The following is a 57671-nucleotide window of genomic DNA, read 5'->3' as shown; positions in this document are numbered from 1 at the left end:
CGTACGAAAGCGTCGCTCTCGCGCAGTTCCACGGCCGTCTCCGAGCCGTCGTCGTGCAGCAGACACAGCTCTACTCGGTCCGCGGCCTCCGTGAAGACCGCGAAGTTGGTTCCGGCGCCGTCGTAGGTGGCGCCGAGCGGATACGCCTGTCCAGGCCAGACCTGCATGGATATGACTCTCCCAGGTGTGCCGCCGCCCCGGGGCCGCGTTGGCCCCCGAGTCTGCACGAAAGTGACGGAACCTCCCGTGACTTACGTCCCTCTTACCCACCGACCAGTGCATCCGGCGACTGCCGTACCCGCCGGGTGCCGGATCTGTGGGGCAACGCGTACTCCCCGAGCACCACGGGGTACGGCGACGTGACCGGCGAGGACTTCGCCCAGTCGCTGATGAATCTGTCGACCGCCGAAGGCCCCGGCGGCACCATCAAGACCGTCAAGGTCCCCGACGCCGTGGACCCGGCACACCCGAACGGCAACGGGCTGTGTACGACCCGCCGTTCACGCGGCCACGCCTACCGCATGCACGACGCCGGCACCGGCAGGGTCTACCAGGCCGAGGGCAAGGACTTCCTCGTCTACACCGTCAACCAGGTCGGATGGTACGAGTACATCACCGAGTGGCGCTTCCGGCACGACGGCACCATCGCCATGAACGTCGGCGCGACCGGCCGTCCCCGGACCCACCACCACGTACCTCGGCGTACCTCGGCCGCGCATTCACCCGGCACGACCTCTGCGTCACCGAGTACAACCCGTGCGAACTGTTCGCCGGCGACAACCCCGAGTGCGGTCGCGGGCACCCGGCATCCGTCGACAAGTGGGTCGGCGGACAGACCCTGACCCACCCGGTGAGCTGGCTGAACGTCGGCTTCCACCACATCACGCGGGACGAGGGCCGGCAGCCCATGCCGGTGCACTGGCAGGGCTTCGCCATCGCACCGCGGGACGTCACCGCTATGAATCCGCTCACTCCGCGTGACCTGACGTGGCAGAACGGCCATGGGGAATGGCGGAGTTGACCAAAACAGTTGAGAAACCGACCTGTCCATCCGGCTGCACCGCCGACCCCTCGCGGAGTACCCTTCCTTGATCGTTGAGACGGGAAAGGCCCGGGGATCGGAAGTCGGAAGGCGGTGCACGGGTGGGCTCGGGAGGGCTGGAGCTGCCCCCTGGTGACGAGGGTCACGAGGGGAACTCCGCAGACGTCCCGCCCGGCGCGGTGTCCCTGGCCAGGCCGATGGACGCGGGATCCATCGGGCCGGAGCTGGACTGGGACGCCGACGCCTGGCGCGAGGTGCGCACCCGTGCCCAGCGGGCCGGCCGGGCCTACATCTGGCTGAACCTCGTCGAACAGCGGCTGCGCGCGGTCGTGGCCGCCGTACTGCGCCCCATCTACGAACCCGTGCACGGCGACGACTGGGTGGTCGCCGCGGCCGGCCCGGCCGGTCAGGAATGGGTGCAGCGCGCGGTCGCGGTACGCGAGGTCAGCCGCCGCAAGGGCTATCTGCTCGACCCGGCCGACGACAACGTGCTCAGCTTCCTCACCCTGCCCCAGCTGCGCGAGCTGATGGTGCAGCACTGGCCGTGCTTCGAACCGTACTTCGACGAGCGCCGCGACCTGGAACTCGCCCTGGACGAGCTGGAGGTGACCCGTAACGTCGTCTCCCGCAACCGGGCGCTGTCCGAGGCCGTCCTGAGCCAGGCCGAGCGCGCCTCGGCCCGGCTGCTGGAGATGCTCGGCACCGCCGGTGACGTGCCCTCCGCGCGCCGGCTGCCCGTGGACGCGGTCGAGGACCTGGTCGGCGACCGGTACGCCGACGTCGTCGCCGTCCACCCGGACCGGGTACGGCTGATGCGCCAGTTCCCGGCCGAGGACATCTTCGGCTCCGCCCGCCGCCTCGACGCCATCGGCATCGGCCTCAACCTGCTGGTGCAGAACTTCTCCGGCCGCCGCCTGGTCCGGCTCGCCGAGTCCGGCTGCCGGGTACGGCTGCTCTTCCTCAACCCGGCCTCCAGCTCGGTCAAGCGCCGCGAGCGCGAACTCGGGATGAAACGGGGCGAACTGAGTCGATCCGTCGAGATGAACATCCTGCACATGCGCCGGGTCCGCTCCCGGCTGCGCGATCCGGGCGCCTTCGAGATCCAGGTCTACGACGAGACACCGCGCTTCACCGCCTACCTGGTGGACGGCGACGGCGCCGACGGCATCGCCGTGGTGCAGTCCTATCTGCGCGGGGCGCGCGGGATGGAGTCGCCGGTGCTGGTGCTGCGCAACGGCAGCAAGCTGGTCAAGTCGAATGACGTGGTCGAAGCCGGTCTTTTTCCGATATATCGTGAGGAATTCGAGCTGGCATGGGCGGATTCGCGCCCGGTGTCCTGAACTGTCCGTTGTGTCAAGCGGAATGCGATCCTCGGATTGTCAGTGCCGCGTGCGAAGGTGGAAGCCACTGGGGGAAAGCACCACCGAGAAGGGGGGCCGCTATGGGCTGGCACCAGGAACTGCTGATCGGCTTCGACCTGGAGACGACCGGGACCGATCCGCTTGAGGCGCGCATCGTCACCAGCGCGGTGACCGAGGTCAGGGCCGGTGAACCCATGGGCCGCAGGGAATGGCTGGCCGATCCGGGCGTGGAGATCCCGGCCGACGCGGTGGCGGTGCACGGCATCAGCAACGAGCGGGCGGCCGCCGAGGGCCACCCCGCCGACCGCGTGGCCGACGCCATCGCCGACGTCCTGGTGGGGTACTGGAAGGCGGGCGTCCCGGTCGTCGCCTACAACGCCGCCTTCGACCTCACCCTGCTCTCCGCCGAACTGCGCCGGCACGCCCTGCCGTCCCTCTCCGACCGCCTCGGCGGCGCCCCGCCCGCCCCGGTCATCGACCCGTACACCATCGACCGCTGGGTCGACCGCTACCGCCGCGGCAAAAGGAACCTGGAAGCGGTCTGCGCCGAGTACGGCATAGCCCTCGACGAGGCCCACACCGCCCCGGCCGACGCCCTCGCCGCGGCGTGCCTCGCGGCGGCGATAGCCGACCGCCACCCGAAGATCGCGTCCCTGAGTCCGGTCGAACTCCACCAGCGGCAGATCGAGTGGTACGCGGAGTGGGCGGCGGACTTCCAGGCGTTCCTGCGCCGCAAGGGGGATGAGGGAGCGGTGGTGGACGGGGCATGGCCCCTACGGGAGTTGACCGAGAACGAGAGCCAGCCTGCCTAGCCGTTTCGTCCGCGGCTGAGTGGTGGGCTGATCGCGCAGTTCCCCGCGCCCCTGGGGAGCCGCAGTCGCCGCACGCCTGAAAGCCCGGGGCAGGACAGCATCCTCAGAACGGATACCACCGCACCGTCTCGTCCCCGTCCCGCAGTGACGCCACCCGGCGCCGGAATTCCGCCCGCGCCTTCGGATTGCTCGGCGCATGCTGGGCCACCCAGGCGCAGCTGGCCGTCTCCCGGGCCCCGCGCAGCACGCTGCACCCCTCCCACTCCCGCACATCCCACCCGTACGCCTCGGTGAAGGAGCCGTACGCCTCGGCGGACAGCCCGTACCGGTCCCGGGACAGAGCCATGACCACCAGGTCGTGCTCGCGCAGGTCGGCGGAGAAGGTCTCCAGGTCGACCAGGACCGGCCCGTCCGGCCCGATGTGCACGTTGCGGGGCAGTGCGTCGCCATGGATCGGGCCCGGCGACAGATGCGGCGTCAGCGCGCCCGCGGCCGCCGCGAAACCGTCCCGGCGCGCGCGGAGGTACGCCGCGTCCTCGGGGTCGATCGCATCACCCGCCAGCCGCAGCCAGCGCTCCACGCCGCCCAGCAACTCGCGGGGCGGCAAAGCGAAAGGAGGAGAGGGGAGTGCGTGCACCATGCGCAGCAGCTCCGCCAGGTCCCGCGGTCCGGCGGGGCGTATGGGCTCCGACAACCGGTGCCACACCGTCACCGGGTGCCCGTGCACAAGCCGCGGCTTCGGCTCGGCCGCCCGTACCGCCGGCACGCCCGCCTCGGCCAGCCACCCGGCGATGTCCAGCTCGCGCCCGGCTCGCGGCAGCAGCTCGGCGTCCCGGCCCACCTTCACCACCAGATCACCGGCGGCGAACACCGCGTTCTCGCCGAGGGCGAGGAGAGCCGCGTCTTGGGCCGGGCCCGGCAGCACACCCGCCGCGGCCAGTACGTCCCGTGCCCGTGCCTCGTCCATCGTGCCGCCTCCGTGCCGTCCCGGTGTGGTGCGTGTGCCGTACCCGGCCAGTCTCGCATTCGTCCAGGTCGGGCGGTGTGGGCGGTTCCTTGACGAGGCATCGGCGGCCGTCAGGTCATGAGCATGCCAACAGGAGCAGGCGTGCCGCCCGCTGGGCCCGCCTGCCGCAGACCGCGGTCGCCCTGCTCGCCGGACTGCAGAACGTCCCGCGTGAACTCCACGAGGCCGCCGGGGCTCAGTCCAGCCCCGGATGCGGAGCCTCCAGCACGCTCGGCCGGCCCACGAAGTCCCGCTCCGGTGCGAACCGCTCCTCCAGGGCGTCGGCGAGGTCGTTCATCGCGGCCGCGCAGTCACCGTCGTACGACGAGCCGTGCATCACCGCGAGGCGGGCGGGGCGCACCTCGGCCAGGGCACGCAGCGTGGTCGTCAGCGCGGTGAGGCAGGAGGTCTGGCGGAACAACTCCTCTGCCCGCAGAGCGGGTTCGACCAGGTCGTCACCGGTGATCGCGGGACCGTTGCCCAGATGAGTGAAGAGGTCGCCGCAGAACAGGGTGCGGGTGGTCTCCTCGTAGAGCAGCCGGGCCTCCCAGTTGTGCGGTACATGCGGGGTGTTGATGTTGCGCACGACCCGGCGCACCAGGCTGCCGCCGAGGTCCAGCGTCTCGCCGTCGTCCATCGGCCGGGGCGGCCGGATCAGCTGGTCGTTGAGGGACACCAGACAGCCGAGCGTGTTGTGGGCGACCTCGGCGTGCGGGGCGGCGGTGAGGAACTCGTTCACCGCGCCGCACTCGTCGGCCTCGACATGCCCGAAGGTGATCCAGCGCAGTCGTTCCACCGGCACGACCCGGGCGATCGCCTCGGTCACCGCCGGGAACAGCGCCTTCATCCCGGTGTGGAAGAGCAGCGGCTCCTCGGCCGCGACGAGGAACTGGTTGAACGTGAACCCCGCGGGCGGGGCGATGTCCGGTACGTGGGTCGAGATGCGGTGGATGCCCTCCGCGATCTCGTCGATACGTGTCTCCACGGCGAAACATCCCTTTCTGCCGGGCGGCCTCCGCTCTGCCGGGCGGACTCCGTCTTCCGTGGTACTGGGCCCGCCCCCGTCCCGCCACCGGACGGGGGAAAACACTTTGAACGAGACGTCTCGTCTCGCCTAGAGTTTCAGTCATGACCGCTCCCGCCCATATCGCCATGTTCTCCATCGCCGCGCACGGCCATGTGAACCCCAGCCTGGAGGTGATCCGTGAACTCGTCGCCCGGGGGCACCGGGTCACGTACGCCATCCCGCCGACGTTCGCCGAGAAGGTGGCCGCCACCGGGGTCCAGCCCGTGCCGTACACCTCCACACTGCCCGGACCCGACGCCGACCCGGAGGCCTGGGGGACCACCTTGCTCGACAATGTGGAGCCGTTCCTGGCCGACGCGATCCAGGCGCTCCCGCAGCTCATCGAGGCCTACGCGGGCGACGAGCCCGACCTCGTGCTGCACGACATCGCCTCCTATCCGGCCCGCGTCCTCGCCCACCGCTGGGGCGTCCCGGCGGTCTCCCTCTCGCCGAACCTCGTCGCCTGGGAGGGATACGAGGAGGAGGTGGCCGAGCCGATGTGGTCGGAGCCGAGGAAGACCGCGCGTGGACAGGCGTACTACGCCCGGTTCGAGGCGTGGCTGGCGGAGAACGGGATCACTCAGCACCCCGACCGGTTCGCCGGCCGCCCGGCCCGCTCCATCGTGCTCATCCCGAAGGCCCTGCAGCCGCACGCCGACCGGGTCGACGAGCGTGTCCACACCTTCGTCGGCGCCTGCCAGGGCGACCGCGCCGACCAGGGCGACTGGCAGCGGCCCGCCGGCGCCGAGAAGGTCGCGCTGGTGTCCCTGGGCTCGGCGTTCACCAAGCAGCCGGCGTTCTACCGCGAGTGCGTCCGAGCCTTCGCCGACCTGCCGGGCTGGCACCTGGTCCTCCAGGCCGGCCGGCATGTCGACCCGGCCGAGCTGGGCGACGTACCCGGCAACGTCGAAGTGCACAGCTGGGTACCGCAGTTGGCGATCCTCCGGCAGGCCGACCTGTTCGTCACCCACGCGGGTGCCGGTGGCAGCCAGGAGGGTCTGGCCACCGCCACCCCGATGATCGCCGTACCGCAGGCCGCCGACCAGTTCGGCAACGCCGACGTGCTCCAGTCCCTCGGCGTCGCCCGCCGGCTGGACACCGAGGAGGCCACCGCCGACCGCCTCCGCGAGGCCGCGCTCGCCCTGGTGGACGACCCGGAGGTGGCCCGCCGTCTGAAGGAGGTTCAGGCGCAGATGGCCCAGGAAGGAGGCACCAGCCGAGCCGCCGACCTCATCGAGGCCGAACTGCCGGGAGGCGTAAGGAAATAGAGGAAATTTAGCAAACAGAGGAATGCGTGAGGGCCCGTCGACATCCACGTGGCGACGGGCCCCGGTTGGCGTGCCGTGCGGGATCAGACGGGCAGCCGCTCACCCTCCTCGTGCGCGGGCTGCGCGGCGGCAGCCGGTTCCGGCGACTCGTCGTGGGTGAGGTCGGGGAGGCGGTGCAGCCACTTCGGCAGGTACCAGTTGCGCTCGCCGAGCAGCGCCATCACGGCCGGCAGCAGTACCCCGCGGATGACCGTCGCGTCGATGAGGACCGCCGCGGCCAGGCCCACGCCCATCTGCTTCATGGACTGCATCGACAGCGTGCCGAAGATCGCGAACACGGCGACCATGATGACCGCGGCGCTGGTGACGACGCCGGCCGTGGTGACAACGCCGTGCCGGATCGCTTCCGTGGTGGTGCGGCCGCGCATCCGGGCCTCGCGGATCCGGGAGACGACGAACACGTGGTAGTCCATCGACAGCCCGAACAGGATCACGAAGAGGAACAGCGGCAGCCAGGTCACGATCGCGCCGACGCCCGCCGCGCCCACCAGCGAGGCACCCCAGCCGTGCTGGAAGACGGCGACGAGGATTCCGTACGCGGCGCCCACCGACAGCAGGTTGAGCACGATCGACGTGACCGCGACGGTCAGCGAGCGGAACGACAGCAGCATCAGCAGGAAGGCGAAGACGACCACGAACGCGAAGACCGGGACGACGGAGCCGAGCAGCTGGTCGTTGAAGTCGTGGTTGCCGGCCACCTGTCCGGTGATCGGCGCTTGCAGGCCGTCGACCTTGCCGAGCGTGGCGGGCCGGACCTCGTCACGCAGCTTGTCCAGGCTCTTGACCGCCCGGTCCATGTCGGAGCCGCCGACCAGCGGCACGGAGACCAGCGCGACGTTCTGCCCTGCGTGCAGCCGGATGTCGACCGGGCCGCGTGAGGCACCCGACGCGATCGCCTGTCGCTTGAAGTCGGCCAGCGCCTGCCGCACTTGGGGGGCGTTGATGTCCTTGGCCTTGACGACGACCTGGGCCGGCTCGCTGCCGCCCGGGAAGGCCTCGTTGACCCGGTCGTAGGTCTGCACGATCGGCAGCGACTTCCCGAACTCCTGGTCCAGGGTGAGCTGCTGGGTCTTCATGCCGAGCGCGGGCGCCGCGATCGCCAGCAGTACACCGGCCGCGACGGCGACGGAGACCAGCGGCCGCGCCAGCACCACCCGCAGCACAGCCGTCCAGAACCGGCTGCCCTCGTCCGCGGCCCGCTTCCCGCGCCTGCGGCTCAGGAACGGGATCCGCCCCTTCTCGACGCGCTCGCCGAGCAGCGAGAGCAATGCGGGCAGGACCGTGACCGACCCGACCATGGCGACCGCGACCACCATCAGCGAGGCCAGGCCCATCGCCTCGAACTCGGCGAGCCCGGTGAAGAGCATGCCCGCCATCGCCACGCACACCGTGACACCGGAGACGATGATCGCCCGGCCGCTGGTGGCGGCGGCGATCCGCAGCGCGGTGCCCGCGTCCCGCCCGGCCAGCCGCTCCTCGCGCTCGCGGCGCAGATAGAACAGGCAGTAGTCGACGCCGACGGCCATACCGACCAGCAGCATCACGGAGTTGGCGGTGTCGCTCATCGGCTGCAGATGGCTGACGAGGCCCATCAGGCCCATCGTCGCCATGATCGCGGTGATCGCGAGGGCCACCGGCAGCAGCGCCGCCACCAGCGCCCCGAAGGCGATCAGCAGGATGCCGAGCGCCACCGGCACCGCCGAGTACTCGGCCTGCTGGAAGTCGTCCCCGAAGGCGTCCTTGTACTGCTTCTGCATGCTGGCGCCGCCGATCTCCTCGATCCGCAGCGAGCCGTGCGCCTTCTGCACCCCGGCGACGGCGTTCAGCACCGGCTCGACCCGGTCGACGGCCGTCTTCGCGTCACCGCGCATGTCGAACTGCACCAGCGCGCTGCGGCCGTCCCGGGAGATCGTGTGCGTGTCGTACGGCGAGGTCACGGCCGTGACCTTCCCGGTGCCCTCGACGGCCTTCACCACGTCGGCGACGGCGGCCCGGAACTCGGACCCGGTCGCCGTCACGGTGGTGTCCTCGGACTGGATCAGGACAGTCTCGCCGGCCGGCTGCTTGATCCCCGCGTCGTCGATGATCTGGGCGGCGGTGTGCGTCTCGCCCTTGAGCTGGTTGCCCTCGTCCACATCGACCCGGCCCGCCGCCGACCCGAGTCCCATCGCCAGCACGACGAACAGCACCCATATGCCGACGGCCGCCCAGCGGTGCCGGGCGCTCCAGCCGCCGGCGCGGGCCGCCAGCCCCCGCACCCGCACGTCCCTGTTTCCCATCGCGGATCTTCCCCCTGTGTGCGGTGGCGGCCCCCTGCCGCCACGTCTGCGCCTGCTCCGGTACGACCGTATGAGCCGGATAAACGCGTCTCGTCGTGCTGCCCGGTGAACTCACCTGCTCGCCGGTCACCACTGGGGAGGACGACGGCCCCTTACACCTATCCGCACTTCTCGGGGACACGTCTCGGGGTTCGCGCACCCGGCGTCGCGACGTGAGGACATGGGTTGTCCGTTCTGCCGCCGGCGCGGCGGTTTGTGATTACGAAGACTTGTTGAACAAGTCACAGGTGCGTGAAGAGGTTGATCCGGTGCCCGCCCATCGGCGAGAGTTTCGCGCAGTCCCGTCTACGCGGGCCAGGCCGTCGTGCCCGCCCCCACGGGGCACGACGGCCGTTCTAGGGTGGCTCGATGACGACCTACGCGGCGCTGTTGCGCGGGATCAACGTCGGCGGCAGCAAGAAGCTGCCCATGGCCGACCTCCGTGCCCTGCTCACCGGCCTCGGCCATACCGGCGTACGGACCTATCTGCAGAGCGGGCAGGCCGTCTTCACCGCCGGGCACGGCGACGAGGAGTCGCTGGCGGCGGAGCTGACCCGGGCGATCGAGGAGCGCTTCGGCTTCCGTGTCGACGTGCTTGTGCGCGACCACGCCTACATGAAGGCGGTTGCCGGGGCCTGCCCGTTCCCGGCCGCCGACCTGGAGCCCAAGCAGCTGCACGTCACGTACTTCTCCGCACCCGTCACCCCGGACCGCTACGCGGACATCGACCAAGCCGCCCATCTCCCCGAGGAGTTCCGGCTCGGCGACCGCTGTCTCTACCTCTACGCCCCGGACGGCCTGGGCCGCTCCAAGCTCGCCGAGGCGCTGTCCCGTCCACGCCTGACCAAGGGCCTGATCGCCACGAGCCGTAACTGGAACACCGTGGTCAAGCTGGTCGAGCTGACGGCTCCGGGAGCGTGACCGACCGCGGCCCGAGGAAGGCCGGGCGCACGAGGATCTCGCGAGGCACCGCCTGCCGCGGTCCGGCGCGCAGACGGTGCGGTTCCCCATAGCGGTTCCGCATAGTGGATATTGGTGAGCAGGGGCGCGTACGCGTGTGCGAGGCTCTGGTCCATGCGCTACATCATCATCGGGGCCGGAGCGGTCGGCGGGACCGTCGGCGGGCGGCTGGCCCAGGCCGGGCGCGAGGTCGTCCTCGTGGCACGCGGCCGGCATCTGGCGGCACTGGGGGAGCACGGGCTGCGACTGCGGGTGCCGGAAGGGGAGTTGACGTACCGGCTGCCCGCCGTCGACGGGCCCGGCCCGCTCGGCGAACTGCGCGCCGACGACGTCCTCGTCCTCGCCGTGAAGACGCAGGACACCGTGGCCGCCCTGGAGACCTGGGCCGAGGTGCCCGTCGCGGGCGGCGGCACGGCCGCCGAGCGGCTGCCGCTCGTGTGCCTGCAGAACGGTGTGGAGAGCGGCCGGCTGGCGCTGCGCCGCTTCCGGCAGGTGTACGGCGTCTGTGTCTGGCTGCCCTCGACCTTCGTGGAGCCCGGCGTCGTCTCCGCCGCCGGCACCCCGCTCACCGGCATCCTGCACCTCGGCCGCATGCCGCACGGCACCGGCGACACCGCCCGCCGGATCGCCGCCGACCTGGAGGCCGCCCACTTCGAGGCGCCGGTCGTGCCGGACATCGACCGCTGGCAGTACGCCAAGCTGCTCTGGAACCTCGGCGCCGCCTTCGAAGCGGTGTGCGGGCCCGCCGCCGACGAGGCGGCGCACGCCCTGCTCGCGCGCGTGCGGGCCGAAGGAGAGGCGGTGCTCGACGCGGCCGGTATCGCCCACGCGAGCGCCGAGGAACAGCGCGCGGCCCGTGGCGACAAGGTCACCCTGGTGCCGCTGGACGGGGCCCCGGGCGGCGGTGGTTCCTCCTGGCAGTCGCTCGCCCGGGGCACCGGCACCATCGAGGCCGACTACCTCAACGGGGAGATCGTCCTCCTCGGCCGGCTGCACGGCGTACCGACCCCGCTGAACGAACTGCTCCAGCGGCTCGCCAACCGGTTCGCACGAGAGCGCCGGGCCGCCGGGTCGCTGCCGGTCGCGGAACTGGAACGCCTGGCGAAAGAGGCGGTGGCAGCCGCTCATTGACGAACGGGCCCTCGCCTCCGCCGATCGAGCGCCGCTCGACGTCGGCCGACGGCGAGTGACGGCGAATGCCGGTTGATCTTCCGGCCGGTTCGGCGTTTCGTGGGCCCCGGTACATGCGCGAGCCGCTCGTGCCGGGGCGCGCGGTGCGTGCGGGTACTGCGGCGAGAGGACGGGGAACGGTGGACGACTTCACGGAGGACGCCGGGCGGCGGCTCGCGGCGCGGTTCGAGGCGGACCGGTCGCATCTGACCGCCGTGGCCCACCGGTTGCTCGGCTCGGCCACGGAAGCCGACGACGCTCTCCAGGAGGCCTGGCTGCGGGCCCGGGAGGCCGACCTCGACGAGGTACGGAACCTCACCGGCTGGCTGACCACAGTGGTGACCCGGGTCTGCCTCAACCTGCTGCGGGCCCGCCGCAACCGGCGCGAGGAATTCCTCGACGCCCAGGACGCCCGGAACGCCCGGGACGACCGGGACGCCCGGGACACAGTCCATGACACACCGGCGTTCTCCGCCGAGGCAGGCGACCCCGCCCGGGAGGCGCTGCTGGCCGACGAGGTCGGGGTCGCGCTGCTGGTCGTCCTCGACACCCTGAGCCCGGCCGAGCGGGTCGCGTTCGTGCTGCACGACATGTTCGCCGTGCCGTTCGAGGAGATCGCCCCGCTGGTCGAGCGGACCCCGGCCGCCACCCGGCAGCTGGCCAGCCGGGCCCGCCGCCGCGTCCAGGGCCGGACGCCCGCGCCCGCCGCCGACGCCGTACGCAGGCGCCGGGCCGTCGAGGCGTTCCTGGCCGCCACCCGTGGCGGCGACTTCACGGCCCTGGTCGCCCTGCTCGACCCGGACGTGGTGCTGCACGCCGACGCACTGGTCGTGCCCACGCCCGCACCGATCACCGTACGGGGCGCCGAGCCCGTCGCCCGGGGCGCCATGGCGGCCATGGCCCGCGCCCAGGTCACCGGACTCGCCCTGCTGGACGGCGAGTTCGGCCTGGTCATGGCGCCATACGGGCGGCCGCGCCTGGTGCTGGCCTTCGCCTTCGGCACCGACGGCCGGATCACCCGGATCGACGTCGTCGCGGAGCCGGAACGCCTGCGCGGTACGGAGATCGCGGTCGTGGACCCGGCGCAGACGGGAACGGGCGGGCCTGGCAAAGTGGACCACTGATCCGACAGGGGATTGGGTCGGGACACTGAGCCACTGTGCGACTAGCGTTGCTGTCATGACGTATCGCGACACCGCCGCCGAGTCCGCCCCGACCCGTGTCGACTTCTTCTTCGACCCGGCCTGCCCCTTCGCCTGGATCACCTCCCGCTGGCTGCTGGAGGTCGAGCGGCTGCGCCCGCTCGACCTCCGGTTCCGCGCGATGAGCCTCTATCTGCACAACGATGGCAATGAACTCCCCGACTGGTACCGGGACTTGGTGGACCGCTCGATCGGCCCGGTGCGGGTCGCCGTGGCCGCCGCCGAACGGGACGGCGAGTCGGTGCTGCGCGACCTCTACACCGCGTTCGGCACCCGGATCCACGAACGCGGGATCAAGGACTTCGACCAGGTGATCGCCGAGTCGCTCGCCGAACTCGGGCTGCCCGCCGACCTGTCGGCCGCCGCCCACGACCCGTCGTACGACGACGCGGTGCGCCGCAGCCACGAGGCCGGCGCCGAGCCGGAGTCGGGCGGCTATGTGGGCACGCCGACCATCCATGTCGACGGCACGGTGTGGTTCGGACCCGTGCTGCGCGCCATTCCGCGCGGCGCCGAGGCGGCCGAACTCTTCGACAGCTTCCGGGTACTGGCCCGTCACCCCGACCTCTTCGAGCTCAAGCGCACCCGCACCGGCGCCCTCCGCTTCGACTGACCAGGAAGCCCACTGGCTGATAAACGCCCCTCACACACCCCGCGTTCGCGGATCGGGTGACACACCGGCCGCGACCGGCGCAGAACGAAGAGCCGTCGCGGCCCGACGCCACAGGGGAGCGCCGGACCCGGCGGCCCCCTCTATCACGCCTCCGGCCCCCGAGGCCAGCGGTCACCGAACTCCGCGACAAACCCTGGGGAGCGTCCCTAGGGTGAAGCGCGTGGACGGCCGGAGAGGGGGCGGCGGATGAGTGTGACGGGCAACACGGGCAGGGCGTTATCGGCGGTGCCACCACACCGCGCGGACGCGGTGCCCGGCACCCGGCCCGGCGCGCCTCCGCTTCGCTGGTGCACGGCCTGCCGCCCAAGCCCCGGCACCGGCCTCATGGCCCGCGCCGGGCACCCGTGCGTGACCGGTATCCGGGGCCTGGTCAACGGACCCCGATCACCCAGATGGGTGGCGATTTTCGGCCCACTTCCCGCCATCGTCACTGCCCGGGCCCTCGTCTGCCCCGAAGCGGCCCGCGGTCGCGCAGAACGACATCTCACGCACCCCTGCGACGTCGGTAACGTCAGCGCGGTCCCTGAACCCCAACTCAGCTCCCCCCAAGGCTCTTTCGAGCCCGAAGCAAGGACAGGACATGACCACCTACAACTACGGTGACCACGGGCCCTTCGGTCACGGCCAGGGCACACCGGACCTGGAGACCCTCACGCTCTTCGCGGGCCGGCTCACCGAGGCACTGCGCGCCGAATACCCAGGGCTCATCGGGCACGGCCAGGTCATCCTGGACGCCCTGGCGGAGTCCGCCGACGACGGGCTGCCGCCCAACCGGGGCCGGATCCGCACCGCGCTGGAGGCGGTCGCCATCGTGGCGAGCGCCGGCACCGGCAGCCTCAACTGCACCCGGCAACTGATGCACGCCTTCGACCTGTGAGCGGCGCATTCCCCATGTGCTCGGGGTGCGCCGCGCGGCGGAATCAGGCGCCGACAGCGACCGGAAGCGACTCGGCCGCCTCGGCATAACGTTCGACCACCACGCGTGCCACCTCGGGCGCCGGCCCGAGCACGTCCGCCAGTACGTCCGCCCCGGCCGCCCCCCGAGCGATGCGGTCCGGGAGGAAGCCGGGGGCCAGGACGTACGGTGCGACGGCGACCCGCTCGCAGCCGAGGGCACGCAGCTCGGCCACGGCGTCCTCGGTGCGAGGCAGGGATGCGGAGGCGAACGCAGGTCGCACGGCGCACCAACCGGTGTGCCACCACTCCCGCGCGATGTCGGCGATCACTGCGATCGCCTCCGGGTCGGAGGACCCCGCCGAGGCCAGCACGACCCCGGTCGAGGACTTGTCGGCGGGCGTCAACCCCGCCTCGTACAACCGCCGTTCCAGCGCCGACAGCAGCAGCGGGGACGGCCCGAGCACGTCCGTCTGCCGGATCCGCAGCCGCGCCGGCGCCTCCCGCAGCACGGCGGGGATGTCGGCCTTGGCGTGGAAGGCGCGGGTCAGCAGCAGCGGCAGGGCGACGACGTCCCGCACGCCCTCCGCCGCGAGCGACTCCAACACACCGTGCACGGAGGGGACGTTGAAGTCCAGGAATCCGGTCTCCACCCGCAGCCCCGGCCGCTGCGACCGTACCCGCTCCACCAGGGCGTGCACGGTCGCAGCGTGCCGTGGGTCACGGCTGCCGTGGGCGATGACCACGAGGACGGGGCGGGCCGGACGGTGCATGGGTGCCTCAGCCCTTCACCAGCAGGCCGCGGCTGCGCAGCACCCACCGCTCCAGCGGGCTGAAGATCAGCAGGTCGATGGCGATGCCGACGAACAGGATGAGCAGGATGGCCTCGAACACCATGGCCATGTCGCTGGCGGTACGGCCGTTCTCCAGCAGCTGGCCGAGGCCCACGCCCAGGTCGGGGAACTGGGCGATGATCTCCGCGGCCATCAGCGAGCGCCAGGAGAACGCCCAGCCCTGCTTGAGTCCCGCCACATAGCCGGGCATCGCGGCCGGCAGCACGACATGCCGGATGCCCTTGACGCCCGTCGCGCCGAGGGTGCGGCCCGCGCGCAGGAACAGCGGCGGCACCTGGTCCACGCCGGACACGAGGCCGTTGGCGATGGAGGGGACCGCGCCGAGCAGGATCACCGCGTACATCATCGAGTTGTTCAGGCCCAGCCAGATCACGGCCGGCGGCACCCACGCCACCGACGGCAGCGACTGCAGACCGGACAGGATCGGGCCGATGGCCGCGCGCACGAACTTCACCCGGGCCACCAGCAGACCCAGCGGGGTGCCGATGAGCAGCGCGAAGAAGAAGCCCAGCAGACCGCGCGAGACACTGGTCCAGATGTAGCCGAGCAGCGTGCCCTGCAGCCAGGCTTCCTTGAAGGCGCTGCCCACAGCCGCCGGTGACGGCAGCTTGCTCGGGTTGCCGACGACCGGATAGAGCAGCGACCAGACCGCCAGGACCACCGCGATCGCGACGATGGGCGGCAGGATCTTGTTGGTGAACGTCTGCCGGAAGGGCGTACGGCCGACGACACCCGTCTCCAGAGCGTCCAGGCCCGCCTCGATGCTTCCCGCGTCCGCGCGGGTGTTCGTCTCAGTGCTGGCCATGACGGCGGATCTCCCCACGCAGTACTTCGGTGATTTCGAGGGACAGTTCCGCCACCGGGGCGTCCTCGATGCGACGCGGCTGCGGGATGCCGACCTGCCATTCGCGCGCGATCCGGCCCGGCCGGGACGACAGCAGGACGACGCGCTGCGCGAGCCGCACCGCCTCGCGCACGTTGTGCGTGACGAACAGCACCGAGAGGCCGGTCTCCGCCCAGATGCGCGTCAGCTCGTCGTGCAGCACGTCCCGCGTGATCGCGTCCAGCGCCGCGAACGGCTCGTCCATCAGCAGCAGATTGCTCTCCTGGGCCAGCGCGCGGGCCATCGCCACGCGCTGGCGCATACCGCCCGACAGCTCGTGGACGCGCTTGCCGTGGGCGCCCCGCAGCCGGACCAGTTCGAGCAGCTCCTCGGCCTTGCCGCGCCGCTCGGACTTCGCGACTCCCCGCAGTTTCAGGGCCAGTTCGATGTTCTTGCCCGCGGTCAGCCACGGGAAGAGGGCGTGTTCCTGGAACATCAGGGCCGGGCGGCCGTCCGTCGTGATGGAGCCGGCGGTCGGCCGGTCCAGGCCGGCCACCAGGTTCAGCAGCGTGGACTTGCCGCAGCCCGAGGCACCCAGGAGGGTGACGAACTCGCCGGGGGCGACATCGATGCTGATGTCGTCCAGGACGAGCTGCTGCCCCCCGGGTGTCGCGAAGGACTTCGAGACATGCTCGAGGCGTGCCGCGTAGTCGACCGACTCGTCGGCCTTGGCGAGAGTCGTGGCCATGGTCGTCACCTCCTGGGAACTCGTCGGGTTCTTACGTCAGCTGCTGCCGAGACCGGCGTCGCTGACCGTGCTCTCGCCCTCGGCCTTGAGGACCTTGTTGAGGATCGTCAGGTCGTAGATGCCCTTGAGGTTCGGCTTGTCCAGCAGGCCGGCCTTGACCGCGTGCTGCGCCTCGGTGTCGAGGGTGGCGGCCAGCGGGTCGTCGGTGAACTGGATGGACTTCCAGGCCGGGTCCAGGACGTTCGCCGGCAGGCCCTTGCCGGAGTCGTCCGTCAGCTGCTTGTTCGCGGCCGCCTTGGCCTGGTCCGGGTTGGCGTTGATCCACTTGTTGGTCTCGACCGAGGCCCGCAGGACCGCCTCGACGGCCTTCGGGTGCTGCTTCAGGAAGGCCTGCCGCACGATGATGTTGGTGATCACGAACTTCTTGTCCGGCCACAGCGACGCCTCGTCCAGCAGCACCTTGCCGCCCTTGGCGACCAGCTTGGACGCGGTCGGCTCCGGCACCCAGGCGCCGTCGACGGAACCGGACGCGTAGGCATCCGGGGTGGTCTTGTTGTCGGTGCGGACGACCGTCACATCGCCCTTGCCGCTCTGCGCGTCGACGTTCCAGCCCTGGCCGGCGATCCAGTTGAGGAACGCCACGTCCTGCGTGTTGCCGAGCTGCGGGGTGGCGATCTTCTTGCCCTTGACGTCCTGCAGGGACTTGATCTTCTTCGGGTTCACCACCAGCTTCACCCCGCCGGAGGCCGAACCGCCGATGATCTTCAGACCGGTGCCGTTCGACTTGGTGTAGCCGTTGATCGCCGGGGACGGGCCGATCCAGCCGATGTCGATGGAGCCGGAGTTGAGGGCCTCGATCTCGGACGGGCCGGCGTTGAAGGTGGCGTACGAGGCCTTCGTGGCGCCCAGTTCCTTCTGGAAGTAGCCCTTCTGACGGCCGACGAGCGCGGTGCCGTGGGTCAGGTTCCCGAAGTATCCGATCCTGACGGCGTCCAGGCCGTCGGTCTTCTTGGCCCCGGCGGCCACCTTGGCGGTGTCGTCGTTCTTGGCCTGGGACCCGTAACCGCAGGCGGCGAGCGTGAGGAGGGGGAGTGCGGCGAGCGCGGCTATACCGCGGCGGAGGAATGTCGAGCGGTTGGCAGGCACGGGAGGTGTTCCTCTCGTTGGCCCGGCGGTCACGGTCTCTCAGGCCGTGGCCGGGAGATCGGCAGGTCTGCGTCTACGGCGGTGGGGGGTGAGGGCGCGCAAGCGGTGCGCGTACGTCAGCACACACATCGCGCGACCCCGCCCTGCCCGCTGCCGAGAGCGCCGCTGCCGATGCGGCCGCCCTCCTTCGCGAACGTCGAGTAGACATCGGTCGTCGTCATGGTCAGAAGTCCCAGCCGTCGTCGTCGGCCTCGTCCGTGACGGGCTCGGGTGCGGCGAACGACTCGCCGACCATGCCCGCGGTCAGCGTGGTGCCGTCGCTCGGGTCGATCAGGATGAAGGAGCCCGTGCGGCGCGAGTCGGCGTAGGAGTCGAGCGGCAGCGGCTCGGCGGTACGGATCTTCACCCGGCCGATGTCGTTGGCGACGAGCTGTCCCGGGTGCGGGTGCAGGGACAGGTCGTCCAGCGTCAGCCGGGACGGGATGTCCTTCACGATCGCCTTGACCGTGCGGGTGCCGTGCTTGAGCAGCACCCGGTGTCCGACGGTCAGCGGCTCGTCGGCGACATGGCAGACGGTGGCCTCCACGTCCTGGGTGGTGGCCGGCGCGTCCTTCGTCGGCACGATCAGATCGCCGCGCGAGACGTCGATGTCGTCCGCGAGCAGCACCGTCACCGACTGCGTCGTCCAGGCCACGTCGACCGGCCTGCCGAGCAGATCGATGCCGGAGATCGTCGTCGTACGACCGGACGGCAGGACCGTGACCGGGTCGCCGACACGGAACGTACCGGCCGCGATCTGGCCCGCGTAGCCCCGGTAGTCCGGGTGCTCGGCGGTCTGCGGCCGGATCACGTACTGCACGGGCAGCCGGGCGTGGCAGTGCGCCAGGTCGTGGCTGACCGGGACGGTCTCCAGGTGCTCCAGCACGGTCGGGCCGCCGTACCAGTCCATGTTCGCGGACGGCTCCACCACGTTGTCACCGGCGAGCGCCGAGATCGGGATCGCGGTGACCTCGGGGACGCCCAGCTCGGTCGCGTACGCCGTGAACTCCTCGGCGATCGCCGCGAACACCGCCTCCTCGTACCCGACGAGGTCCATCTTGTTGACCGCGAGGACCACGTGCGGCACGCGCAGCAGAGCCGCGATCGCCGCGTGCCGGCGGGTCTGCTCGACCACGCCGTTACGGGCGTCGACCAGGACCACGGTCAGCTCGGCGGTGGAGGCGCCGGTGACCATGTTGCGGGTGTACTGCACATGGCCCGGCGTGTCGGCCAGGATGAAGCGGCGCCGGGGCGTGGCGAAGTAGCGGTACGCCACGTCGATCGTGATGCCCTGCTCCCGCTCGGCGCGCAGGCCGTCGGTGAGCAGCGCGAGGTCCGGGCCGTCCTGGCCGCGGCCGGCGGAGGCCCGCTCCACGGCCTCCAGCTGGTCGGTGAGGACCGACTTGGAGTCGTGCAGGAGGCGTCCGACGAGCGTGGACTTGCCGTCGTCGACGGAGCCGGCGGTGGCGAACCGCAGCAGCGTGGTGGCCGAGAGCCCCTCGGTCGTGATCGTGCTCATGACTAGAAGTACCCCTCGCGCTTGCGGTCTTCCATCGCGGCCTCGGACAGCTTGTCGTCGGCACGGGTCGCGCCCCGCTCGGTGAGCCGGGAGACGGCGATCTCGGCGATCACGGCGTCCAGCGTGGTCGCGTCGGAGTCGACGGCACCGGTGCAGGACATGTCACCGACGGTCCGGTACCGCACGAGCCGCTTCTCGACACTCTCGCCGTCCTTCGGGCCGCCCCACTCGCCCGCGGTCAGCCACATGCCGCCGCGCTGGAACACCTCACGCTCATGCGCGAAGTAGATCTCCGGCAGCTCGATGCCCTCGCGGGCGATGTACTGCCACACGTCCAGCTCGGTCCAGTTGGACAGCGGGAAGACCCGGACGTGCTCGCCGGGAGCGTGCCGGCCGTTGTACAGGTTCCACAGCTCGGGGCGCTGACGGCGCGGGTCCCACTGGGAGAACTCGTCGCGCAGCGAGAACACCCGCTCCTTGGCGCGGGCCTTCTCCTCGTCCCGGCGGCCGCCGCCGAAGACGGCGTCGAACTTCTCGCTCTGGATCTTCTCCGTCAGCGGCAGCGTCTGCAGCGGGTTACGGGTGCCGTCGGCACGCTCCTTGAGCACACCGCGGTCGATGTAGTCCTGGACGGACGCCACATGGAGGCGCAGCCCATGTGCGGCCACCACACGGTCCCGGTACTCAAGGACCTCAGGGAAGTTGTGTCCGGTGTCCACATGCAGCAGCGAGAACGGCACGGCAGCCGGGGCGAACGCCTTCAGCGCCAGGTGCAGCATGACGATGGAGTCCTTGCCGCCGGAGAACAGGATCACCGGCTTCTCGAACTCGCCCGCCACCTCGCGGAAGATGTGCACCGCCTCGGACTCCAGCGCGTCCAGATGCGACAGGGCGTACGGGCTGTCCGTGCCCTCCTGCACGGAAGCGACCGTGGTCATGCCAGTCCCCTTTCGCTGAGCACGGCGTACACCGACGCCGCGGACTCCTGGACCGTCTGGTTCTGGGACTCGATCCGCAGATCGGGCGACTGGGGCTCCTCGTACGGATCGTCGACCCCGGTCAGCCCCGTCAGCTCGCCCGCGGCCTGCTTGGCGTACAGCCCCTTCACATCGCGCACGGAGCACACCTCGACCGGGGTCGCCACATGCACCTCGACGTACGCCGTGCCGTTCTCCTCGTGGCGCCCCCGCACCGCGTCCCGGCTGTCCGCGTAGGGCGCGATCACCGGGACGAGTGCCGTGACGCCGTTGCGGGCCAGCAGCTCGGCGACGAAACCGATGCGCTGCACGTTGGTGTGCCGGTCCTCGCGGCTGAAGCCGAGGCCCGCCGAGATGAACTCGCGGATCTCGTCGCCGTCGAGCACCTCGACGCGCCGGCCCTCGGCCCGCAGCCGGCCGGCCAGCTCGTACGCGATGGTGGTCTTGCCGGCGCTCGGCAGACCCGTGAGCCAGACGGTGGCTCCGGTGGTCACGTGGTTCTCCTGGTTGTCGATGGTCGTCATCCGTGCAGCCCGCACTCGGTCTTGGCGCGGCCCGCCCAGCGGCCGGCCCGCGCGTCCTCGCCGTCGAGTACGCGGCGCGTGCACGGGGCGCAGCCGACGGAGGCGTAGCCGTCCATCAGCAGCGGGTTGGTGAGGACGCCGTGCTCGGCGACGTAGGCGTCCACGTCGTCCTGTGTCCAGCGGGCGATCGGGGAGATCTTGACCTTCTGCCGCTTCTCGTCCCAGCCGACGACCGGGGTGTTCGCCCGGGTCGGGGACTCGTCGCGGCGCAGGCCGGTCGCCCACGCCCGGTAGCCCTTCAGCCCCTCTTCCAGCGGCTTGACCTTGCGCAGCGCGCAGCACAGGTCGGGGTCGCGGTCGTGCAGCTTCGGGCCGTACTCCGCGTCCTGCTCGGCGACCGTCTGCTTCGGCGTGAGCGTGATGACGTTGACGTCCATCACGGCCTCGACGGCGTCACGGGTGCCGATGGTCTCCGGGAAGTGGTAACCGGTGTCCAGGAACACGACGTCGACGCCCTTCAGCACGCGCGAGGCGAGGTGGGCGACGACGGCGTCCTCCATGGAGGACGTGACGCAGAACTTCGTGCCGAAGGTGTCGACCGCCCACTGCAGGATCTCCAGGGCGGAGGCCTCCTCCAGGTCACGGCCCGCCTGCTCGGCGAGTGCCTTCAACTCCTCGGTTGTACGGTCTTTCTGAGCCGTCGTCATATCCGCTCGTCCCCTCCGTGGTCGGCTCGCTGCAGTCCCCGGGTGAGCAGCCCGAGGAACTTCAGCTGGAATGCGCGGTTGCAGGCCCCGCATTCCCAGGCGCCGTGACTCTGCTCGTGCGGACGCAGGTCCTCGTCGCCGCAGTAGGGGCAGTAGAAGGGCGCGGCACGCTCGCTCACGACAGCGCCTCCTCAGAAGCGCGGGAAGCCCAGGTCGCGAACCGCTCGCCGTCCTCGCGCTCCGCCTGGAACCGCTTCAGCACCCGCTCGACGTAGTCGGGCAGCTCCTCCGCGGTGACCTTCAGGCCGCGCACCTTGCGGCCGAAGGCCGCCTCCAGGCCGAGCGCGCCGCCGAGGTGCACCTGGTAGCCCTCGACCTGCTCGCCCTGGTCGTTCAGGACCAGCTGGCCCTTGAGACCGATGTCCGCGACCTGGATACGGGCGCAGGCGTTCGGGCAGCCGTTGAGGTTGATGGTGATCGGCTCGTCGAAGTCCGGCAGGCGGCGCTCCAGTTCGTCGATCAGCTGCGAACCGCGCTGCTTGGTCTCGACGATGGCGAGCTTGCAGAACTCGATGCCGGTGCAGGCCATGGTGCCGCGCCGGAAGGAGGACGGCCGGGCGGTGAGGTCCAGCGCCTCCAGGCCCTCGACCAGCGAGTCGACCTTGTCCTGCTCGACATCGAGGACGATCATCTTCTGCTCGACGGTGGTACGGACCCGGCCCGAGCCGTGCGCCTCCGCGAGATCGGCGATCTTCGTGAGCGTGGCACCGTCGACGCGGCCGACCCGCGGGGCGAAACCGACGTAGAAACGGCCGTCCTTCTGACGGTGCACACCGATGTGGTCGCGCCACTGCCGCACGGGCTGCTCGGGGGCGGGCCCGTCGGTCAGCTCGCGCTTGAGGTACTCGTCCTGAAGCACCTGCCGGAACTTCTCCGCGCCCCAGTCCGCGACGAGGAACTTCAGCCGGGCGCGGGTGCGCAGCCGGCGGTAACCGTAGTCACGGAAGATCGAGATGACGCCCTCGTAGACGTCCGGGACCTCCTCGATCGGCACCCAGGCGCCGAGCCGCACGCCGAGCTTGGGGTTGGTGGACAGCCCGCCGCCGACCCATACGTCGAAGCCCGGGCCGTGCTCGGGGTGCCGTACGCCGACGAACGCCACGTCGTTGATCTCGTGTACGACGTCCAGCAACGGCGAGCCCGAGATGGCCGTCTTGAACTTCCGGGGGAGGTTCGAGTACGCCTTGTTGTTCAGGACGCGGCGCTTCATCTCCTCCAGCGCCGGCGTCGCGTCGATGATCTCGTCCTCGGCGATGCCCGCCACCGGGGAGCCGATCATCACACGCGGGGTGTCACCGCAGGCGGTGACCGTGGACAGGCCCACGCCCTCCAGCCGCTCCCAGATCTCGGGCACGTCCTCGATGCGGATCCAGTGGTACTGGACGTTCTGCCGGTCGGTGATGTCAGCGGTGCCGCGCGCGAACTCCTGGGAGATCTCGCCGATCACCCGCAGCTGCCGTGTCGTGAGCGCGCCGCCGTCGATGCGCACCCGGAGCATGAAGTACTTGTCGTCCAGCTCCTCCGGCTCCAGCACGGCGGTCTTGCCGCCGTCGATGCCGGGCTTGCGCTGGGTGTACAGCCCCCACCAGCGCATCCGGCCACGCAGGTCGTTCGGGTCGATCGAGTCGAAGCCGCGCTTGGAGTAGATCGTCTCAATGCGCGTCCGCACATTGAGACCGTCGTCGTCCTTCTTGAACTGCTCATTGCCGTTGAGCGGGGTGAAGTGACCCACGGCCCACTGACCCTCACCACGATGACGGCTCACCTTGCGGCGGGGCGCGGGGGCGGCGGGGTTCGGCGGAGTGGCGGCCATGGTTCTACGTCCTTCGGGACCGGTGGGATCAGCTCTGACCTGCGTAGGAGCGCGCACGCGGGCAGGCGTGCGCGCCTTTGCGCAAGAGGAATCAGGTGCGGGGGGTTCTCGGCGGTGCTGGGGCGTCAGCTCGCCGGACAGATGGCGCTGGACATGCGGCCGAGGTCGACGTGCCGCCGACTCACCAAGGCAATTCCAGTTCCAGACATGACGGAAGCGTGTCATGGCAATCTGGACACAGTCCAGCTTCGTCCATCATGCGGACATCCTTGTCCCGAAAGGTGGGACGATGGTGTCGTCGCTCACATGTGCCGCGGGACGGCTTGTCCCGGCTGATCAGGCGGGGTATCAGGCGGGATGCGCCCCGGGCCAGGGTCCCGGTGCGGCCACGTCGGGCTCCAGTTCGACCTTGGTGTCGAACAGCTTGAAGCCGCGCCGCTGGTAGTTGTCCATGGCGAACTCGCCGTCCTTGCTGCACGTATGCAGCCACACCCGCTTCGTCGGGGTCCGCTGCGGCCACCGCTCGGCCAGGTCCCAGGCGCGCGCCGTGCCGTACGACAGCAGATGGCCGCCTATGCGCCGGCCGCGGAAGGCGGGGAGCAGCCCGAAGTAGACGATCTCGACCACGCCCTCGTCTTGCGGCTCCAGCTCCACAAAGCCGGCCGGGGTGCCCCGGTCGTAGGCCACCCAGGTCTCCACGCCGGGCCGGTCCAGATACTCCTGCCACCGGGCGTACGTCCAGCCCAGCCGGTCGGTCCAGCGGATGTCGCCGCCGACCGAGGCGTACAGGAAGCGGCTGAACTCGGGGGAGGGGACCTCGGCCCGGACGATCCGGACATCGCCCTCGGGTGCCGCGGCGGGCAGAAGGTCGCCCGGTGACGTCTGCTCCAGGGACCAGGTGGTGACAGGGACGCTGCTCATGCGGGCCAGGGAATCATCCCGCGACCCGGTCTGTCGATCGACCCGGTCCGCCGCCCTGACGGGGTGTCCCGAAGCCGGCCCGGGTCACCGCGGGGACCGACCCCGGTCATCCCACTGACCGGTCCAGTTCGGCCAGGGGCACGGCGAAGAGCATGCGGTCCGACAGGGACCACACCTCGCCCGTCTCCTGCCAGTAGGCGAGGGACGCCGTCGACTGTGCCCAGCAGCGGTGCGAGCCGTCCGCGCCGCAGCGGGCCGCCTTCGCCCCCGCGGCGTCCTGCCGCCACAGCCCTCCGTGCCCGTTCCATGAGCCGGGCAGACGTCCCACATACCAGGACGCACCCTCCGCTCCGGGCTGCCAGTAGGACAGCACGCCCCGGATCCCGGTCGCCCCGGTCCGGTACGCCTCCACCGCCTCCACCCGGCCGGTGGCGTCCGTGGCGAGCAGCCCGCCGCGCGCCGGAGCCGTACTGAAGGCGTACCGCCACAGCCGGGCGTTCCGGTCGCCCTCCGGTGCGGTCCACTCCGCGGCGACCAGGCTGTCCGGCGCGGTGCCCCGGTCCAGGGACAGCGCGCCGGGGCAGGGCGGGCCGGAGCGGGCGCAGCGGCCCGCGGTGAACCGGTACGAGCCCACCGCCGGCATCACATAGCGGTAGCCGTCGGCGGACCAGCCGCCGGGCACCCGCCCGATCGCCGGCCCGTCGACACTGGTGCGCTGGATCCGGTCGAGGTCATAGACATACAGCGCGTCGGCGCTGCCGGTCCTGGTGGTGACCAGCAGTTTGTCCTCGTACCAGACCATGCCGGAGATCGCTGAGGACAGGCCCCGGTAGTCACGGCCGCCGTCGACCGGCACCACCAGCAGCACCCAGCGGTAGGCGAGGCGGGCGGGATCGTCGGCGTCCACGAAGGCGACCCTGGCCAGGCCCCGCTCGGCGGCGCGGCCGCTGGTGGCGCTGTGGGTCCAGCCGGCGAGCACGACCCGGTGGGTGCCCCAGACGCCGTCGTCGTCGGCGTCCCCGGAGGTGGTCACCGACGCCGGCTGCCAGTCGGTGCCGGTGGCGTCGGCCGGGTCCCAGCAGTAGGCGCGGGTGGCGGCCGGGGTCACGGGCAGGGACGCGTGGTCGGCGGCGGAACAGCCGGCGGACGCGCGCATACCGCGGTCGGCGCTCGCCAGGACGGCGTCCACGCCGACCGGGCGGCCCATCGCGGCCGACAGCCGGTCCAGCGTGCGGGCGGGGACCAGCCGCTCCTGGAGCCGGAGCGGCGCGGTGTCCGCCGGGGACGCGAGCGGCTTGAGCGCGCCCGGGCTGTCGGTGACGTCCGCCTGGGAGGCGCTGATCAGCGTGGCGGCCGCGGTGAGCGCCAGCGCGGTCCCGGCCAGGAACGCGCGCAATGCGGCGCCGCGCCTTCGCCGCCGGTGTCTGCCGCGATGCTTCATCTCGTCCCCTTTTCCAGGACTCCCGCGCCGCCGAGGCGCGCCGGCCGGTGGGGGGCCAACTGCGCCTGCTGATCCGTACGTTGACGTGAGAAGCGGATGGGGAGGCCCATAGAGGATGCTACGGCAGCAACGGTCCGCGCAGGGCCGAGACCCCGCAAATATGCGGAAGAATCGCTCACCGGGCCCCGGCCTCGCCGCCCTGCGCCGCCGTCCGCCGCCGCGTGATCGCCGGTGCCGTCGAGGAAGGCAGCAGGTCACGAGGGTCGTCGGGGAGCATCGTCTCGATCTCCGCGTCGTCGCGGAAACGATACGGCCGATGCTGGAGCAGTTCCCCGAAATACCGCCGGATCCGCGACATCTCGGCCCGCACCGTCACCGTGCGTGAAGGGTCCCCGAACAGATCACCGGCCAGGGCCGCCGCACCGCGGCCCGGGCGGTGCACGGCGAGCAGATACAGCAATTCGGCGTGCCGCGGGCTGAGTTCACGCGACCAGGAACCGGCCGAACCGGACACCGTCAGCGTACTGCGGCCCGGCCGGGCCAGGTCCAGCACGATCCGGGTGACCGTGCCGAGCGGTTCCTCCGCCACCCGCAGCAGCCAGCCCCCGGCCAGCGGCTCCACCGCGCACGAACCCAGCGACGGCAGCCACCGGCGGCCCGGCGCCAGCGACTTGGGCAGCGCGACCCGCCGCACGTACGGCATCCCGGACACGGCCGCCGACCAGCCGTTGCGGTCCACCACCAGCGCCCGGCCGTCCAGCCGGGCCAGTACCGGCGCCGCCACCGACCGCAGCCGCTCCAGCGAGTCCACATGCAGCTCCCGCAGCCGCGCCTCGGCCAGCTTGGCCACCGAGTCCACCCAGGCGAGGGTCGCCGGATGCATGGTCTCCAACGGGCCGCTCACGTCCACGACCCCGATCAGCCGCCCGTCCCGGGGATCGGTGATCGGAGCGCCCGTGCAGGTCCAGGAGGCGTGCGAGCGGACGAAGTGCTCGGCGGCGAAGACCTGTACGGGCCGTCGTACGACCGCCGGGGTGCCCACGCCGTTGGTGCCGACGACGTCTTCCCGCCAGTCCGCGCCGAGTTCGAAGCCCAGGCCGTCCGCCTTGCGCAGCACCTGCGAGGCCCCCTCCCGCCACAGCACCCGCCCGTCGGCGTCCGCGACGACCATGATGTGCTGCGCCACATCGGCGACCGAAAGCAGCCCCTCGCGCAGCACCGGCAACACCGGCCGCAGCGGTGACTCCTCGCGGCGGCGCCGGACTTCGTCGGAGGACAGCAGACCGGATCTGAAGTCGTGATCGGGATCGACACCGCTGCGCAGCATCCGTCCCCAGGACTGCTCGATCACCGGACGGGGCGCGATCCGCGCACGCTGACCGGCGAGTGTGGCGTCGCGTACCTCGCTCAGCAGTCGCGCCGCCTGTGTCGCGTCGACGGCGGCCAGGCGCGCCACGTTCATCGGCGGGTTCACCACGGGGGGCCTCCCGGAAAAGGGCTTCGAACATACTTGTCAAGCCGTCACGGGCGGCGGTTTCCGGTCCGGCTGTGCCTCTCATACTGCCGCTCCGGGCAGGCCGGGGGCACACACTCCGCGCACGTGCGCCGACAAGTTGCAACCCCTTGCAACCCTGGTGGACAGTCGGAGGGTGGCCGAGACTTGACGCGTTCGCGGGCTCGACGAGCCCAGGTGGTGGGGGTGGTGCCGTGTCGGCGCAGCACCACCCCCGTCCGGGGTTTTGGCCGGATTCACGGTTCCGGATGCGGCTTCACGTGCGTTGGCGGGTGCGGGCCGTGTGTGGCTGGTCGCGCAGTTCTCCGCGCCCCTTCAGGTGGAACAGCGCACCCCGTGCTCAAGAGATCGGGCGTGCTCGTTCCACAATCGCCTCCAGATCGAGGCTCGTTGGCAGAGTGCCGAAAGACGCGCCGTGGTCTCCGCCCAGTCGTGAGGCGCAGAAGGCGTCCGCCACCTCCGAGGGAGCGTGGCGGACCAGCAGTGACCCCTGGAGGACGAGCGCGAGCCGTTCCGCGAGCCGCCTGGCGCGGCCCTCGATGGCGTCCAGGTCGGCGAGTTCGGTGAAGAGGTCCTTCACGGCGCGGTCCAGGCGGTGGTCGGCGCCGTGGGCGCGGCCGATCTCGGTCAGGCAGGCGTCCAGCGCGCCCGGCTCCCGTTGCAGCGCCCGGAGCACGTCCAGCGCCTGGACGTTTCCGGCGCCCTCCCAGACGGAGTTCAGCGGGGACTCCCGGACCAGCCGGGGCAGACCCGACTCCTCGACGTACCCGTTTCCGCCCAGGCACTCAGCGGCCTCGACCGCGACGGGCGCACAGCGCTTGGTGATCCAGTACTTGGCGGCCGGCACCGCCAGCCGCAGGAAGGCGCGCTCCTGCTCTCCGCCGTCGTCGTAGGCGGCCGCGAGCCGGAGGGCGAGGGTGGTGGCGGCCTCGGACTCCAGCGCGAGATCGGCGAGGACGTTGCGCATCAGGGGCTTGTCGAGCAGCCGGCCGCCGAAGGCCTCCCGGTAGGTGCAGTGGTGGATCGCCTGCGCCACCGCCTGCCGCATCAGGCCCGCCGAGCCGAGTGCGCAGTCCAGCCGGGTCGCCGCGACCATCTCGATGATGGTCCGCACGCCACGCCCCTCCTCGCCCACCCGGCGCGCCCAGGTGCCGGCGAACTCCACCTCCGCGGAGGCGTTGGAGCGGTTGCCCAGCTTGTCCTTCAGCCGCTGGAGGAGGAAGACGTTGCGGGACCCGTCGGGCAGGACGCGTGGCACCAGGAAACAGGTGAGGCCGGCCGGGGCCTGGGCGAGCACGAGGAACCCGTCCGACATCGGTGCCGAGCAGAACCACTTGTGTCCGGTCAGCGCGTATGCGCCCGGCTCCGCGAGCGGCCGGGCCTCGGTGGTGTTCGCCCGGACGTCGCTACCGCCCTGCTTCTCGGTCATGCCCATGCCGAAGAGGGCGCTGGACTTCTGCGCGGCGGGCCGCAGCTCCCGGTCGTAGAGCGTGGACGTCAGCCGCGGCTCCCACTCGGCGGCGAGCCCGGGGTCGGTGCGCAGCGCGGGCACGGCCGCGTGGGTCATCGACAGCGGGCAGCAGTTTCCCGCCTCGACCTGGGTCCAGATCAGGAATCCGGCGGCCCTGCGGACATGCCCGGACGGCCGGTTCCAGGCGGCCGTCAGACCCGCCGAGACACCCTTGCCGAGCAGCCGGTGCCAGGCCGGGTGGAAGTCGACCTCGTCGATCCGGTGGCCGTACCGGTCGTGGGTGCGCAGCCGCGGCGGGTGCTCGTTCGCCTGCACGCCCCACTCCTGCAACTGCGCCGAGCCCGCGGAGCGGCCCAGCAGGGACAGCTCCGCGCGGACCTCGTCGAGCACCTCCGGACCGGTGTGCCGCCCGACGGCCGCCACCAGGGCCCGGTCGGCGCTGAACAGGTCGTAGCCGACCAGCGGGGGCGGCTGGTTCGTCACGGTGTGGGTGGGGGTGCCTGCCATGATTGCGAACCTACCCGGGACTGCGGCGGTGAAGGCCTCCAGAGTGGCACAGTGGCGTGGCCGGGCGCGCCGGATGCGGTCGTCCGCCCCGGAAGGTGAGGGCGGTCCGGTGCTGCGGATACCTTTGGGTCGTGCAGCCAGCAAGTGAACCCCCCGAACCGCCCACCGGTCGCCTCCACCGGGCCAGAGCCCTCTACCGGAACGTCTCCAAACGCAGGACCGCCTGGCTGCTGCTCAAGGACACCGTCAACTCCTGCGTGGAGTACCGCATCCTGGGCCTGGCGGCCGAGGCGGCGTTCTTCACGCTGCTGTCCGTGCCGCCCCTGCTGCTCTGCCTCATCGGGCTGCTCGCCTACGTCGACAGCTGGACCGGCGCCCACACCATCCAGAGCCTGGAGACCAACATCCTCGACGCCTCGCGGACGGTCCTGTCCGACAAGGGCGTGAAGGAGATCGCCGAGCCGATCCTGCACGACGTGCTGAGGACCCGGCCCGACGTCATCTCCATCGGGTTCGTCTTCGCCCTCTGGTCCGGATCACGCGCGGTGAACGTCTTCATCGACACCATCACCGTCATGTACGGCCTCGACGGCGTCCGCGGCATCGTCAAGACCCGGATGATGTCCTTCCTGCTGTTCATCGTGGCACTGCTGGTCGGCTCGGTGGCGCTGCCCCTGATGGTGGCCGGCCCGGACGCCGTGGTCCGGGTGGTTCCCTGGTCGGAGACGGTGGTGCAGGTCCTGTACTGGCCGGTCGTCATCGTCCTGTCCATCGCCTTCCTGACCACCCTGTACCACGTGTCCGTGCCGGTCCGCTCCCCGTGGATCGAGGACGTCCCCGGCGCCCTGGTCGCCCTGGCCATGTGGGTCCTCGGCAGCTTCCTGCTGCGGATCTACCTCGTGCACACCATCGAGGGCGCCACGATCTACGGCTCCCTGGCCGCATCAGTCGCCGTCCTGCTGTGGATCGGTGTGTCCGCCTTCGCCGTCCTCGTCGGCGCGGCGGTCAACGCCGCCATCGACCGGGTCTGGCCCGCCGCCACCACGGCCGCCGCCCGCGCCGCGAACGAGCGGATCCGCGAGGCCCAGGTCGTCGAGTATGTCGCCCGGGCCGCCGCCGCCCGCGAGGCCGACCCCGACGACCCCGACATGCCCTCCGAGTTCCCCGAGCGCTGGTCCCGCTTCCTGCCCCCGGAGGACGTCACAGCCCGCCTGCGCACCCACGCCAAGCACACCCACCACACGCACAAGGCCAACGGCCGGCCTCCGCACGAGACGGGCGGGGACACGGGCACGGCACACCGGGGGAAGTGACCTGGCGTGCCGTAGGGCATGGCGTGGGCATGCCCCCGGCTGCCGCGGCCTCCCGGGCGTGGTCCCCGAAGTCCCGCGGCGCCCGGCCCAGCACCTGCCGTACGGCGTCCGAGACACGCGCGTTCCGCCCGTCGAGCAGCGACGTGAACAGCTCGACCAGAAACTTCGGGCGGCACGGTCGCCGTCGGTGAGCGCCGCCACAGTCATGGTCATCGGCACCTACCTGATGCGCGGCGAGATCCACGGCCGCCTCCCCGATGCCTGCCACCGCTGCTGACGCTTCCCGCCCGGACGGGCTGTGGGGGCCACCTCTGAGGGCCGTGCCCGGATCTCCACCCTCGCGTTCCACCTGCTTTCCACCCGGTTCTCCACCCGTGCTCCGATCCGCCCGGAACCCCTTCGGAACTAGCGTTTTCCGCAGGTCGGCCGCTTCCGCAGCCGTTACGGTGTCCGGCTGTCCGGCCGTCCGAGCTGAGCGGCCGGTCGTAGGGCGGGCGCTCCTGGAGCGGGGGGGGGTATGCAGGGCTCTGGAGCTCACCAGCGACGTACGCTGGCACACGTGTACGCGGAGCGGGCGTCCCGGCTGACAGGCGCGGTCGTGTGGACGAACACCCCGGATGGGGCCGGTGGCGGGCCCGTGCTGCCCGACGGCTGCATGGATCTGCTGTGGAGCGAGGGCCGGCTGCTGGTCGCGGGCCCCGACACCCGCCCCTACGTCCCCGAGGGCCCACCCCGCTCCTGGGCAGGCGTCCGCTTCTACCCCGGCACCGCACCCGCGCTGCTCGGCGTACCCGCGCACGAACTGCGCGATCTGCGGGTCGACTTGGCCGACCTGTGGCCCTCCGCCCGGGTCCGGCGACTGTGTGAGGGGGTGGAGGCGGCGCCCGACCCGGTGGCGGCACTGGAGGACATCGCCCTGGGCCGGGCCGCGCGGACCACGGCCCCCGACCCGCTGCTGGGCCGGCTGGTGGAGCGCCTGGACGAGGGCCGCCCGGTGGCCGCCACGGCCGCCGAACTCGGCGTCGGCACCCGCACGTTGCACCGCCGCTGCCTGAGCGCGTTCGGCTACGGCCCCAAGGCGCTGGCCCGCATCCTGCGTCTGCAACGGGCGCTGGCGCTGGCCCGTGCCGGGACGCCCTACGCCGAGACGGCCCTGCGTGCCGGGTATGCGGACCAGCCTCATCTCGCCCGTGAGGTGAGGGAGTTGACGGGCATGCCGCTCGGGACGCTACTCGGCGGCGGGTAGCGGCGCGAACAGGTCGACGCCGTTGCCGTCGGGGTCGTGCACGGTGGCGTACCGCTGTCCCCAGAACGCGTCCCACGGCTTCAGCTCCCCGTGGTGGCCGGCGGCCACCAGGTCCTCGTACAGGGCGTCGACCTCGGCGGGCGAGTCGCACCGGAAGGCGAGCCCCACGCGCCCGCCGCCCTGGGGCGGGCGCCAGCCGGAGTGGAAGGAGCGGACGGTTGCCTCGGTGTCCAGGGCGAGGACCAGCCCGCCGGGCAACTCGGCCTCGACATGCGGCTGTTCCTCGGCACCGGGAGGGAAGGCCAGTCCGAGGCGACGGTAGAAGGCGAGGGAGGCGGCCAGGTCGGAGGCCACCACGCCGATCACGGCGAATCGTGCAGTCATGCGGTCACCGTAGGCGGGCGGCCGCCGCCCGGTCTTGAAGGAATCGGACACCCTCGGCGCGTATCGCGGACGCCCTCGCGCGCCCCCACTCGCCCTCGCGGGCCTCAGCCGAAGGTGACCGGTCCGTTGGGGGTGCCCACGGTGAAGGTGAGCGCGACCGGCCCCGGGGCGAGTGTCAGCCCGGTGTTCAGGGCCGCGAGCGGGCCGCGCACCTCCTCCGGGTCCGGGACCGCCGCGGTCATCTCCAGCAGTGGCGTGACCGGCAGGCCCGAGGCGGCCGGGTGGCGGGAGTCGCCCCAGTCGATCAGGAACGGGACCAGACCGGAGGGATGCGCGTGATCGCCGTCGGTCAGTCGCCACCGCAGCACGGTACCGTCCGGCGTGCGGCGGCTCATCAGACGCGCGGGCCCCGGGTCGTAGCCCCTCGCGCGAGCCGTCGTGATCGCCGCATCCAGGTCGGCCGGACTGATCGCCCAGGTCAGCGTGCGCGGCCCGGCCAGCCGGTCGACTCCGAACGGCCGTGGCCCGGCGGGCTCGGGCTGCTCGGGGTCGGGGCCGAGGATCTCCAGATAGCTCCGGCCGCCCAGCCCCACCAGATGGTTGCGTGTGCCGAGCCCGACATGCACACCGCCGGGGACGGGCGTCACCCCGGTCCGCCGCGCGAAGTCGGCGACCGTCGCCGCCAGGTCGGGCGTGGCGAGGACGAGATGGTCCAGGAGCGGGGGAACGGCGTCCATGACCGGCGAGGCTACGGTCACCGGTCCCCCGCTTCAAGGGAGTTGGCCCGGCACCCCGGCCGGCCGGCGCCCTGCGTGAAGTTTCCGCAGTGAAGCGGTTCCGGCATCCGAGCAGATGCTCGGTCGCGCTCACCCCGCCCTGTCAGTTGGCCGCCCCGACCGACCGCACCCCGGCCGGGGGCTCGTGCGGGGGGGCGATCAGCACGTACGGGATGCGCTGGTGATCCAGCCATGCGTACGGCGACGGGGACAGCTCCGCCAGGTTGAACAGCACGCCCGAAGAGCCGCGCGCCGTCAGCTTGTCCAGCCGGCCCTGCTCCAGCCGGCCCCGCTCCGGCCGGTCGGCCCGGGTCCGGGTCGGCCCGGCCGAGACCACCACCTCCAGGCCCGCCTCGTACGCCGCCGCCTCCATCCCGTGCAGCACGGCGCCCGACCAAGGGCTCTCCAGCGAGTGCACCACCAGGTCGACCAGGCCCGGCGTCCTCGTGGTGTCGAAGCGGGGCCGGCGCACATGGCCGAGCCGGTCCAGGGCCCCGGTGACCCGGCGACGGGTCTCCGATGCCACGTCCTCGCGGCCGTCGACCACCTTCGAGGCCCGTGGGCACCGACACCTCGGCCTCCCGGGCCACCACCGCCGGTGTCGGCCCGGCCGGCACCCGCACACTCCCCGCACGGACCACAGAAGCCGCCTCTCCGGCCCAGCCCTCTCCAGGGTCTGCCCACCGGTACAGAAAGCGCTTCCTGCGATAGGTGGGTGTCAACACAGACGTGAAGACACGGGAATTCCCGGGCGGTACGCCGAACGGCCCAGTGCCGGGCCCCTGCGCCGGAATACCTGCGCGCACTGTGATGCTCTGATGTGAACAGGACACTCAGCGTGGCTGTGAAGGACGCAGGAACACGGCGAAGGGCTGGTGGGCGATGACGGAAGACCGGACAGGCCCCGTGGTCAGGACGCCCCACGGGGCCGTACGCGGCCGGTACGAGCAGGGGATCGCGGTGTTCCGGGGCATCCCGTACGCCGCCCCGCCCGTCGGCCCCCTCCGGTTCCGGCCGCCGGAGCCGCCCGGACCCTGGGACGGCGTACGCGATGCCGGCGCCTTCGGTCCGACCGCGCCGAAACCGCCGTACTCCGAGGCGTTCGCCCAGTACCTGTCCGACCCCGAGATCCCCGGCGACGACTGCCTCAACCTCAACGTATGGACCCCCGAGCCATACCCCGGCGCCCGGCTCCCCGTCCTCCTCTGGCTCCACGGCGGCGCCCTGACCAGGGGCTCCTCCGCCGTCACCGTCTACGACGGCAGCACCTTCGCCCGGGACGGCGTCGTCTGCGTCTCCATCAACTACCGGCTGGGCGTGGAGGGTTACGGACTCTTCCCCGACGCACCCCCGAACCCCGGACTCCGCGACCAGCTCGCCGCCCTGCGCTGGGTCCACGAGACGATCGGCGCCTTCGGTGGCGACCCCGACCGGATCACCCTGTGCGGACAGTCGGCCGGCGCCATCAGTGCCGGAGTCCTGCTCGCCGCCCCCCAGACCCGCGGCCTGATCCGGCGGGCGGTGCTGCAGAGCGGCCCGCCCGAGGTCGCCGAGCGCGCCAAGGTACGCCGGATGGTGCGCCGTATGGCCACCCGCCTGAAGATTCCCGCCACTGCCGAAGCCTTCGCCGCCGTCGACCGTGACCTGCTGCTGCGCACCCAGGCCGAGGTCGGCCGGCTCAGCAGCCCGGTGCTGGGCGGACCCGCCTTCGGGATCGTCGTCGACGACGACCTCGTCCCCCGCGACCCCCTGCGGGCGCTCATCGACGGCGACGCCGCCCCGGGCGTGGAACTGCTCATGGGCTGGACCCGGGACGAGTACCGGCTGTGGCTGGTGCCCGGCGGACTCCTCGAACACGTCGACCGGCTCGGCCCCGTCTCCCTGGCCGGCGCCATGGCCCGCTGCCGCGCCGGCCACGAGGTGCCCCGCGGCTACCGCGCCCTGCACCCCGACGCCGGCACCGCCGAGATCGTCGGCCAGATGGTCACCGACCACCTGCTGCGCATCCCGCTGCACCGCCTCGCCGACTCCCGCCCCGGCCTCTCCTACCTCTACGAGTTCGCCTGGCCGTCCGGCCGCCCGTCCCTCGGTGCCTGCCACGCCCTGGAACTGGGCTTCGTCTTCGACTCCGGCGCCACACCCGAATCGAAGAAGCTGGCGGGCGAGGGCGCCCCGCAGGAGCTGTGCGACGCGATGCACGGGGCGTGGGTACGCTTCGCCGCGACCGGCGACCCCGGCTGGGAGCCCTGGGACGCCTCGCATCCGGTACGGATCTTCGGCGACGGTATCCCGTACACCGCATCCGGGCCGCGAGATGCGGAATTCGCCCTCTGGGCGACCGCCACCACCGTCCCCGAACCCGCCCCGGCCCCGGACACCGACACTCGGGCCCCCGGAACGGAACTGGCAGCAGCGGTACGCCGCCTACGGCGTTCGGTAGGCGCCAGACGCCGTTGACGGTGCCTCGAAAGGAAGGGTGGCGAAAACAGGGGCGCGGGGCTGTGTTTGACATGCGGCTCCGCCGCGATGGGGGTCTCCCCGCTCGAGCGCAGTCGAGAGTGGGGGAGCGACCAGCCACAGACGAGCCGCACCCGCCCTGCATGCCCGGCCCCTACGGCGATTCCGCGAAACCGCCGGAGGCAATCGCCGCGATACCCTCCGGCCCCACCCGGCAGCACCCCCCGATCAACCGCGCCCCCGCCTCCCGCCACGCCTTGACCTGCCCGGCGCTGAACGTCGTACTCCCCGTCCAGGCGCGCGCCTCGGCGTCCCAGGCCTCCCCGCTGTTCGGATAGACCACGACCGGCTTGCCGGTGACCCTGGATGCGATCTCCACCGCGGGTGTCACGTCCCGTGGTGCACAGCAGTTCACGCCCACCGCGATCACCTCGTCCACGTCGGCGGCCAGGGCGAAGGCCTCCTCCAGGGGCTGCCCGGCACGCGTGTGCCGACCGTCGACCGTATACGAAAGCCATGCCGGCACCCCCAGCCCGCGCACCGCGCCGAGCAGCGCGGCGCCCTCGTCGGCGTCCGGCACCGTCTCCAGCGCGAGGACGTCCGGCGCGGCGGCGGCCAGCACCTCGATGCGCGGCCGGTGAAAGCGCTCCAGCTCGGCCACGCTCAGCCCGTACCGGCCCCGGTACTCGGAGCCGTCCGCGAGCATCGCCCCGTACGGCCCGACCGAGGCCGCCACCCACAGCGGGCGGTCGATGCCCTCGTCCCCGGCCCGCCGGGCGGCCTCTCGCGCCAGGTCCACGCTCAGCGCGAGCAGCCGCGCCGCGTCCTCGTGCCCGATGCCGCGCCGTGCGAAGCCCTCGAAGGTGGCCTGGTAGCCGGCCGTGATGGCCACGTCCGCGCCCGCCCGGAAGTAGGCGAGATGCGCCTCCGTGATCGCTTCCGGCCGCTCGGCGAGCAGCCGCGCCGACCACAGCTCGTCGCTCAGGTCGTACCCGGCCGACTCCAGCTGGTTGGACATGCCGCCGTCGAGCACGACCGTCCTGGTGGCGAGGGCGTCGACGAGGCTGGGGGAGGCGTTGCTGGTCATGTCACGACGCTAGCCCAAACGGGCCGCCGGGCGGCGGCCCGCGGGCCGCCGGAACCACTCACCCCGCACCGGCCCGAACCATTGACCCCACACTGGCCCGCCCTTACCTTCTCGGCGTTCGGAACCACACCAGCGAGGTCAGGTCGCCGTTGGCCTTGCTCTCCTGGAAGACGAGATTCGCGCCGGTGTCGACGGCGTAGTTCGAGCCGTCGTCGCTCCAGCCGCCGGACTTGCCGACCCTGCGTCCGGTGCCCGAGGGTGCCGTGCGGGTGGGATGAGTCCCTGGGGCGCCCCGACCGGAACCGGGGCGTCCCAGGCCCCGCCAGGAAGGACAGCCGCCGCCGTGATCGAACTGCCCGCCGAGGACCGTGCGTTGAGCCCGTACACCGGATACAGTCGCACCCACTGGGAGGTTGCCGCCGACGCCCTGCTGGCCGCGGTCGAGCCCTACGCCACCCCCGACCGCGCCCTCTACCACCTCCCCGGCGACCATGTGAGCCAGTCCGGCCACCTCTCGGACGGCCTGGAGGGGTACGCCCGTACGCTGCTGCTGGCCGCCTTCCGCCGCGACGAGACCGCGCTCGACCGCTACGCCGACGGCCTCGCCACCGGCCCCGGCGGGGTCTGGCCGCGCATCGGGCACCGCGGCCAGCCGCTCGTCGAGGCCGCGTCCGTCGCCCTCGCCCTGCGGCTGACCCGGCCGCTGCTGTGGGACCGGCTGGACGACTCCGTGCGGCAGCGCACCGCCGACTGGCTGGCGGACGCGCTCACCGCCGAACCCTGGCCGTGCAACTGGGAGTTGTTCCCCGTCACCGTCGGCGGCTTCCTGGCGGAGATCGGTCACCGGCCGGAAGCGGCGCGCAAGGCGATCGACCGTGGCCTGGAACGGATCGAGGGCTGGTACCTGGGCGACGGCTGGTACACCGACGGCGATGGCCGGAAGTTCGACTACTACAACGGCTGGGCGATGCACTTGTACACCGTCGTCCACGCATGGTTGGCGGACGACAGTGAACTGCTTTCTGTATACGGTCGACGGTTGTCATGTCACCTCGCCGACTACGCCCGCCTCTTCGGCGGCGACGGCGCCCCCCTCCACCAGGGCCGCTCCCTGACCTACCGCTTCGCGACGGCCGCCCCGCTCTGGCTCGGCGCCCTGATCGGCCAGACCCCCCTCGCCCCCGGTGAGACGCGACGCCTGGCCTCCGGCGCGCTGCGGTACTTCCTCGACGGCGGCGCGGTCGACGAGCGCGGTCTGCTCCCGCTCGGCTGGCTCGGCCCCGACGAGTCACTTGTGCAGAACTACTCGGGCCCGGCCTCCCCGTACTGGGCGAGCAAAGGGTTCCTCGGCCTGCTGCTGCCTCCGGAGCACCAGGTGTGGACGGCGACCGAGGAACCGGGCCCGGCCGACCGCGCCGACGAGGTGCGCCCGGTCGCCGTCCCCAACTGGCTGCTGCAGTCCACGCGTTCGGACGGCCTGGTCCGGCTGCACAACCACGGCAGTGACGACGTCCGCTACGACCCCTACTACACCCGGCTCGCCTACTCGACCGCGACGACGCCCCACCCGGTGTCGTACGACAACAGTGTGATCGTCGGCGGCGATCCGAGCCGGACGGGGATCGAGCCACTCGGCACGGGCGCGGGGTGGATCGCCTCCCGGCACACCGTGCGCGACGGGATCACCGTCACCAGTCTCGTGGTCGCCGAGGGCGCGGTGGAGGTGCGGGCCCATCTCGTGGCCGGGGCCGCGCCCGGGACGCCGGTGCGGATCACGGGATGGGCGGCACCGGACGGCGCCCTCCGTGCCGAACTGCTCCCGGTGTCGGGGCTGTCGGAGGGCCTGGAGAGCCTGGAGGGCCTGACCGGGGAGACCGGGGCCGGCGGGGCCACGCTGTTCGTGGCGCTGGCCCGGCTGACCGGCGAGCCGGATCCCCGGCCGCTCAGGGACCTGGTGTCCGTGCGAGTGACGGTGGACGACATCGATCACGGGGCTCGCGAGGTGAGCGTCCGCTGGGTGTCCGGCGCGGAGGGCGTCTTCCGGTTCACGGCGTCAGACGGGCGATCGGGAGGTTCGTCGTGGTCGGTGACACCCCGGTGAGCGGGGTGGCGTAGGACGGGGTGACGGCGGTGGCGGTGCGGTTGCAGTCCCTGGTGGGGTCCATCGTTCGGCGGGCGCCGAAGCATTCGCTGTCTAGCGTGGCCGTATGACCGCACAGCCCGCCGTGACGACGTTCCCCGGACTCCACCACCGGCCCGGAGAGCCGCTGCTGCTGCCCAACGCCTGGGACCATGCCTCGGCCGCCGCGCTCGCCGCCCGGGGTTTCCCCGCGATCGGTACGACGAGCCTGGCCGTGGCGGCGGCCGCCGGTCTGCCCGACGGCGCGGGCGCGACCCGGGAACAGACGCTGAGCCTCGCCCTGACCCTCGGCTCGGAGCCGTATCTGCTCTCGGTCGACGCCGAGGACGGCTTCAGCCGGGATCCCGGCGAAGTGGCTGAGCTGGCACAGGAGTTGTGGGCCGTGGGGGCGGCCGGGGTCAACCTGGAGGACGGGCTGGAGCCGAGTGACCGGCTCGCGGCGAAGATCGCCGCCGTGAAGGCCGCCGTACCCGGCCTGTTCGTCAATGCCCGCACCGACACGTACTGGTCCGGGGACGGCGACGAACGGGACACCCTGCGGCGGCTCGACGCCTACCAACAGGCCGGTGCCGACGGGGTGTTCGTGCCCGGGCTGACCGACCCCGGGCGGATCACGGCGCTGGTCCGGCGGCTCGACGTCCCCCTCAACATCCTCTACTCGCCCGCCGGACCCACCGTCGCCCAGCTGGCCGACCTCGGTGTGCGCCGTGTCAGCCTGGGTTCGCTCCTCTATCGGCGGGCGCTCGGCGCGGCCCTGGACGCGGCGGCCGACATCGCCGCCGGACGCACCCCGGGCGGCACCACTCCCGCCTACGCCGAGGTCCGCGCGCTGGAGCGCAATGTGTCGGTGAGCAGGTCCGCGAACGCCACCGGATGATCCACCGTACCCAGGTGTCCGCCCGGGAACTCCAGGAAGGCACCGCCCAGCCGTTCGGCGAGCGACGTGGCGGTCCGGTGCAGCACCTGGCCGCGCGAGTCGACGCCGGCGGCGAGCGTGAGCCCGCCCGGGGGAGCGGTGAAGGACGGCAGATGGGACGTGAACGGGCCCAGCACGCGCGCCAGGAACACCCCGAACGGGGTGGCCGCCTCGCCTTCCGCGGGCGGGCGCCCGTGGCCCTCCAACTGCCCGATCAGCTCGGCCCGCCGCTCCGCCCCGTCCGGCAGCACCGTCACGCACGGCGGTTCGTGCGCGACCACGTGCGCCAGCCGCCCGGGATGCCGGGCGAGCAGGTCCAGGGCGGCGATCCCACCGGAGCTGGTCCCGAGCACATACGCGGTCCCGCCTGCCGGAAGCACCGCCTCCAGCACCCGGTGCGCGCCCTCGCTCCAGTCCGCCACCCGCTGCTCGGGTACCGGCAGGCCGAGCCGGCCGTGGGCGAGCCCGAGCGGGTCGTACGTCACCACGGTGAACCGCGCGGCCAGCCGCTCGGTCAGCGGCCCCAGCCCCATCGGATGCCCGGCCCCGCCCGGCATCACCAGCAGCACGGGACCGCTGCCCGAGACGTCGTGGTGAAGCGGTTCAGTCAACGTCTTCCTCCGTCTCCCGGGGCCAGTGGGTGAGGGTCAGGTGCAGGGCGTCGATCGCCTTGTCCCAGGAGGCCTGTACGTCCCGGTCCGCGCCGAAGCCGCCGGCCGACTCCAGGGCGCAGTAGCCGTGGAAGGCGCTGCGCAGCAGGCGTACGGCGTCGGTGAGGTCGGGTTCCTCCAGGCCGTAGGCGCGCAGCATGCCGTAGGTGATCTCGGCGGTGCGGCGCATCTCGGGGGAGCCGGCGAGCAGGGACTGGTCGATACGGATCTGGGTGGCCGCGTAGCGGCCGGGGTGCTCCAGGGCGTAGGCGCGGTAGGCACCGGCGAAGGCGGCCAGCGCGTCCTTGCCCGCGCGGCCGGCCACGGCCACCGCGATCCGGTCGATCAGCTCACCGCCCGCGTGCAGCGCGAGCCGGGTGCGCAGGTCGGCGAGGCCCCGGACATGCGAGTACAGACTGGCGTCCTTCACCCCGAAGCGGCGGGCCAGCGCGGTCAGGGTGACGTTGTCGAACCCCGCCTCGTCGGCGAGCTCGGCGGCGGCCGCGACAACACGGTCCGCGGTGAGACCCGCTCGGGCCATGGGAGCCTGCCTTTCCGCACTTCCTATGGTCTCTAGGTTGGAGACTAGATATACCAGGAAATGGTCTCGCCCGACGGGCCGGCCGTCAGGAAAGGGGCGCTCGCCTGCGTCTCCGTACCAGCAGTACGGCAGCGGTGGCGCCCAGAGCGAGGGTTCCGGCGCTCGCACCCGCCCACACGGCCGTCGGCAGTCCGCCATCGTCATGAGCGGAACCCTGGGTGACGGTGAGGTAGCTGTTCTTCGTCACTCGCCCGCGGTGGCTGACGACGGTTACCGGATACCTGCCCGGCTTCAGGCCGGGCTTGATCCGCGCCGGGCCCCAGAAGAGCGGGGGGTCCATCTCATGGCCTTTGATGACATCGGACGCCAGCCTGGCCGGGGCCTGGAACGCCGGGGACGTCGCGGTCAGCCGCTCCTCCTCCCCTGGGTCCGGGGACGCGTCCTGCCACTTCACATACATTGTTGTGCCCGCGGCGGCGGTGAAGCCCTTGTCCTGGGCGCGGAGCGGAGAGCCCGTCTTCCCGAAGAACGCGGGGCCTTCGGCGTTGCCCAGGTAGTCGTCGTCGCCGGGGCGCGCCGAGCGGACCTCCAGTCGCGTCCGTGCCTTCCGTCTCCCGTCCCCGTCGGTCACCCATATCGCGTACGTCCCGTCATGGAGGGTGAACGGCAACGGCACGTTCAGGGCGCTGAAAACGCGGGTGTTGTTCCAGGAGTCCTTGCCGCGTGTGAGACGCACCGGCGAGGCGAATGCCGGGGAACGGGCCGTGAAGGAATCCCCGTTCTCCCCTGGGTACAGGTCGTCGAAGAACAGATTGACCCGGGTGCCCGGCCGCCGCGCGCGGCCGTCGTCCACTTCGACGGAGGGGCGCTCGGGCGGCCGGACTCTGATGGTGTCACGGGCCACGACCTTGCCCCGGGCCTTGATGACGAGCGGATACGATCCGGGCTCGGCCGACATCGGGATGGGCGCCTTGACGCCGAGCCCGTCGACCTTCGCGGCAGGGTCGTCCATCCGGATCGGGTGCGCGAAGACCGGCGACTCGGCCACCAGGTGCACGCCCGGCTTTGGTTGGTAGTTGAGCAGGTCGATACCGATGGCCTCTCCGGGGCGGGGCCCCGCAAATGCCTGGCTGATCGTCGGAGGGTCCTCGTGGGCCGCGGCCGGCCCCGCCATGACCCCACAACTCAGCACCCCGCCGCACACACCGACGGCAACCGCCCTCAACCGGCTCGCCCTCATGGCGCCCCCTCTCGTTCGGAGGGGAAGAGGGCGACCTCACCGCGACGGTTGCCAACGGCCCGGCGGTCAGCCTCGATCGCGGCCGGCGAACGCGACGAACTCCGTCCAGAAGGCGGTGCTCCTCGCAGTCGCTCCAGCAGGCTCCGGGTGTCGTCGGGCGCGTCCAAGGTGCGTGCAAGACCGTCTGGGCGGATGTCCCCGCCCGTGTCGGACTCGCTGATCGGCCTCAGGGCGAGGGGTAGAACTGGCGGGCCCAGTGGCGGAAGAGGCCGATGGTCTCGTCGCTAGCGGCGAGGCGGGGGCGCGGCTCGTAGCGTTTGGCGTTCCAGATCGTGAGGTCCTGGCGGACCTTGCTGACCGCGGTCGTCAGCATCGCGCGTGCGAAGGCCCGGTGCAGGGCCCGCCGGGGCAGCGACGCGGAGGCGGCGTCCCGCTTGCGGAGGTCCGCACAGGCCGTCGCGACCAGCATGTGGGTGCGCCGGGGCCCGCTCGGTGTGTGCATGGCCCACAGGTAGCTGATGAGTCCGAGCGAGGGGAGCGGAAGCTCGACGCGGAGGCATCCCAGGCCCGCCATGAGCAACGAGTGGTCGGCCTGGATCCGCTGCTTCAGGGCCGCAGGCCGGTCCGGCCCGAGGCGCAGCCGCGTGTGCAGGAGGGGGCCTTCGGGCGTCGGCGGGTCGAGCTCTCGTACGGTCACGTGGTGCAGGACGGGCAGATGCCGGTAGTCGAGGCTGTTCTCGATGATCTCCTGGGCGTAGGTGCGGACCTGTGTGCTCCATGCGGCCGTCGGAACGACTCCGGCTTGGGCGGTGGCGGGGACTTCCCAGGTGGGTGGGGCGCCCTCCGGCGCGTACCAGACGAGGACGAAGCCGTTGCGCTCGCGGAGGGTGTGGTGGCGCAGGCGGGCGCGCGGCGGGGGGCCGTCGGGCGTGGCGACGCAGGTGCCGTCGGGGGCGAAGGCGAAGTGGTGGAAGGGGCACACCAGATTCTGGCCGTGCACGGTGCCGCCCGCCCCGAGATGAGCGCCGAGGTGCGGACAGTAGGGATCCACCGCGCGGGGCCGGCCGTCGCGGGTGCGGTAGAGGACGATGTCGTCGCCCATGAAGCGGCGGGTCAGGACGGTGCCGGGGGCGAGCTCGCGCGAGCGGGCCAGCCAGAACCAGCCACTGGGGTAGGGGAGTTCATCCCTTATCGTCATAACTGGCAGCAGAACATGAGAAAGGGCGTCAAACGTCGCTTGTCCGGTGAGCTCACTCGTATGAGGTAAGGCCTCTGGCTGTGACTCCTCCCCGAATACCGAAAGCATTACGATCGGTCGCTCTGAGTGAGTAGTTGGGGGGGTTGTCGTGGCTGAAGTCGTCGTCATCGGAGCCGGGCTCTCCGGTGTGGCTGCCGTGATCGCACTGCGCCGGGCCGGGGTCGATGACATCGTGGTACTGGAGAAGTCCGGTCGTCTCGGGGGGACTTGGCGCGACAACACCTATCCCGGCTGCGGATGCGACGTGCCGTCCATGCTGTACGAGTACTCCTTCGCCCCCAACCCCTGGAGCCGGTGCTTCGCCGGCCGCTCCGAGATTCTCGACTACATCGAGACCACCGCGGCGACGCACGAGGTGGACCGGGTCATCCGCTACAACGCCGAGGTGCTGACCGCCCGTTGGGACCCGGCCGTGCACCGCTGGCACCTGGAGACCACCTCGGGCACGTACTCGGCCCGTGCCGTGATCGTCGCCACCGGCCCCTGGCATCGGCCCCGCCTCCCCGACCTCCCCGGCCTCGACGCCTTCACCGGCACCGCCTTCCACTCCGCCCGCTGGAACCATGACGCCGACCTGACCGGACGCCGTGTCGCCGTGGTGGGCACCGGAGCGTCCACGGTCCAGTTCCTGCCCGAGATCCAGCCGAAGGCGGCGCACGTGGACGTCTTCCAGAGCACACCGCAGTGGGTACTTCCGAAACCCGACTACCCTCTCTCTCCGGGCCTCCACCGCTTCCTCAGGAGCTACCCGGCAGCACGCCGTGCACTGCGCGGGATGCACCACTGGACCCAGGAAGCCATCGGCTTACCCCTGCGCCACCCCCGCCTGCTGCGGCCCCTGGAAGCCGCGGCCCGCCTCCACCTGCGCGCCTCCGTACCGGACCGCACCCTGCGTCACGCCCTCACTCCCGCCTATCGCTTCGGCGGCCGCCGCCTGATCACCTCCAGCACGTACTACCCCGCCCTCACCCGGCCCAACGTGCGGCTGCGGCCCACCCGCGTGACCGCCGTGGAGGGTTCCCACGTCATCGGCGCCGACGGCACCCGCACCCGCGCCGACGTCATCGTGCTCGCCACCGGATACCACATCGGCGACATCCCGCTCGCCGACCGCCTGTACGGCACCGACGGCACCACACTGGCCCGGACCTGGGCCGACAACCGGCGGGCCTACCTGGGCACCAGCGTCAGCGGATACCCCAACCTCTTCCTCCTCATCGGCCCGAACCTGCTCACCGGCACCACCGCCGTCCCCACCGTCGTCGAAGCCCAGCTCCGCTACATCACCTCCGCCCTCACCCGCCTGCGCAGCAGCGGGTGTGCCGCGCTGGACGTCAGGCCGGAGGCCGAGGAAGCCCACCAGCAGGCCCTGCACGGGGCGCTGCGCACCACCGTCTACAACACCGGCGGCGGAAGCGGCTACTACTTCGGTGTCCCGGGCGTCAACACCTTCTGCTGGCCCTGGTCGACCGGCAGCCTCGTCAAGCGTCTGCACGCCTTCGCCCCGGACGCCTACACCTGGACGCCACCGGCCTCCGCGCTGCCGCATCCACGAACGGTGAACGGCCGGCGCCTGGTCTGAGCACGGCGGCCACGGCACAGTTTCACCGAGGTGAGATGTTCTCCGGCGGCGAGGGTGAGGGAGGCGGCCGTACCGGCCGTACCGCCGTCTTCGCCGGGACCGTGGTGGACCGGGTGGACCGGTGGCGGCTCCCCCCCCGTGCCGCGGGTCAACTGGTCTCCGGGGCGGGAGCGGTGGAGAACACGAAGGAGAACTCCGCCGGTTCGGCCCGCAGATGGTACTGGGGCAGCGGGCCCGGACCGCAGGACTGGGAGCCGATGCCGTGCTGGCCGTGGTCGAGGTTGACCCACACCGTGTCACCAGAGGTGAGGTCGGTCAGGTGCGTCGCGGCGTCCAGTTGCTCGGTGGTCCAGCGGCGGGCGGTCAGAGAGAACGCCGGGTCGCCCTCGATGCGCAGTCCGCCCAGCTCCGCCCAGCGGACGTCGATCCGGGCGCCGTTCTCCTGGGGGCGGACGTAGGGCGTCTGCAGATCGTCTACAGTCGACTGCCAACGGCCCACCGCCGACGCCATTCTGGTGTCCGGATAGGCCTCGCCGGGACCGCCGCCGTACCAGCGCACACCGTCGGCCGTCGACAGTCCGAAGCGGATGCCGAGCCGGGGCAGCGGAACCGTCCAGTCGCCTTCCGGGACGGTGGACACGGTCAGTCGCAAACGGTTTCCGTCCGAGGTCCAGCGATACACGGTCGACAGCCCGAGCTCCCGGGCGGCCGGCGCCACGCGCATCCGGACCGTCAGCGCGTGCTCGCCGCTCTCCACTGCGTCCAGCCGGTGCCGCATCCGGTGCAGGCCGAGCCCCCGCCACAGCAGTCCGTAGCGCAGGTCGGGCTGCCAGGGGGCGCCGTCGTCGTTGTCGGTCGTCGCCCGCCACACGTCCAGGCGCAGCCCGGAGACGGGCACATCGCCCACGGCCGTCAGGGCGCCGGTGCGGGCGTCGAAGGTGCCGGGGCCGAGGGTGATCACCCCGTTGTCGCCGACGGCGGGGCGGGCGGTCGCCGTGACCGTCGGTACCCGGCGTTCCGACACCGGGATCTGACCCCAGGCGACGACATGGTCCTTCGGCGCCCAGGGGGTGTCGGCCGCGAGTGCCGCCCGGACCGTCCAGTGGGCCTCGCCGGCCGGCGCCCCGGCCGGCGGCGCGGGCAGCTTGACGTCGGCGGACTCGCCGGGCGCCAGCCCCGGCACCGCCAGGGTGCCGGACTCCACCGGCTCCCCGTCGACCTCGTACGACCACGAGAAGGCCAGCGCCGACAGGTCGGCGAAGTCTTGTTTGTTGGTGATCCGGACCGTGGCTTCGCCGAAGGCGCCTGTGATGCCGACCGGTTCGATCACCTTCTTGTACTCCACGAAGCCGGGGGAGGGCCGCCGGTCCGGGAAGAGCAGGCCGTCACAGACGAAGTTGCCGTCGTGCAGCTCCTCGCCGAAGTCGCCGCCGTAGGCGAAGCCCAGCTCCGGGTAGGCGATGCCGTGGTCGATCCACTCCCAGACGAAACCGCCCTGCAGCCGGTCGTACGACTCGAACAGCCGCTGGTAGTCGGCGAGTCCGCCGGGGCCGTTGCCCATGGCGTGCGCGAACTCGCAGAGGATAAAGGGAAGTTGGCGGCGCTTGAGGGTCCCGCCGTCCAGACCGCGGCCGATCCGCTCGACCTCGGCGTGATCGGCGTACATCCGCGAGTAGATGTCGGTGTCACGGCAGGTGGGGTCGCCCTCGTAGTGGACGGGACGGGAGGAGTCCCGGTCCTTGATCCACTCGGCCATCGCGGTCAGGCCCCGGCCGGTGCCGGCCTCGTTGCCGAGGGACCAGATGACGACCGACGGATGGTTCTTGTCCCGTTCGACCATGCGGGACGCCCGGTCCAGCAGGGCCGGGGTCCACCGGTCGTCGTCGACGGGGTTGTCCCGCCAGCCCTGCTCGGTGAAGCCGTGCGTCTCCAGATCGCACTCGTCGATCACCCACAGGCCGTACGCGTCGCACAGGTCGAGGAAGGCCGGATGCGGCGGGTAGTGGGAGGTGCGGACGGCGTTGACGTTGTGCCGTTTCATCAGCAGCACGTCCTCGCGCATGGTCTCCAGATCGAGGGCACGGCCCCGCTCCGGATGCCATTCGTGCCGGTTGACGCCCTTGAACAGCACCGGCCTGCCGTTGACCTTGATCAGGCCGTCCGAGAGATCGACGGTGCGGAAACCGATGCGCAGCGGCACCCGCTCGCCCCCGGTGGCCAGCGTGCCCTCGTACAGCCTCGGGGTTTCCGCCGACCATGCCTCGACCGGCATGGTCACGCTCTCGCCGGTCGCGATGTCGATGCCCAGCTCGGACACCGTGACCCGGCCGTCGACGTCGGAGTCGACGCGCAGGGTGCCGGTGCCGGCCAGGTGGTCGTACGAGGCGTGCACGAAGAAGTCGAGGGCGGCGCCTGCCGGGCGGTGCAGCAGGGTGACGTCACGGAAGATGCCCGGCAGCCACCACTGGTCCTGGTCCTCCAGGTAGGAACCGGCCGACCACTGGTGGACGCGGACCGCCAGTACATTGCCCGCGGCCTTCAGCAGATGGCCGACCGCGAACTCGTGCGGCAGCCGGGAGCCCTTGAACTCGCCGAGGTCCGTACCGTTCAGCCACACCCGGGCACAGGACTCCACCCCGTCGAAGCGCAGCACCGCACCGCCCTCGGCGAGGTCCGGCCAGTGGGCCGGCAGGTCGAAGACGCGCAGATGGTCGCCGGTCGGGTTCTCGGTCGGCACCCGCGGCGGGTCGACCGGGAACGGGTAGAGGTGGTTGGTGTAGATCGGGGAGCCGTGTCCCTGGAGGACCCAGTGGCCGGGGACCGCGATCTGAGCCCAGTCACCGGCGTCGTACCCCTCCGCGGCGAAGGAGTCGTCCTCGGCGTCGGCCGTCGAAGACAGCCTGAAACGCCAGTTGCCGTTCAAGGAAAGGGACTTGGCGTCCGAGGACGCGTACCAGGCGCGCGGCGGCAGCGCCCCGGAGCCCGGCGAGACGTCCTGGACGTAATCGGTGTGGGTGTGGGTGTGGAAGGACATCGGTCTCCTAGCTCAGCCCTTGATTCCGGTCTGCGTGATCCCCTGCACCAGCCAGCGCTGGAGGAAGAGGAACACGAACAGCAGCGGCAGCGTTACGACGACCCGCCAGTACGCCCCCAGTGGCCGAGCCCGTCCACGCGCGCCGCCTCCTCCAGCTCCTCGGGGAACCCGAGGAAGTGGCCGGCGGCCCTCAGGGAGCCGGTCAGCGCCGAAGTGCCGTCGCTCTTCTCGTCGAAGACATACGTCGTGATCGAACGGGCGGCCAGCGTGGCGTGCACGGTCCCGTCGCTGACGGCCGGTTTCGCGACCCTCGCCCAGTTCTCGTCCGCCGAGGTCCGCACCGCCTGCGTGGCCCGCACCGGCGCCTTGCCGGCGAAGTGCAGGTTCAGCGCGGTGTCGGTGGTGTTGTGGTTGTTGACCACGACCACCCACTGGCTGTTCCGCTCGTACGACGACACCTCCACGCCGTCCGGAGCCCCGGTCACGTTGTGCGCGACCGCGCCCGGCCGGACGAACCTGCTGTACTGGCCCAGCGCGTAGTACCGCTTGGTGAAGTACAGCTTCTGGTCGCCGTTCGTCGCGTAGTCGGGGTCGTAGTAGATCAGGCCGTCGTTCCAGCCCTGGTCGTTCCGGGTGCTCGGGTCGCTGCCGTAGCCGCTGGCGAGCGCCACCCACCACTGGAAGGCCGAGTCGTGCGCGGTCGCGAAGTCCTTGTAGATGATCCGCGACATCAGCAGGGCGTTGTCGATGGTCGGGTCGTACTCCTGGTTCCAGCCCGTGCCGCCCTTGCCGAAGCAGCAGATCTCGGTGGCCCAGGGCGTCCTGCCCACCGACCTCGACGTCTCGTAGACGTTTCCGAGCTGGCCGTCGTCCGGGTTGTCGTACGTGTGGTGGGCCAGCTTGGCGACGTACTGCGCGGTGCCCGGCTGCGCCATCCACTGCGGGACCTCGCTGGTGAACTGCGTGGTCTTGCTGGACTCGTCCGCGATGATGCCCGTCTTCTGGTGCCGGGCCCGCTGCTCGGCGCCCAGTGCGCGCACGATGTCGTCACGCTGGTCGACCGGCACCGGCATGCCCTCCTGCCCGCAGTCGGCGAAGCTGTTGTCCGGTTCGTTGAAGGGGCTGATGTAGTCGAGCCGTACGCCCTGCCGCGCGAAGTGATCGGTCACGTCGGCTATGTACTTCGCGAAGTCGTTCTCGTTCTCCGCCTTCAACCGGCCGCCGCAGCTCTTGCCGTTGGTGGTCCACTGGGCGGGCGCGCTGTTGACGAAGCCGATGAGGTCCTTCACGCCGTACCGCGCGGCGTACTTCAGGAACGTCTGACCGCCGTTGTCCTTGCTCCAGTCGTACGAGCCGCCGGACTTGAGGAAGTCCTCGGCTGCGCGGGCCGGGGTGGTGACGGCGACTCCACCGCCGCCGATGTTGTAGCGGTACGAGCTGAGGCCCAACCCCTGTGGGGAGAAGAGCAGTCGGGCGACCCGGGCCTGGACCTTCGGGTCGAAGTGCTGGAGGTCGTTGACCCACCAGGCGCCGGACGCGCCGATGTTGTCGATGGTCTGGGCGGCATGGGGAGAGACCTCGGCGGCGGCCGGGGCGGCGTCGGCACTCGCGGGCGGGGAGGTGAGGAGGGCTCCGGTGACGGCCAGTGCGGCGGAGGCTGTCAGCAGCAGGGATCTCTTACGGGGGTGAGACACGTGCATCCCTTCCGTCGTCATGAAGGCGGTGCGGTACGGCTCCTTGCGTTGCTGCGCTGTGCTGACCTCTGCCCGGCGGACTGCAGCGCCCCTTCCAGCGCGAACGTGGCCGCGCCAAGGGACACCGGGTCGGTGGGGATCGGGGAGAGGACGATCTCGGTGGCGGCCAGCGGGCGGTGCAGCGCGTGCCGGGCGACGGCCTGGCGGACCTCGCCGAGCAGCGGCTCGCCCAGCCGGGCGGCGACCCAGCTGCTGAGCACGACCACTTCGGGGTTGAGCAGGTTGATCAGATCGGAGATGCCGGCGCCCAGGTACCGTGCGGTGTCCTGGACCACCTTGACCGCCACCGGGTCGCCCGCGGCGACCGCGCGGGCCAGCGCGTCCACGGTGGCCGTCTGGTCCTCGGGGTGCAACAAGGGGGAGTGCGGGCTCAGTTCGCGCAGATTCTGCATGATGCCGGGCGCGCCGACGTACGTCTCGACACAGCCGTGGTTGCCACAGTGGCACAGCCGCCCGTCCAGCACGAGCGTGGTGTGGCCCCACTCGCCGGCGCTGTTGCTCACGCCCCGGTGCAGCCCGCCGCCGAGGGCGAGTCCGGCACCGACCCCCGTGCCCAGATTGACCACGACCGCGTCCCCACGGCCCCGCGCGGCCCCGAACCACAGCTCGGCCACCGTGCACGCGCGCAGAGGATTGTCCAAGTGCAAGGGATACGCGATGTGTTCGGTGAGCAGATCGAGCAACGGTACGTCGTGCCAGTCCCAGTTGGGCGCGTACTCGGCGACGCCGGTGTCCCGGTCCACCTGGCCCGGCACGCTCACCCCGACGCCGAGCACCCGGGCCTCCTCGATGCCGGCCTGCGTCACCACCGAGCAGACGGCGGCGGCGACATGGCCGACCACCTGCTCCGGGCGGCTCTCGCCGGGCCGCATGTCCTCGTCGGCGCGGGCCAGCACATTCAACGCCAGGTCGAACAGCTCGGCGTGGACATAGGTCTCCGCGATGTCCACGCCGATCAACGCGCCCCCCGACGCGTTGACGGCCACCAGGCCCCGGGGTCGGCCGCCGGCCGAGTCCTCGAAACCCACCTCGGTGATCATGCGGAGTTCCAGCAGCTCGCCGACCAGCGTGGCGACCGTGGCCAGGCTCAGTCCGGTGGCGGCGGCCAGCTCCTGTCGGGAGGTGGGAGACTCGGCGATGATCTGGCGCAGCACCTCGTAGCGGTTCGCGGTGCGGATGTCACGTGATGTGCGCTTCACGCGGCTGCCCCTCCGTTCCCATCCCCGTCCCATCCCCTCCAGGCCAGGCCGGGGCTACGACGGCACCGGCGCGGGCGCCAGGCTATGGGCTGGGAGCCGCTTTCGACAAGGGGTTAGGAAATGGGCTGGAAAAAGTCCCCTGGTGTCGGAGGACGGCTGAGGACGGCTACTGGGCCGACGCCAGGTGTCAGCCGTCCAGGAGATCCCTCACGAAGGCGTTGGCGAACTTCCCCGCCGGATCCAGGGAGTGAGCCAGGGTCCGGAAGTCGGCGAGGCGTGTATACCGTCCACGGACGACCGCCGACGGGATCTCGTACACCTTCCCCCAGTGCGGCCGCGGATCGAACGGAGCCAGCGCCTCCTCCAGCCGGCGCACCACCGGCAGGACGGCCGCCTCGTCCGGTACCCAGGTGAAGTGCAGCGCCACCGAGTCCCGTCCGTGGGCCGGGCTGAGCCACTGCGGGTCGGCGGCGACCGTACGCACCTCGCAGGTCTGCAGTACACCGGCGACCGCCGGCCGTATGCCGTCGATCGCGTACAGCGCATCGACGGCATACGGCCGCGGCAGCAGATACTCCGACTGGATCTCCTCTCCGCTGCTCGGTGTGAACTCCGCCCGGAAATGCGGCAGTCGCTCGTGCCACGGTCCCGGTACCCCCAACTGCTCGGTGCAGTGGGTCGCGGGCATTCCCGGCACCGGGTGCACCGGCACCCGAGCGGGCGCCGCCCACGGGAAGCGCACCGCCGGCTGGTCGGTGCGCCGCTTGACCCACACATGCCTGAAGCCCGGCTCCCGCCAGTCGGTGAACAGGCTCACGCTGTACCCGGCGGCCGACACGGCGCTGAAGTCCAGCCCTTCCAGCGGGAGTTCGGTGAAGACGTGCTGCTCCACCTCGTACGCCGGCTCCAGGCCGAGCGTGAGCGCGGTGACGACGCCGAGCGCGCCCAGCGAGGTCACGGCGCCGTCGAACCGCGCGTCGTCCCGGCCGATCGTGACCGTCGAGCCGTCCGCGACGATCAGCTCCACCTCCCGGACGGCCGAGGCAAGCGGCCCGTTGCCCACGCCCGAGCCGTGCGTGCCGGTCGCCACCGAACCGGCAACCGAGATGTGCGGCAGAGACGCCATGTTGGGCAGGGCCAGCCCGTGCGCGTGGACCGCCCGGGCCAGTTCGGCGTAGCGCACCCCGCCCGACACCCGGACCGTGCGCGCGGCCGTGTCGACCTCGATCACCGGCGGCAGCCCGGCGGTGGACAGCAGCACACCGTCCGGGCCCGGGTCCGCGATCCGGTTGAAGGAGTGCCCGCTGCCCAGCACCCGCACCCGTGCACTGCCCGCCACCAGCGCCGCGAGCGCGTCGAGCGTGCCCGGGCGGTGGAACGCGCGCGCCGTGTACGTGATGGTGCGCGCCCAGTTGGTGACTGCCCCGGCGGTCTCGGCCGTCCCTGTCACGTTGCGTCCCTCCCGGAGAGTGCCTGTGTGCCGACCCTCTCACCCGGCACGACCCAAGGGAGAGGTCTGCTGCGGATTTCGTTGTAATGCTCGGCTTGAACGACGTATACGAAATCTCGATGGCCATGAGAATGCGATATCGGTACCTTCCCTGGTATGACCCAGGAACCGCTTCCCGCCCGTCTGCCCGTCACCGACCGCACCCGTCACCGCCGGCTGCGCGAGCAGGGCAGCCTGGAGCGGGCGGAGCTGGAGGCGATCCTCGACGCCGCCTTCGTCTGTCATCTCGGCGTGCTGGTCGACGGGCGGCCGGTCGTCGTGCCGACGGTGTACGGGCGGGACGAGCGGTGGCTGTATCTGCACGGGTCCGTGGCCAGCCGCAGCCTCGCCGGTGACACCCCGGTGTGCGTGACCGTGACCCACGTGGACGGGCTCGTGCTCGCCCGGTCCGTCTTCGAGCACGGCGTCAACTACCGCAGCGCCATGATCCACGGCACGGCCCGCAAGGTCACCGACCCCGAGGAGAAGCTGACGGGCCTGCGCCTGCTGACCGAGCACTCCGCGCCCGGCCAGTGGTCGTACGCCCGCCGCCCCAGCCGCAAGGAACTGGCCGCCACCACTCTCCTCGCCCTCTCCCTCCAGGAGGCCTCCGTCAAGATCCGCACCGGCGCCCCGGACGACGGCGACGGCCCCGACGCGGCCCTCGGCCTGTGGGCCGGGGTCCTGCCGCTGACCACGGTCTGGGGCACCCCGGAGCCCGACCCGGCGCTGCCGGCCGGGACGGCCGTACCAGAACACATCGCGCGCCGTGCGGGGACCCGGCACGGCTGAGCCGCAGACGGGGGCATACGGTGTGAGACGTACGCCTGAGCCGGGAGGAGACAGACGGATGGGCAGTCGTACCGCGCTGGTCGAGGATCTGATGGAGCGCTTCCCGCATGTGCCACGGGAAGCCGTCTTCAAGGAGGACCTGCTCCGCGGCGGCGTCGCCTTCGACCCGTCCGCCCTCAGCGACAACGAGAGCGGCGAGGTCAAGCCGAAGTCGTACTTCATCTTCTCCTTCGACCACGGCACCCTGCCCGAGCTGGGCGAGGCCGCGCTGCGGCGGCCCCCGGAGGAGATCATCCTCACCGGTGGCCCGTACGAGCTGCGCCGCACCGTCGTCTCCGTACGGGTGAACCCGGCCTCGCCGTACCGGGTGGCCGCCGACGACGAAGGGCTGCTCGGCCTCTACCTCGACGGAAAGCGCATCGCCGACGTCGGGGTGCCGCCCATGCCGGAGTACTACCGGCACACCCTCTCCAACGGGAAGTCCGTGATGGAGGTGGCCCCGACCATCCAGTGGGGCTACCTGATCTACCTCACCGTCTTCCGGGTCTGCCAGTACTTCGGCGCCAAGGAGGAGTGCCAGTACTGCGACATCAACCACAACTGGCGCCAGCACAAGGCGGCCGGGCGGCCGTACACCGGCGTCAAGGACGTCGAGGAGGTGCTGGAGGCCCTGGAGATCATCGACCGGTACGACACCCAGAAGGCCTCCACCGCGTACACGCTGACCGGTGGCGCGATCACCAAGACGGTCGCCGGGCGTGACGAGGCCGACTTCTACGGCCACTACGCCAAGGCGATCGAGGAGCGCTTCCCGGGGCGGTGGATCGGCAAGGTCGTGGCCCAGGCGCTGCCGCGTGACGACGTGCAGCGGTTCAAGGACTACGGTGTGCAGATCTACCACCCCAACTTCGAGGTGTGGGACCGGCGGCTGTTCGAGCTGTACTGCCCCGGCAAGGAGCGGTACGTCGGCCGGGACGAGTGGCACAAGCGGATCCTGGACTCCGCCGAGGTGTTCGGCGCGCGCAATGTGATCCCCAACTTCGTGGCGGGCGTGGAGATGGCCGAGCCGTTCGGGTTCACGACGGTGGACGAGGCGATCGAGTCGACCACCGAGGGGCTGCGCTTCTTCATGTCGCACGGCATCACCCCGCGCTTCACCACCTGGTGCCCGGAGCCCACCACGCCGCTCGGCAAGGCCAACCCGCAGGGCGCGCCGCTGGAGTACCACATCCGGCTGCTCCAGGCCTATCGCCGGACGATGGACGACTTCGGGCTCTCCTCGCCTCCCGGTTACGGACCGCCCGGCCCTGGCCGGGCGGTCTTCTCCGTCAGCTCTTTCATGGACAGTCTGCCCGCGGACGAACCCACGGAGGCGCCGGCCCAGGTGTGATCCCGCGCACCGGTCCGGCGGGACGGTGAGCGAGGCGGCGCCCGCATCCGTACAGGAGGCCGGAGTTACGGGCTCGTCGCGTCACGCATCCGCGTCACCACCAACGGTAACCGGATGTGAACAGGGCGCTTGTCAGTTGTGTCGAGGGCGTGAAAGGCTCTGTGCACTGCCGCGAGGTTCCGGTAACTCCCTTCCCTTAGTGGGGAGTTGACCTCGCTCGTGGATGCAGGAGTCCCATGCCCGACCTGCCGACCCCCCAGGACGCCACCGAGGCCGCGCTGTTCTCGGAGGGCTGGGACGCGGTGCTCAGCTACGCGGACCTGTGCACCTCCGGGTCCCTGAGGGCCCATCAGCTGGCCACCGAGGCCTTCACGCTCGGCATGCGCGAGGTCCGCGCCGCCGCGCGCACCCATGTGCGCGGCGCGGGCCGCCGTACCGCGCGGCTGCCCACCATCCCGGCGCTGCTCACCGCCGTACGCGACACCGCCGCCGTCTGGGAGGCGGACGGGCAGGGGCACAAGCTCGACCCCGACCTCAGGCTGTGGCTCAACTCCGGCAGCGCCGCCCGCTATACGGGCCGGCCGCTGGAGCGCCCGGTCGCGCTGCGCGCCCTGAGGGACATGCAGGAGGCCGACGCCGCGCTGCTGTGGCTGGCCGAGGTGGAGGCGCTGCCGCTGCCCGCCGTCGCCCGCCGGCTCGGCCTGGACCCGGCCACCGTCGCCGACGAACTCGACCAGGTCCGCACCCTGTTCCGGGACCGCTGCCACCGTGCTCACCTCGACAGCCCGCTGGACGCGCGGTGCCGCTCCTACGCCCGGCTGCTGGACGCGGTCACCCGCTCGCCGGCCACCGACACCCCCGACGACCTCTCCCGGCACCTCGCGACCTGTGTGCGGTGTGCCGAGGCCGCCGCCTGTCTGCGCCTGCACGGCGGCGGGCTGCCCGCCGCACTGGCCGGCGGGGTGATCGGCTGGGGCGGCCTCGCCTACTTGGAGCGCCGCCGCCGCGCCGCCGAGGTCCGCCTCGGCGCGGGCCGTCCCAACGGCGCCGCACCCGGCCCCGGCCCGGACCCAGGTGATCCGGAGGAGGGCACCGGCCGCAGCCGTGTCCTGCGCGGCGGCCTGCTCGCCGCGGCCGTACTGCTGTCGGCGCTGGCGCTGGGCGTGTCGATGATGCCGTTCGGCGGCTCCGGCGACGACGCCGCGGCCGCCCGCGACGACACCGCCACCGCCCACGACGACGGCCGGCCGGTCGCCGACCCCAGCATCCCCGCGGCCCGGAAGCCCGCCTCGCCGACGGCACCCGCCACCACCCCCTCGGCGGCGCGTACGACGGCCGGCTCCGACCGCCGGAAGACCGACCCCGAACCACAGGGCACCTCCTCGGCCACGCCCGAGCCCGGCCCTGGCAGCAGCAGCGCCGCTCCCGCCGCGACCTGCCGCGCGGCCTACCACCTCGTCAACCAATGGCCCAACGGCTTCCAGGCCACTGTCACCGTCACCACCGACCGGCCCCTCACCGGCTGGAACGTGTCCTGGGCCTTCCGCGACGGCCAGCAGGTCGGCCAGATGTGGGACGCCACCGCCCAGCAGAACGGCCCCCACGTCACCGCCACCGCCGCCGGCTACAACAAGACCGTCGCCGCACACGGCACCCTGTCCTTCGGCTTCCTCGCCACCTGGCAGGACAAGAACCGGGCCCCGGACTCCTTCACCCTCAACGGGGCGTCCTGCGCGGCCGGTTGAGCCGTACTGCGGAAATCGCGTCGCGCAGAAAATGCTTTGACGCACGGCCCCGCCGGAGGGCTACAGTTGCCGGGCACGCCGAGGTGGTGTGCGCGGACACGAGTGGGACGAGGAGGTGTCGACCGATGGCTGTCACTGCGCTGGGCGCTGCCCTCATCCAGGAACTCCTCAAGTCCACCTCCGTGGCCACCGGCTGAACCCACCGCGCCGTACGCGCCTGCCCGGGGCCACCCTTGTGAAGGGTCTCCCTTGACTTCCACCTCTGCTGTGTTCTCCGCGCTGGCTCCCTACGGCTGGGACGAGGACTGGGCCGACGCATTCACCTCCTACGCCGCCGACGGTCTGCTTCCCGGCCGGGTGGTCCGGGTCGACCGGGGCCGGTGCGACGTCGTCACCCCAGCCGGAACTGTCCGTGCAGACACCGAGTTCGTCGTGCCCCGTGACCCGATGAAGGTCGTGTGCACAGGGGACTGGGTCGCCGTCGACCCCGACGGTGATCCGCAGTACGTCCGCGCGTATCTGCCGCGCCGCACCGCCTTCGTGCGGTCCACCTCCTCCAAGCGGTCGGACGGGCAGATCCTCGCCGCCAACGTCGACCACGCCGTCGTCGCCGTGTCGCTCGCCGTCGACCTCGACCTCGGCCGCATCGAACGCTTCCTCGCCCTGGCCTGGGAGTCCGGAGCCCAGCCCGTCGTCGTCCTCACCAAGGCCGACCTCGTGCCGGACCCGGTCACCCTCGCCCATCTGGTCCAGGACGTGGAGACGAGCGCGCCCGGCGTGCCCGTGCTCACCGTCAGCGCCCTGCACGGCGAAGGTCTCGACGTCCTCGTCGCGCTCGTCGGCTCCGGTACGTCCGTGCTGCTCGGCCAGTCCGGCGCGGGCAAGTCCACGCTGGCCAACGCGCTCGCCGGCGCGGAGATCATGGACGTACAGGCCGCGCGGGACGTCGACGGCAAGGGGCGGCACACCACGACGACACGGAATCTGCTCGCCCTTCCCTCGGGCGGGGTCCTCATCGACACGCCCGGGCTGCGGGGTGTCGGGCTGTACGACGCCGAGAGCGGGGTCGGTCAGGTGTTCTCCGAGATCGAGGAGCTGGCCGAGCGGTGCCGTTTCCATGACTGCGCGCACGAGAGCGAGCCGGACTGTGCGGTGCGCTCCGCCGTGGAGAGCGGGGAGCTTGCGGAGCGGCGGCTGGAGAGCTACCGGAAGCTGGTACGGGAGAACCAGTGGATCGTGGCCAAGACCGATGCGCGGGTCCGTGCAGAACTTCGGCGGGACTGGAAGCGGAAGGGCGCCGCCGGGAGGGCCGCGATGGAGTTCAAGCGAGGGCGTCTGCCGTAGGAACGCAGGCTCAGTAGGAGCGCAGGTCAGCTCCACGTCCGATTTCCGCTAGCCAGGGGCTTCGGCAGGGACCCACACTGGAACACGTGATGGACGAAGACACCAGGTACGAGGCGGTGCGGAGTCGGGACGGGCGGTTTGACGGGGTGTTCTTCTTCGCCGTCGAGACGACCGGGATCTACTGCCGGCCGAGCTGCCCGGCCATGACGCCGAAGCGGCACAACGTGCGGTTCTTCACGGCGGCCGCCGCCGCGCAGGGCTCCGGGTTCCGGGCCTGCCGGCGGTGCCGGCCGGACGCCGTGCCGGGGTCGGCGGAGTGGAACGTGCGGGCGGACGCCGTCGGGCGGGCCATGCGGCTGATCGCCGACGGCGTCGTGGACCGCGAGGGCGTCGCCGGGCTCGCCGCGCGGCTCGGCTACAGCGCCCGGCAGGTCCAGCG

At 71.6% G+C, this 57671-nt stretch carries 48 protein-coding genes and 5 pseudogenes (1 of these 53 running past the window's edge); 20 read left to right on the top strand and 33 right to left on the bottom strand.

Going from position 1 to position 57671, the window contains the following annotated elements; all coding sequences use genetic code 11:
* Positions 1 to 167: the 5' portion of a glycogen debranching protein GlgX gene (gene glgX, locus M878_RS58900; RefSeq protein WP_023545881.1), read on the bottom strand. Its footprint begins 1951 nt before the window's first position; 167 of the gene's 2118 nt are visible here — the first part of the coding sequence; the start codon lies at positions 165 to 167; its stop codon lies off the left edge, out of view.
* 162 nt (positions 168 to 329) lie between these two features.
* Here glgX and M878_RS58895 point away from each other — a divergent pair.
* From M878_RS58895 to M878_RS58885, 3 genes and pseudogenes are all read left to right on the top strand, one after another.
* A pseudogene (locus M878_RS58895) lies at positions 330 to 1021 on the top strand (copper amine oxidase); the annotation flags it as partial.
* Positions 1022 to 1143: 122 nt separating this feature from the next.
* Positions 1144 to 2382: an SAV2148 family HEPN domain-containing protein gene (locus M878_RS58890; protein WP_031224578.1), complete on the top strand. Its 1239-nt coding sequence runs from the start codon at positions 1144 to 1146 to the stop codon at positions 2380 to 2382.
* Between the two features lie 101 nt (positions 2383 to 2483).
* Positions 2484 to 3215, top strand: coding sequence for a 3'-5' exonuclease (locus M878_RS58885; RefSeq protein WP_023545877.1), 732 nt, complete (start codon positions 2484 to 2486; stop codon positions 3213 to 3215).
* Between the two features lie 103 nt (positions 3216 to 3318).
* Here the strand turns inward: M878_RS58885 and M878_RS58880 are convergent, their stop codons facing one another.
* Together M878_RS58880 and M878_RS58875 are read right to left on the bottom strand one after the other, a co-directional pair.
* On the bottom strand, positions 3319 to 4182 hold the full coding sequence (locus tag M878_RS58880) for a phosphotransferase enzyme family protein (RefSeq protein ID WP_023545876.1): 864 nt from the start codon (positions 4180 to 4182) through the stop codon (positions 3319 to 3321).
* 235 nt (positions 4183 to 4417) lie between these two features.
* Positions 4418 to 5206, bottom strand: coding sequence for an oxygen-binding di-iron domain-containing protein (locus M878_RS58875; RefSeq protein WP_023545874.1), 789 nt, complete (start codon positions 5204 to 5206; stop codon positions 4418 to 4420).
* Between the two features lie 106 nt (positions 5207 to 5312).
* Between M878_RS58875 and mgt the strand changes: the two are divergent.
* Positions 5313 to 6555: pseudogene (gene mgt, locus M878_RS58870) on the top strand (macrolide-inactivating glycosyltransferase).
* 83 nt (positions 6556 to 6638) lie between these two features.
* On the opposite strand, the gene M878_RS58865 reads toward mgt, so the two are convergent.
* Complete coding sequence (locus tag M878_RS58865) at positions 6639 to 8894, bottom strand: MMPL family transporter (RefSeq protein ID WP_023545872.1); 2256 nt, start codon at positions 8892 to 8894, stop codon at positions 6639 to 6641.
* Positions 8895 to 9302: 408 nt separating this feature from the next.
* Between M878_RS58865 and M878_RS58860 the strand changes: the two genes are divergently transcribed.
* The 5 genes from M878_RS58860 (at position 9303) to M878_RS58840 (ending at position 13815) form a co-directional block, all read left to right on the top strand.
* Positions 9303 to 9854, top strand: a complete 552-nt coding sequence (locus M878_RS58860) for a DUF1697 domain-containing protein (protein ID WP_023545871.1) — start codon at positions 9303 to 9305, stop codon at positions 9852 to 9854.
* 153 nt (positions 9855 to 10007) lie between these two features.
* Positions 10008 to 11024 (top strand): ketopantoate reductase family protein, encoded by a 1017-nt coding sequence (locus M878_RS58855; RefSeq protein ID WP_023545870.1) that lies wholly within the window; start codon positions 10008 to 10010, stop codon positions 11022 to 11024.
* Between the two features lie 179 nt (positions 11025 to 11203).
* Positions 11204 to 12187, top strand: a complete 984-nt coding sequence (locus M878_RS58850; protein ID WP_023545869.1) for a sigma-70 family RNA polymerase sigma factor — start codon at positions 11204 to 11206, stop codon at positions 12185 to 12187.
* 55 nt (positions 12188 to 12242) lie between these two features.
* Positions 12243 to 12878 carry a mycothiol-dependent nitroreductase Rv2466c family protein gene (locus M878_RS58845; RefSeq protein ID WP_023545868.1) on the top strand — a complete coding sequence of 212 codons (636 nt, stop codon included), beginning with the start codon at positions 12243 to 12245 and terminating at the stop codon, positions 12876 to 12878.
* Positions 12879 to 13518: 640 nt separating this feature from the next.
* The gene (locus tag M878_RS58840; protein WP_023545867.1) at positions 13519 to 13815 is read left to right on the top strand and encodes a hypothetical protein; all 297 of its coding nucleotides are present in this window, start codon (positions 13519 to 13521) and stop codon (positions 13813 to 13815) included.
* 43 nt (positions 13816 to 13858) lie between these two features.
* Here the strand turns inward: M878_RS58840 and M878_RS58835 are convergent, their stop codons facing one another.
* From M878_RS58835 to M878_RS58770, 15 genes are all read right to left on the bottom strand, one after another.
* Positions 13859 to 14605 (bottom strand): sirohydrochlorin chelatase, encoded by a 747-nt coding sequence (locus M878_RS58835; RefSeq protein ID WP_023545866.1) that lies wholly within the window; start codon positions 14603 to 14605, stop codon positions 13859 to 13861.
* A gap of 7 nt (positions 14606 to 14612) precedes the next feature.
* On the bottom strand, positions 14613 to 15491 hold the full coding sequence (locus M878_RS58830) for an ABC transporter permease (RefSeq protein WP_023545865.1): 879 nt from the start codon (positions 15489 to 15491) through the stop codon (positions 14613 to 14615).
* Positions 15478 to 16257, bottom strand: coding sequence for an ABC transporter ATP-binding protein (locus tag M878_RS58825; protein WP_023545864.1), 780 nt, complete (start codon positions 16255 to 16257; stop codon positions 15478 to 15480). The genes M878_RS58830 and M878_RS58825 overlap by 14 nt, the downstream gene beginning before the upstream one ends.
* 36 nt (positions 16258 to 16293) lie before the next feature.
* A complete protein-coding gene (locus tag M878_RS58820) occupies positions 16294 to 17403 on the bottom strand; it encodes an aliphatic sulfonate ABC transporter substrate-binding protein (RefSeq protein ID WP_023545863.1) in 1110 nt (369 codons plus the stop codon).
* 223 nt (positions 17404 to 17626) lie between these two features.
* Positions 17627 to 18961: a sulfate adenylyltransferase subunit 1 gene (locus tag M878_RS58815; protein WP_023545862.1), complete on the bottom strand. Its 1335-nt coding sequence runs from the start codon at positions 18959 to 18961 to the stop codon at positions 17627 to 17629.
* Between the two features lie 2 nt (positions 18962 to 18963).
* Complete coding sequence (cysD, locus tag M878_RS58810; protein ID WP_023545861.1) at positions 18964 to 19899, bottom strand: sulfate adenylyltransferase subunit CysD; 936 nt, start codon at positions 19897 to 19899, stop codon at positions 18964 to 18966.
* Positions 19896 to 20432 carry an adenylyl-sulfate kinase gene (gene cysC / locus M878_RS58805; protein WP_037730507.1) on the bottom strand — a complete coding sequence of 179 codons (537 nt, stop codon included), beginning with the start codon at positions 20430 to 20432 and terminating at the stop codon, positions 19896 to 19898. The genes cysD and cysC overlap by 4 nt, the downstream gene beginning before the upstream one ends.
* 26 nt (positions 20433 to 20458) lie before the next feature.
* Entirely contained in the window at positions 20459 to 21169 is a 711-nt protein-coding gene (locus tag M878_RS58800) for a phosphoadenylyl-sulfate reductase (protein ID WP_023545859.1), read from the bottom strand.
* Positions 21166 to 21348: a hypothetical protein gene (locus M878_RS58795; protein WP_023545858.1), complete on the bottom strand. Its 183-nt coding sequence runs from the start codon at positions 21346 to 21348 to the stop codon at positions 21166 to 21168. The genes M878_RS58800 and M878_RS58795 overlap by 4 nt, the downstream gene beginning before the upstream one ends.
* Complete coding sequence (locus M878_RS58790; RefSeq protein ID WP_031224574.1) at positions 21345 to 23042, bottom strand: nitrite/sulfite reductase; 1698 nt, start codon at positions 23040 to 23042, stop codon at positions 21345 to 21347. Before M878_RS58790 ends, M878_RS58795 begins: the two co-directional genes overlap by 4 nt.
* Before the next feature lie 125 nt (positions 23043 to 23167).
* Positions 23168 to 23251 carry a putative leader peptide gene (locus M878_RS000000101365; RefSeq protein WP_309486338.1) on the bottom strand — a complete coding sequence of 28 codons (84 nt, stop codon included), beginning with the start codon at positions 23249 to 23251 and terminating at the stop codon, positions 23168 to 23170.
* A 139-nt stretch (positions 23252 to 23390) separates the two neighbouring features.
* Positions 23391 to 23963, bottom strand: coding sequence for a GNAT family N-acetyltransferase (locus tag M878_RS58785; protein WP_023545856.1), 573 nt, complete (start codon positions 23961 to 23963; stop codon positions 23391 to 23393).
* Between the two features lie 106 nt (positions 23964 to 24069).
* On the bottom strand, positions 24070 to 25404 hold the full coding sequence (locus M878_RS58780) for a hypothetical protein (RefSeq protein ID WP_031224573.1): 1335 nt from the start codon (positions 25402 to 25404) through the stop codon (positions 24070 to 24072).
* A 175-nt stretch (positions 25405 to 25579) separates the two neighbouring features.
* Positions 25580 to 26866: a GAF domain-containing protein gene (locus M878_RS58775; protein ID WP_031224572.1), complete on the bottom strand. Its 1287-nt coding sequence runs from the start codon at positions 26864 to 26866 to the stop codon at positions 25580 to 25582.
* Between the two features lie 391 nt (positions 26867 to 27257).
* The gene (locus tag M878_RS58770; protein ID WP_023545853.1) at positions 27258 to 28895 is read right to left on the bottom strand and encodes an acyl-CoA dehydrogenase family protein; all 1638 of its coding nucleotides are present in this window, start codon (positions 28893 to 28895) and stop codon (positions 27258 to 27260) included.
* Between the two features lie 131 nt (positions 28896 to 29026).
* Here M878_RS58770 and M878_RS58765 point away from each other — a divergent pair, with 131 nt between their 5' ends.
* Positions 29027 to 30208: a YihY/virulence factor BrkB family protein gene (locus M878_RS58765; RefSeq protein WP_023545852.1), complete on the top strand. Its 1182-nt coding sequence runs from the start codon at positions 29027 to 29029 to the stop codon at positions 30206 to 30208.
* 34 nt (positions 30209 to 30242) lie between these two features.
* On the opposite strand, the pseudogene M878_RS99700 reads toward M878_RS58765, so the two are convergent.
* Positions 30243 to 30368 (bottom strand): annotated as a pseudogene (locus tag M878_RS99700) (NmrA family transcriptional regulator); the annotation flags it as partial.
* Positions 30369 to 30767: 399 nt separating this feature from the next.
* Between M878_RS99700 and M878_RS58755 the strand changes: the two are divergent.
* Positions 30768 to 31454: a helix-turn-helix transcriptional regulator gene (locus M878_RS58755; RefSeq protein WP_023545850.1), complete on the top strand. Its 687-nt coding sequence runs from the start codon at positions 30768 to 30770 to the stop codon at positions 31452 to 31454.
* On the opposite strand, the gene M878_RS58750 is transcribed toward M878_RS58755, so the two are convergent.
* The 3 genes and pseudogenes from M878_RS58750 to M878_RS58740 form a co-directional block, all read right to left on the bottom strand.
* On the bottom strand, positions 31437 to 31838 hold the full coding sequence (locus tag M878_RS58750; protein WP_031227383.1) for a VOC family protein: 402 nt from the start codon (positions 31836 to 31838) through the stop codon (positions 31437 to 31439). The genes M878_RS58755 and M878_RS58750 overlap by 18 nt on opposite strands.
* A gap of 104 nt (positions 31839 to 31942) precedes the next feature.
* Complete coding sequence (locus M878_RS58745) at positions 31943 to 32575, bottom strand: VOC family protein (RefSeq protein WP_023545848.1); 633 nt, start codon at positions 32573 to 32575, stop codon at positions 31943 to 31945.
* A gap of 145 nt (positions 32576 to 32720) precedes the next feature.
* A pseudogene (locus M878_RS58740) lies at positions 32721 to 33255 on the bottom strand (LacI family DNA-binding transcriptional regulator); the annotation flags it as partial.
* Positions 33256 to 33496: 241 nt separating this feature from the next.
* Here M878_RS58740 and M878_RS58735 point away from each other — a divergent pair.
* On the top strand, positions 33497 to 35071 hold the full coding sequence (locus tag M878_RS58735) for a carboxylesterase/lipase family protein (RefSeq protein ID WP_023545846.1): 1575 nt from the start codon (positions 33497 to 33499) through the stop codon (positions 35069 to 35071).
* A gap of 154 nt (positions 35072 to 35225) precedes the next feature.
* Here M878_RS58735 and mmuM read toward each other — a convergent pair whose 3' ends face one another.
* On the bottom strand, positions 35226 to 36158 hold the full coding sequence (gene mmuM / locus M878_RS58730) for a homocysteine S-methyltransferase (RefSeq protein WP_023545845.1): 933 nt from the start codon (positions 36156 to 36158) through the stop codon (positions 35226 to 35228).
* A gap of 124 nt (positions 36159 to 36282) precedes the next feature.
* Positions 36283 to 36381: pseudogene (locus M878_RS000000101025) on the bottom strand (rhamnogalacturonan lyase B N-terminal domain-containing protein); the annotation flags it as partial.
* A 123-nt stretch (positions 36382 to 36504) separates the two neighbouring features.
* Here M878_RS000000101025 and M878_RS58725 point away from each other — a divergent pair.
* Positions 36505 to 38259 (top strand): DUF2264 domain-containing protein, encoded by a 1755-nt coding sequence (locus tag M878_RS58725; RefSeq protein ID WP_031224569.1) that lies wholly within the window; start codon positions 36505 to 36507, stop codon positions 38257 to 38259.
* Positions 38260 to 38365: 106 nt separating this feature from the next.
* Positions 38366 to 39175 (top strand): isocitrate lyase/PEP mutase family protein, encoded by an 810-nt coding sequence (locus M878_RS58720; RefSeq protein WP_023545843.1) that lies wholly within the window; start codon positions 38366 to 38368, stop codon positions 39173 to 39175.
* Here M878_RS58720 and M878_RS58715 read toward each other — a convergent pair.
* The 4 genes from M878_RS58715 to M878_RS96230 all read right to left on the bottom strand — a co-directional run bounded on the left by M878_RS58715 (position 39109) and on the right by M878_RS96230 (position 42843).
* Positions 39109 to 39825 (bottom strand): alpha/beta fold hydrolase, encoded by a 717-nt coding sequence (locus M878_RS58715; RefSeq protein WP_023545842.1) that lies wholly within the window; start codon positions 39823 to 39825, stop codon positions 39109 to 39111. The genes M878_RS58720 and M878_RS58715 overlap by 67 nt on opposite strands.
* The gene (locus M878_RS58710; RefSeq protein WP_023545841.1) at positions 39818 to 40405 is read right to left on the bottom strand and encodes a TetR/AcrR family transcriptional regulator; all 588 of its coding nucleotides are present in this window, start codon (positions 40403 to 40405) and stop codon (positions 39818 to 39820) included. Before M878_RS58710 ends, M878_RS58715 begins: the two co-directional genes overlap by 8 nt.
* A gap of 85 nt (positions 40406 to 40490) precedes the next feature.
* A complete protein-coding gene (locus M878_RS47400) occupies positions 40491 to 41579 on the bottom strand; it encodes a hypothetical protein (RefSeq protein ID WP_023545840.1) in 1089 nt (362 codons plus the stop codon).
* Between the two features lie 292 nt (positions 41580 to 41871).
* Positions 41872 to 42843: a Rieske 2Fe-2S domain-containing protein gene (locus tag M878_RS96230; RefSeq protein WP_023545839.1), complete on the bottom strand. Its 972-nt coding sequence runs from the start codon at positions 42841 to 42843 to the stop codon at positions 41872 to 41874.
* Between the two features lie 148 nt (positions 42844 to 42991).
* Here M878_RS96230 and M878_RS58700 point away from each other — a divergent pair, with 148 nt between their 5' ends.
* A complete protein-coding gene (locus M878_RS58700) occupies positions 42992 to 44485 on the top strand; it encodes a flavin-containing monooxygenase (protein WP_023545838.1) in 1494 nt (497 codons plus the stop codon).
* A gap of 148 nt (positions 44486 to 44633) precedes the next feature.
* Here M878_RS58700 and M878_RS58695 read toward each other — a convergent pair whose 3' ends face one another.
* The 4 genes from M878_RS58695 to M878_RS58680 form a co-directional block, all read right to left on the bottom strand.
* Positions 44634 to 47519 (bottom strand): glycoside hydrolase family 2 TIM barrel-domain containing protein, encoded by a 2886-nt coding sequence (locus M878_RS58695; protein WP_023545837.1) that lies wholly within the window; start codon positions 47517 to 47519, stop codon positions 44634 to 44636.
* A gap of 92 nt (positions 47520 to 47611) precedes the next feature.
* A complete protein-coding gene (locus tag M878_RS58690; RefSeq protein WP_023545836.1) occupies positions 47612 to 49219 on the bottom strand; it encodes a glycoside hydrolase family 30 protein in 1608 nt (535 codons plus the stop codon).
* Between the two features lie 11 nt (positions 49220 to 49230).
* Positions 49231 to 50472 carry an ROK family transcriptional regulator gene (locus M878_RS58685; protein ID WP_023545835.1) on the bottom strand — a complete coding sequence of 414 codons (1242 nt, stop codon included), beginning with the start codon at positions 50470 to 50472 and terminating at the stop codon, positions 49231 to 49233.
* Between the two features lie 187 nt (positions 50473 to 50659).
* Positions 50660 to 51922 (bottom strand): FAD-binding protein, encoded by a 1263-nt coding sequence (locus M878_RS58680; protein ID WP_023545834.1) that lies wholly within the window; start codon positions 51920 to 51922, stop codon positions 50660 to 50662.
* Positions 51923 to 52078: 156 nt separating this feature from the next.
* On the opposite strand from M878_RS58680, the gene M878_RS58675 reads away from it, so the two are divergent.
* From M878_RS58675 to M878_RS47395, 5 genes are all read left to right on the top strand, one after another.
* Positions 52079 to 52753 carry a pyridoxamine 5'-phosphate oxidase family protein gene (locus tag M878_RS58675; protein ID WP_023545833.1) on the top strand — a complete coding sequence of 225 codons (675 nt, stop codon included), beginning with the start codon at positions 52079 to 52081 and terminating at the stop codon, positions 52751 to 52753.
* 58 nt (positions 52754 to 52811) lie between these two features.
* Entirely contained in the window at positions 52812 to 54143 is a 1332-nt protein-coding gene (locus M878_RS58670) for a radical SAM protein (RefSeq protein WP_023545832.1), read from the top strand.
* A 236-nt stretch (positions 54144 to 54379) separates the two neighbouring features.
* Complete coding sequence (locus M878_RS58665; protein WP_023545831.1) at positions 54380 to 55888, top strand: cellulose-binding domain-containing protein; 1509 nt, start codon at positions 54380 to 54382, stop codon at positions 55886 to 55888.
* A gap of 249 nt (positions 55889 to 56137) precedes the next feature.
* Entirely contained in the window at positions 56138 to 57232 is a 1095-nt protein-coding gene (rsgA, locus tag M878_RS58660) for a ribosome small subunit-dependent GTPase A (RefSeq protein ID WP_031224564.1), read from the top strand.
* Positions 57233 to 57321: 89 nt separating this feature from the next.
* Positions 57322 to 57671: Ada metal-binding domain-containing protein (locus M878_RS47395; protein ID WP_037730092.1), on the top strand; the 350-nt coding region annotated here is incomplete at its 3' end.

It is taken from the genome of Streptomyces roseochromogenus subsp. oscitans DS 12.976 (assembly GCF_000497445.1).
GTDB lineage: Bacteria > Actinomycetota > Actinomycetes > Streptomycetales > Streptomycetaceae > Streptomyces > Streptomyces oscitans.
The sequence above is the reverse complement of the archived record's forward strand: the minus strand, read 5'-3'. Positions and strand labels throughout refer to the sequence as shown.

Excerpts from the sequence above, each read along its gene's own strand:
- M878_RS58885 (WP_023545877.1), top strand. The coding sequence starts at position 2,484 with ATGGGCTGGCACCAGGAACTGCTGATCGGCTTCGACCTGGAGACGACC.
- M878_RS58880 (WP_023545876.1), bottom strand. The coding sequence starts at position 4,182 with ATGGACGAGGCACGGGCACGGGACGTACTGGCCGCGGCGGGTGTGCTG.
- M878_RS58865 (WP_023545872.1), bottom strand. The coding sequence starts at position 8,894 with ATGGGAAACAGGGACGTGCGGGTGCGGGGGCTGGCGGCCCGCGCCGGC.
- M878_RS58860 (WP_023545871.1), top strand. The coding sequence starts at position 9,303 with ATGACGACCTACGCGGCGCTGTTGCGCGGGATCAACGTCGGCGGCAGC.
- M878_RS58855 (WP_023545870.1), top strand. The coding sequence starts at position 10,008 with ATGCGCTACATCATCATCGGGGCCGGAGCGGTCGGCGGGACCGTCGGC.
- M878_RS58845 (WP_023545868.1), top strand. The coding sequence starts at position 12,243 with ATGACGTATCGCGACACCGCCGCCGAGTCCGCCCCGACCCGTGTCGAC.
- M878_RS58840 (WP_023545867.1), top strand. The coding sequence starts at position 13,519 with ATGACCACCTACAACTACGGTGACCACGGGCCCTTCGGTCACGGCCAG.
- M878_RS58835 (WP_023545866.1), bottom strand. The coding sequence starts at position 14,605 with ATGCACCGTCCGGCCCGCCCCGTCCTCGTGGTCATCGCCCACGGCAGC.
- M878_RS58830 (WP_023545865.1), bottom strand. The coding sequence starts at position 15,491 with ATGGCCAGCACTGAGACGAACACCCGCGCGGACGCGGGAAGCATCGAG.
- M878_RS58825 (WP_023545864.1), bottom strand. The coding sequence starts at position 16,257 with ATGGCCACGACTCTCGCCAAGGCCGACGAGTCGGTCGACTACGCGGCA.
- M878_RS58815 (WP_023545862.1), bottom strand. The coding sequence starts at position 18,961 with ATGAGCACGATCACGACCGAGGGGCTCTCGGCCACCACGCTGCTGCGG.
- cysD (WP_023545861.1), bottom strand. The coding sequence starts at position 19,899 with ATGACCACGGTCGCTTCCGTGCAGGAGGGCACGGACAGCCCGTACGCC.
- M878_RS58800 (WP_023545859.1), bottom strand. The coding sequence starts at position 21,169 with ATGACGACGGCTCAGAAAGACCGTACAACCGAGGAGTTGAAGGCACTC.
- M878_RS58790 (WP_031224574.1), bottom strand. The coding sequence starts at position 23,042 with ATGGCCGCCACTCCGCCGAACCCCGCCGCCCCCGCGCCCCGCCGCAAG.
- M878_RS000000101365 (WP_309486338.1), bottom strand. The coding sequence starts at position 23,251 with ATGTCTGGAACTGGAATTGCCTTGGTGAGTCGGCGGCACGTCGACCTC.
- M878_RS58785 (WP_023545856.1), bottom strand. The coding sequence starts at position 23,963 with ATGAGCAGCGTCCCTGTCACCACCTGGTCCCTGGAGCAGACGTCACCG.
- M878_RS58780 (WP_031224573.1), bottom strand. The coding sequence starts at position 25,404 with ATGAAGCATCGCGGCAGACACCGGCGGCGAAGGCGCGGCGCCGCATTG.
- M878_RS58775 (WP_031224572.1), bottom strand. The coding sequence starts at position 26,866 with ATGAACGTGGCGCGCCTGGCCGCCGTCGACGCGACACAGGCGGCGCGA.
- M878_RS58770 (WP_023545853.1), bottom strand. The coding sequence starts at position 28,895 with ATGGCAGGCACCCCCACCCACACCGTGACGAACCAGCCGCCCCCGCTG.
- M878_RS58750 (WP_031227383.1), bottom strand. The coding sequence starts at position 31,838 with ATGACTGCACGATTCGCCGTGATCGGCGTGGTGGCCTCCGACCTGGCC.
- M878_RS58745 (WP_023545848.1), bottom strand. The coding sequence starts at position 32,575 with ATGGACGCCGTTCCCCCGCTCCTGGACCATCTCGTCCTCGCCACGCCC.
- M878_RS58735 (WP_023545846.1), top strand. The coding sequence starts at position 33,497 with ATGACGGAAGACCGGACAGGCCCCGTGGTCAGGACGCCCCACGGGGCC.
- mmuM (WP_023545845.1), bottom strand. The coding sequence starts at position 36,158 with ATGACCAGCAACGCCTCCCCCAGCCTCGTCGACGCCCTCGCCACCAGG.
- M878_RS58720 (WP_023545843.1), top strand. The coding sequence starts at position 38,366 with ATGACCGCACAGCCCGCCGTGACGACGTTCCCCGGACTCCACCACCGG.
- M878_RS58710 (WP_023545841.1), bottom strand. The coding sequence starts at position 40,405 with ATGGCCCGAGCGGGTCTCACCGCGGACCGTGTTGTCGCGGCCGCCGCC.
- M878_RS47400 (WP_023545840.1), bottom strand. The coding sequence starts at position 41,579 with ATGGCGGGGCCGGCCGCGGCCCACGAGGACCCTCCGACGATCAGCCAG.
- M878_RS96230 (WP_023545839.1), bottom strand. The coding sequence starts at position 42,843 with ATGACGATAAGGGATGAACTCCCCTACCCCAGTGGCTGGTTCTGGCTG.
- M878_RS58695 (WP_023545837.1), bottom strand. The coding sequence starts at position 47,519 with ATGTCCTTCCACACCCACACCCACACCGATTACGTCCAGGACGTCTCG.
- M878_RS58690 (WP_023545836.1), bottom strand. The coding sequence starts at position 49,219 with ATGCACGTGTCTCACCCCCGTAAGAGATCCCTGCTGCTGACAGCCTCC.
- M878_RS58675 (WP_023545833.1), top strand. The coding sequence starts at position 52,079 with ATGACCCAGGAACCGCTTCCCGCCCGTCTGCCCGTCACCGACCGCACC.
- M878_RS58670 (WP_023545832.1), top strand. The coding sequence starts at position 52,812 with ATGGGCAGTCGTACCGCGCTGGTCGAGGATCTGATGGAGCGCTTCCCG.
- M878_RS58665 (WP_023545831.1), top strand. The coding sequence starts at position 54,380 with ATGCCCGACCTGCCGACCCCCCAGGACGCCACCGAGGCCGCGCTGTTC.